Source organism: Streptomyces sp. NPDC048211, from assembly GCF_043202315.1.
In the GTDB taxonomy this organism is placed as follows: domain Bacteria; phylum Actinomycetota; class Actinomycetes; order Streptomycetales; family Streptomycetaceae; genus Streptomyces.
In genome coordinates this window covers 1-57,671 of the sequence record NZ_JBIDAD010000020.1, presented here as the reverse complement: position 1 = coordinate 57,671, position 57,671 = coordinate 1, and the positions used below count along the sequence as shown (strand labels likewise).

Annotated in this window: 42 protein-coding genes; 22 read left to right on the top strand and 20 right to left on the bottom strand. The window is 70.4% G+C overall.

From position 1 onward, the window contains the following. Positions 1-390: 390 nt before the first annotated feature. Both ACGFZA_RS38890 and ACGFZA_RS38885 read right to left on the bottom strand, forming a co-directional pair. The gene (locus tag ACGFZA_RS38890) at positions 391-636 is read right to left on the bottom strand and encodes a hypothetical protein (RefSeq protein ID WP_393685462.1); all 246 of its coding nucleotides are present in this window, start codon (positions 634-636) and stop codon (positions 391-393) included. After that, on the bottom strand, positions 624-866 hold the full coding sequence (locus tag ACGFZA_RS38885) for a hypothetical protein (RefSeq protein WP_393685460.1): 243 nt from the start codon (positions 864-866) through the stop codon (positions 624-626). The genes ACGFZA_RS38890 and ACGFZA_RS38885 overlap by 13 nt, the downstream gene beginning before the upstream one ends. Positions 867-1,147: 281 nt before the next feature. Between ACGFZA_RS38885 and ACGFZA_RS38880 the strand changes: the two genes are divergently transcribed. The 6 genes from ACGFZA_RS38880 (at position 1,148) to ACGFZA_RS38855 (ending at position 5,589) form a co-directional block, all read left to right on the top strand. Next, positions 1,148-1,867 carry an XRE family transcriptional regulator gene (locus tag ACGFZA_RS38880; RefSeq protein WP_393685498.1) on the top strand — a complete coding sequence of 240 codons (720 nt, stop codon included), beginning with the start codon at positions 1,148-1,150 and terminating at the stop codon, positions 1,865-1,867. A 2-nt stretch (positions 1,868-1,869) separates the two neighbouring features. Next, positions 1,870-2,340 (top strand): NUDIX domain-containing protein, encoded by a 471-nt coding sequence (locus ACGFZA_RS38875; RefSeq protein WP_393685458.1) that lies wholly within the window; start codon positions 1,870-1,872, stop codon positions 2,338-2,340. Between the two features lie 228 nt (positions 2,341-2,568). Beyond that, positions 2,569-2,988 carry a DUF5959 family protein gene (locus ACGFZA_RS38870; RefSeq protein ID WP_393685456.1) on the top strand — a complete coding sequence of 140 codons (420 nt, stop codon included), beginning with the start codon at positions 2,569-2,571 and terminating at the stop codon, positions 2,986-2,988. Positions 2,989-3,022: 34 nt separating this feature from the next. Continuing rightward, entirely contained in the window at positions 3,023-3,790 is a 768-nt protein-coding gene (locus ACGFZA_RS38865) for a transposase (RefSeq protein WP_393685454.1), read from the top strand. Positions 3,791-4,463: 673 nt separating this feature from the next. Continuing rightward, positions 4,464-4,772, top strand: a complete 309-nt coding sequence (locus tag ACGFZA_RS38860; protein WP_393685452.1) for a hypothetical protein — start codon at positions 4,464-4,466, stop codon at positions 4,770-4,772. A gap of 559 nt (positions 4,773-5,331) precedes the next feature. Then, positions 5,332-5,589: a hypothetical protein gene (locus ACGFZA_RS38855; RefSeq protein ID WP_393685450.1), complete on the top strand. Its 258-nt coding sequence runs from the start codon at positions 5,332-5,334 to the stop codon at positions 5,587-5,589. A gap of 465 nt (positions 5,590-6,054) precedes the next feature. Here ACGFZA_RS38855 and ACGFZA_RS38850 read toward each other — a convergent pair whose 3' ends face one another. Together ACGFZA_RS38850 and ACGFZA_RS38845 are read right to left on the bottom strand one after the other, a co-directional pair. Next, the gene (locus ACGFZA_RS38850; protein WP_385283181.1) at positions 6,055-7,305 is read right to left on the bottom strand and encodes a serine/threonine-protein kinase; all 1,251 of its coding nucleotides are present in this window, start codon (positions 7,303-7,305) and stop codon (positions 6,055-6,057) included. A 252-nt stretch (positions 7,306-7,557) separates the two neighbouring features. Beyond that, positions 7,558-9,234: a protein kinase gene (locus ACGFZA_RS38845; RefSeq protein ID WP_393685447.1), complete on the bottom strand. Its 1,677-nt coding sequence runs from the start codon at positions 9,232-9,234 to the stop codon at positions 7,558-7,560. A gap of 543 nt (positions 9,235-9,777) precedes the next feature. Here ACGFZA_RS38845 and ACGFZA_RS38840 point away from each other — a divergent pair. The 5 genes from ACGFZA_RS38840 to ACGFZA_RS38820 all read left to right on the top strand — a co-directional run bounded on the left by ACGFZA_RS38840 (position 9,778) and on the right by ACGFZA_RS38820 (position 20,063). Next, positions 9,778-13,611 (top strand): FHA domain-containing protein, encoded by a 3,834-nt coding sequence (locus tag ACGFZA_RS38840; RefSeq protein WP_393685445.1) that lies wholly within the window; start codon positions 9,778-9,780, stop codon positions 13,609-13,611. A 338-nt stretch (positions 13,612-13,949) separates the two neighbouring features. Continuing rightward, positions 13,950-15,320 (top strand): ABC transporter substrate-binding protein, encoded by a 1,371-nt coding sequence (locus tag ACGFZA_RS38835; protein ID WP_385283187.1) that lies wholly within the window; start codon positions 13,950-13,952, stop codon positions 15,318-15,320. Positions 15,321-15,462: 142 nt separating this feature from the next. Further along, positions 15,463-16,749 (top strand): carbohydrate ABC transporter permease, encoded by a 1,287-nt coding sequence (locus ACGFZA_RS38830; RefSeq protein WP_393685496.1) that lies wholly within the window; start codon positions 15,463-15,465, stop codon positions 16,747-16,749. Next, complete coding sequence (locus tag ACGFZA_RS38825) at positions 16,746-17,669, top strand: carbohydrate ABC transporter permease (RefSeq protein ID WP_385283190.1); 924 nt, start codon at positions 16,746-16,748, stop codon at positions 17,667-17,669. Before ACGFZA_RS38830 ends, ACGFZA_RS38825 begins: the two co-directional genes overlap by 4 nt. 225 nt (positions 17,670-17,894) lie before the next feature. Then, positions 17,895-20,063, top strand: a complete 2,169-nt coding sequence (locus ACGFZA_RS38820; protein ID WP_393685442.1) for a CDP-glycerol glycerophosphotransferase family protein — start codon at positions 17,895-17,897, stop codon at positions 20,061-20,063. Positions 20,064-20,126: 63 nt separating this feature from the next. On the opposite strand, the gene ACGFZA_RS38815 is transcribed toward ACGFZA_RS38820, so the two are convergent. The 5 genes from ACGFZA_RS38815 to ACGFZA_RS38795 all read right to left on the bottom strand — a co-directional run bounded on the left by ACGFZA_RS38815 (position 20,127) and on the right by ACGFZA_RS38795 (position 27,940). Next, positions 20,127-20,501 carry a hypothetical protein gene (locus ACGFZA_RS38815; RefSeq protein WP_385283196.1) on the bottom strand — a complete coding sequence of 125 codons (375 nt, stop codon included), beginning with the start codon at positions 20,499-20,501 and terminating at the stop codon, positions 20,127-20,129. Between the two features lie 70 nt (positions 20,502-20,571). Then, positions 20,572-22,086, bottom strand: coding sequence for a methyltransferase domain-containing protein (locus tag ACGFZA_RS38810; RefSeq protein ID WP_393685440.1), 1,515 nt, complete (start codon positions 22,084-22,086; stop codon positions 20,572-20,574). A gap of 80 nt (positions 22,087-22,166) precedes the next feature. Then, on the bottom strand, positions 22,167-23,396 hold the full coding sequence (locus ACGFZA_RS38805; RefSeq protein ID WP_393685494.1) for a glycosyltransferase family 39 protein: 1,230 nt from the start codon (positions 23,394-23,396) through the stop codon (positions 22,167-22,169). Positions 23,397-23,641: 245 nt separating this feature from the next. Next, complete coding sequence (locus ACGFZA_RS38800) at positions 23,642-27,190, bottom strand: CDP-glycerol glycerophosphotransferase family protein (RefSeq protein WP_393685492.1); 3,549 nt, start codon at positions 27,188-27,190, stop codon at positions 23,642-23,644. A 144-nt stretch (positions 27,191-27,334) separates the two neighbouring features. Further along, positions 27,335-27,940 (bottom strand): TetR/AcrR family transcriptional regulator, encoded by a 606-nt coding sequence (locus ACGFZA_RS38795; RefSeq protein WP_385283203.1) that lies wholly within the window; start codon positions 27,938-27,940, stop codon positions 27,335-27,337. A gap of 177 nt (positions 27,941-28,117) precedes the next feature. On the opposite strand from ACGFZA_RS38795, the gene ACGFZA_RS38790 reads away from it, so the two are divergent. Both ACGFZA_RS38790 and ACGFZA_RS38785 read left to right on the top strand, forming a co-directional pair. Further along, on the top strand, positions 28,118-29,056 hold the full coding sequence (locus ACGFZA_RS38790) for an ABC transporter permease (protein ID WP_393685437.1): 939 nt from the start codon (positions 28,118-28,120) through the stop codon (positions 29,054-29,056). Beyond that, positions 29,049-29,828: an ABC transporter ATP-binding protein gene (locus tag ACGFZA_RS38785; RefSeq protein WP_385283209.1), complete on the top strand. Its 780-nt coding sequence runs from the start codon at positions 29,049-29,051 to the stop codon at positions 29,826-29,828. Before ACGFZA_RS38790 ends, ACGFZA_RS38785 begins: the two co-directional genes overlap by 8 nt. A gap of 144 nt (positions 29,829-29,972) precedes the next feature. Here the strand turns inward: ACGFZA_RS38785 and ACGFZA_RS38780 are convergent, their stop codons facing one another. Beyond that, positions 29,973-35,006: an NAD-glutamate dehydrogenase gene (locus ACGFZA_RS38780; RefSeq protein ID WP_393685435.1), complete on the bottom strand. Its 5,034-nt coding sequence runs from the start codon at positions 35,004-35,006 to the stop codon at positions 29,973-29,975. Positions 35,007-35,403: 397 nt separating this feature from the next. Here ACGFZA_RS38780 and ACGFZA_RS38775 point away from each other — a divergent pair, with 397 nt between their 5' ends. Beyond that, positions 35,404-35,970, top strand: a complete 567-nt coding sequence (locus ACGFZA_RS38775) for a DJ-1/PfpI family protein (RefSeq protein WP_385283215.1) — start codon at positions 35,404-35,406, stop codon at positions 35,968-35,970. A gap of 22 nt (positions 35,971-35,992) precedes the next feature. Here ACGFZA_RS38775 and ACGFZA_RS38770 read toward each other — a convergent pair whose 3' ends face one another. Further along, positions 35,993-36,667 (bottom strand): HAD family hydrolase, encoded by a 675-nt coding sequence (locus tag ACGFZA_RS38770; protein WP_385283218.1) that lies wholly within the window; start codon positions 36,665-36,667, stop codon positions 35,993-35,995. A gap of 242 nt (positions 36,668-36,909) precedes the next feature. Continuing rightward, positions 36,910-37,413 carry a DUF6912 family protein gene (locus tag ACGFZA_RS38765; RefSeq protein WP_393685432.1) on the bottom strand — a complete coding sequence of 168 codons (504 nt, stop codon included), beginning with the start codon at positions 37,411-37,413 and terminating at the stop codon, positions 36,910-36,912. Positions 37,414-37,703: 290 nt separating this feature from the next. Between ACGFZA_RS38765 and ACGFZA_RS38760 the strand changes: the two genes are divergently transcribed. Beyond that, positions 37,704-38,123 carry an Rv3235 family protein gene (locus ACGFZA_RS38760; protein WP_385283222.1) on the top strand — a complete coding sequence of 140 codons (420 nt, stop codon included), beginning with the start codon at positions 37,704-37,706 and terminating at the stop codon, positions 38,121-38,123. A gap of 380 nt (positions 38,124-38,503) precedes the next feature. On the opposite strand, the gene secA is transcribed toward ACGFZA_RS38760, so the two are convergent. Continuing rightward, the gene (gene secA, locus ACGFZA_RS38755) at positions 38,504-41,320 is read right to left on the bottom strand and encodes a preprotein translocase subunit SecA (protein ID WP_385288400.1); all 2,817 of its coding nucleotides are present in this window, start codon (positions 41,318-41,320) and stop codon (positions 38,504-38,506) included. Positions 41,321-41,560: 240 nt separating this feature from the next. Here secA and ACGFZA_RS38750 point away from each other — a divergent pair, with 240 nt between their 5' ends. Next, positions 41,561-42,148: a GNAT family N-acetyltransferase gene (locus ACGFZA_RS38750; protein ID WP_393685429.1), complete on the top strand. Its 588-nt coding sequence runs from the start codon at positions 41,561-41,563 to the stop codon at positions 42,146-42,148. Between the two features lie 49 nt (positions 42,149-42,197). Then, positions 42,198-43,373, top strand: coding sequence for a winged helix-turn-helix domain-containing protein (locus ACGFZA_RS38745; RefSeq protein WP_393685427.1), 1,176 nt, complete (start codon positions 42,198-42,200; stop codon positions 43,371-43,373). 36 nt (positions 43,374-43,409) lie between these two features. Here the strand turns inward: ACGFZA_RS38745 and ACGFZA_RS38740 are convergent, their stop codons facing one another. From ACGFZA_RS38740 to mtnA, 7 genes are all read right to left on the bottom strand, one after another. After that, complete coding sequence (locus tag ACGFZA_RS38740; RefSeq protein WP_385288392.1) at positions 43,410-44,165, bottom strand: response regulator; 756 nt, start codon at positions 44,163-44,165, stop codon at positions 43,410-43,412. 184 nt (positions 44,166-44,349) lie between these two features. Next, positions 44,350-45,039: a ribosome hibernation-promoting factor, HPF/YfiA family gene (gene hpf / locus ACGFZA_RS38735; RefSeq protein ID WP_148018960.1), complete on the bottom strand. Its 690-nt coding sequence runs from the start codon at positions 45,037-45,039 to the stop codon at positions 44,350-44,352. 321 nt (positions 45,040-45,360) lie between these two features. Continuing rightward, positions 45,361-46,089, bottom strand: a complete 729-nt coding sequence (locus tag ACGFZA_RS38730; RefSeq protein ID WP_385288389.1) for a ComF family protein — start codon at positions 46,087-46,089, stop codon at positions 45,361-45,363. A gap of 97 nt (positions 46,090-46,186) precedes the next feature. Further along, on the bottom strand, positions 46,187-47,959 hold the full coding sequence (locus ACGFZA_RS38725) for an LpqB family beta-propeller domain-containing protein (RefSeq protein WP_393685490.1): 1,773 nt from the start codon (positions 47,957-47,959) through the stop codon (positions 46,187-46,189). Between the two features lie 85 nt (positions 47,960-48,044). Then, positions 48,045-50,063: an MtrAB system histidine kinase MtrB gene (gene mtrB, locus ACGFZA_RS38720; protein ID WP_393685424.1), complete on the bottom strand. Its 2,019-nt coding sequence runs from the start codon at positions 50,061-50,063 to the stop codon at positions 48,045-48,047. A gap of 1 nt (position 50,064) precedes the next feature. After that, a complete protein-coding gene (gene mtrA / locus ACGFZA_RS38715; RefSeq protein WP_005316841.1) occupies positions 50,065-50,754 on the bottom strand; it encodes a two-component system response regulator MtrA in 690 nt (229 codons plus the stop codon). Positions 50,755-50,758: 4 nt separating this feature from the next. Then, positions 50,759-51,904: an S-methyl-5-thioribose-1-phosphate isomerase gene (mtnA, locus tag ACGFZA_RS38710; RefSeq protein WP_385288381.1), complete on the bottom strand. Its 1,146-nt coding sequence runs from the start codon at positions 51,902-51,904 to the stop codon at positions 50,759-50,761. Positions 51,905-52,044: 140 nt separating this feature from the next. On the opposite strand from mtnA, the gene ACGFZA_RS38705 reads away from it, so the two are divergent. From ACGFZA_RS38705 to ACGFZA_RS38685, 5 genes are read left to right on the top strand one after another with little or no spacing between them, the layout of a single operon-like run. Next, entirely contained in the window at positions 52,045-53,247 is a 1,203-nt protein-coding gene (locus ACGFZA_RS38705; protein ID WP_385288379.1) for a glycerophosphoryl diester phosphodiesterase membrane domain-containing protein, read from the top strand. Positions 53,248-53,251: 4 nt separating this feature from the next. Then, positions 53,252-53,935 carry a DUF4129 domain-containing protein gene (locus ACGFZA_RS38700; protein ID WP_393685419.1) on the top strand — a complete coding sequence of 228 codons (684 nt, stop codon included), beginning with the start codon at positions 53,252-53,254 and terminating at the stop codon, positions 53,933-53,935. Next, positions 53,932-55,158: a DUF4350 domain-containing protein gene (locus ACGFZA_RS38695; RefSeq protein ID WP_393685417.1), complete on the top strand. Its 1,227-nt coding sequence runs from the start codon at positions 53,932-53,934 to the stop codon at positions 55,156-55,158. Before ACGFZA_RS38700 ends, ACGFZA_RS38695 begins: the two co-directional genes overlap by 4 nt. Further along, positions 55,155-56,156 (top strand): AAA family ATPase, encoded by a 1,002-nt coding sequence (locus ACGFZA_RS38690; RefSeq protein ID WP_393685415.1) that lies wholly within the window; start codon positions 55,155-55,157, stop codon positions 56,154-56,156. Before ACGFZA_RS38695 ends, ACGFZA_RS38690 begins: the two co-directional genes overlap by 4 nt. An 11-nt stretch (positions 56,157-56,167) precedes the next feature. Further along, positions 56,168-57,478: a DUF58 domain-containing protein gene (locus tag ACGFZA_RS38685; protein WP_385288403.1), complete on the top strand. Its 1,311-nt coding sequence runs from the start codon at positions 56,168-56,170 to the stop codon at positions 57,476-57,478. The last annotated feature ends 193 nt before the right edge of the window (positions 57,479-57,671 follow it).

Below are 57,671 nucleotides of genomic sequence, written 5' to 3'. Positions count from 1 at the left end.
GAGCGTAGCCGGACCACCAATCGGAAGCCCCGGCCCGACCCCCTCAGCAGCAGGCTGGCCGGGCACCTGAGAGGCCGCCCGGCGGGCTCACGCCGTCCCGGACGCCCATGCTTACTGCCTGGCTGGGGCCGTGACGATGGAAACAACGGGGCTGATGCCGGTGCGGGGTTGAGCGAGACACACGTGGCGGGTGGTCGGTCGGCGAGCCCGTCGTCGTGGCTGACTTTCTGTGGCAGAGGCCAGAACCCCCACAGCCATGGGCACGGCACGTACGTGAGGCCCGTCCCTGCCGGGGCTGACGAGTGCGGGGGAGCCTCCGATCGGCTGCGCCCGGCAGGGACGGGAGTCGGGTGGGTCAGCGCAGTGCGGCGCCTGGGCGAGCGAGGCGGGTCACGTCTGGCGCCAGGTCCGCCAGGGGCGGGTGATGATCTCCCGGTAGGTGTGGTGGGACGGGTTCTGGCCGCAGTGCTGGAGTACCCAGTCCTGCGGTTCGGCGAAGCCCTCGCTTGTCGGCGAGGTCTCTCCGTCCACGGCGCACTGCATCGCGTAATCCACCGGCTCCGCGTCCGGCTCGCGGTCGGGCTGGAGCGTCCAGGTCTCGTAGCGCAGGACCGAGCGCGGGGTCACCGTCCCCACCTCCGGTTGACCACGGCCACCTTCGCGCTCAACTCCTCCGTCGGAGTCGGCGTACGTACGTCCTCGGGCGGCACGTCCCACTCCCGGCCACCGCGCGGTGGCCGAAGCTGCACGTACGTCCCCACATGCCCCATCACCACGCCCACCTTGCCGCTCCGCCGGTCGACCACCAGGACGCCGGCATCGGGCGAGACGGTGTGCCCGTCGGCATCAGGGGTGGGGGCCGTCATCGTGACCGCCCCGGCGAGGCGGCCCGCGACCGGGCGTCCAGTCGCAGGGCGGGAACACATGGGGTGGCGCTCATTCGCACGGTGACGCTCCTCGGCGGCGTTGATACGTGCCCTGGGCCTGTTGGTGCCGCAGGGTCGGCACCGATCCTCACGCCGGTCACCAGGACGAAGGAACCTCCACCAAACCCCATTACGGGACGTCCCGCGCCGTGTAGAACGTCCCTGGTGCCGTCCTGGGACGAAGGGGGAGACTCGTGCCGAACGAGAGACTACGAGCCGTCATGGCGGCGGGAGGCTGGACGTACGCCGCACTCGCTCAGCAGGTCGAGGTCGACCCCAAGTCGGTCGAGCGCTGGGTGAACCTCGGGCGTATCCCACGTCGTGCCACCGCCCTCCAGGCGGCCAAGGCCCTGGGAGAAGATGTGCACGCACTCTGGCCGGCGCTCCGCCAGGCCCGCCCCGCCCGCGCCATCAGCCCCGAACTGGTCGCGCTCTACCAGCAGCGGGCCGACATCCCCGTCTCGACGTTCACCGACCTGATGGCCCAAGCCCGGCAACGGATCGACATCCTCGTCTACGCGGCCGTCTTCCTCCACGAGGCATACCCGCGGCTGAACGAACTCCTCACCGAACGCGCCGCCGAAGGCTGCACCGTCCGCATCGCGATCGGGGACCCCGACAGCGACAACGTCCAAGCCCGCGGCCAGGAAGAGCGGTTCGGACACGGCATCGAATCCCGCTGCCGCCTCGCGCTCATGCACTACAAGCCGCTCGCCGACACCCCCGGCATCGAAGTCCGCACCCACGAAACCACGCTCTACAACTCCCTTTACCGCGCCGACGACCAGCAACTCGTCAACGCACACGTCTGGGGCGTTAACGCGTACGCCGCCCCCGTGTGGCACCTTCGCCGACACCAGGAGAGCGGCATGTTCGACACCTACGCCGACAGCTTCGACGCCGTGTGGGCGACCGCAACCCCCGTACGAGAGGAAGACTGACCGTGGCCCGCACCGAGTACTACGACGACCCCAAAGCGCCCAAGCCGAACAGTATGGTCGTCGCTGCCTCCGCCGCCGTCACCGACGACCACGGGCGCATCCTCCTCCAGCGCCGCCGCGACAACGACCTATGGGCCCTGCCGGGAGGCGGAATGGACCTCGCCGACTCCCTGCCAGGCACAGCCGTCCGCGAAGTCAAAGAGGAGACCGGCCTCGACGTAGAGATCACCGGCCTGGTCGGCACCTACACCGACCCGAAACACATCATCGCCTACACCGACGGCGAGGTCCGGCGCCAGTTCAACGTCTGCTTCACCGCCCGCATCACCGGCGGCCAACTGGCAATCTCCGACGAGTCCACCGAACTCCGGTTCGTACTGCCTGAAGAGATCGAGCAGTTGCCGATGCACCACACCCAACGACTCAGGCTCCAACACTTCCGGGAACAGCGCGAGAAGCCGTACCTGGGCTGAACCATCTGACGGCAGTAGCGACGGCAACAACCCCGCAGAACCACGGACACCCACGCACCTCACCGGACCAGCAGACCGCACTTGACCTGCGAAAAGGCAGGCCAAAGGCTTCGCCTAAGGGCTGTCCCGCATCTCTGTGTGGCCATGCCTGGGGGGCGCCATCGTTGTGGTGAACCGGGGGCGGGAGGATCGGAACATCCTGTCCACTCACTCGTCTATGAGGTAGTCGTGATCGACGAAGCACACGCTCTGGAGCTCTTCCGGTTCGCTGATCGCGTGCAGAGCGTGACCGTCAGGGTCGCGTGTGACGTACCGATGGTGATGGGAGAAGAGCGGTACTACGCGGCCGAGATCGTGTTGGAGAGCGACTTCGTCAACGGCACTGTCGGACTGCACGTTTCAGACGGGGATCTGGATGAATGGGGTCGGTGCCTCGATGCCCTTGAGGCCCAGGAGGGGGCCGAGTGGCCGCCCGGCGGTCGCAGTGCGTGGCTGGCGGTGGTTCCCGAGGACCCGGTGGAAGTGACTGTGCACGACTCGCCGTCGACACAGATCGCAGTGCAGGTGCCCGTGGACGTGGCGTCTGGGTGGCTGGAGGAGAACCGTCTGCGGCTTGAGCACGTACGCAAAGCGGTCACGCAAATGTAGACCTGATGACCTGCCGCGATGAAATGATCTTGCAGTGTCTGGTGTAATCACGGCGTCGGAGCCATCCTGGATAGCCCCGTTTACCGGGTTGAGCCCGCGTTCCTTCAGCAAGCTGGTGACCGCGCTGCGCCGCGAAGGTGCAGATCCGGTCCGCAAGGACCGCCCGTGGTCCCTTCCGCTGGAGGACCGGGTGCTGCTCGTGGCGACGTACTGGCGGACGAACTTGACGATGCGCCAGCTCGCTCCATTGTTTGGCATCTCGAAGTCCGCGGCCGACCGCATCATCGACCGCCTCGGCCCGGCGCTTGCACTCCGGCCACGCAAGCGGTTCCGCAAGGACGCCGTGCTCATCGTGGACGGCACCCTGGTGCCCACCCGCGATCACACCATCGCGGAGCAGTCCAAGAACTACCGGTACTCCACCAACCACCAGGTCGTCATCGACGCCGACACCCGGCTCGTCGTGGTGGTCGGCCGGCCGCTGCCCGGCAACCGCAACGACTGCAAGGCATGGGAGGAGTCCGGCGCGAAGGCCGCCGTCGGTCAGACCATGACCATCGCCGATGGCGGCTATCCGGGCACCGGGCTCGTGATGCCCCACCGACGCCGCAAAGGCGAAGAACTGCCTGGCTGGAAACAGGCCCACAACAAGTCCCACAAACAGGTCCGCGCCCGCGTCGAGCACGTCTTCGCCCGCATGAAGACCTGGAAGATCCTCCGCGACTGCCGCCTCAAAGGCGACGGCGTCCACCAGGCCATGCTCGGCATCGCCCGCCTCCACAACCTCAACCTCGCCGGATAGGCGAGCGGCCGGGCCGGCGCCGACCACGTCCACACTCAGTCAGAGATCATTTGCGGGACAAGCTTTAGCACACGCACTATGTGCTCGCAGGCGCCACCCCCGTCCTCGTCCACAATTGCGGCCCTGATGCCGAAGTAACTAGTACGGCAGGGGAAGCGACCTTCTATCTGAATGCAGGAACGGACCCCAAGCACGCCTCAATCGAGGTATTTCACGGAGGCCGATCTATCCATACCGAACATTGGGGCCACGCACGGCACAGATGCGTTCGCGAGAGAATACGTGGGCCCGCTCTCCGAGACGGCTTTCAAGATCCGCATCCCGCTGCCAGATGCCCGCAGTGCCATGCTGCATCAAATGAAGACGGAGGGCCAGGTATTCGGCGCCTACGACTTCGACACGCGCAGCTGCGCTACTTACTGCGCGGATGTTTTGCGTGCAGGAGGGATCGAGGGAATCCCAGCAGATACGTAATTGGCTACGCTATGGCTCTGAAGGCGACACTGAGCCTGAAATTTCGACGAGCGCTACTCGATATTGACTCAACAGGGGTGGAATTCTAGTGACCGAATCTGACCCTTGGAGCTGGCTAGAGAGAATGCCTTCCCCCTGGTCGGCGCCGGAGAGTGTGAGAAAGCCAACGGCATCCGCTCTCACGAACATTGTCATCGCGATGCTTTCGAGCGAAATGCTAGGCAATGATTTGATTGAGATTGTCGGTGAACTGCAAGCGGAGCATGCGAGGTTCAATCGATGGATGGGCTCGTTCGCCAAGTCTTCACTTTCGCTGGAGGCGACATTTCATCGAAACGCTGCAGCCAATGATGCTGTGCGACGTGTCTACGAAGCATGGATTTCCTACTCAAGCCTGTTCGAGGAAGGTCAGCGCAAGGTCCGGGTAGCAGTATCGGAGAGGCAGGTGCTTGAGGTAGTGCTGATTGAGGCAAAGGCCAGCCTTGCCTCTCTGCAGAGTACTGTTTGACGCAACTGCCGACTCGACGCAACACAGGCACATAGCCTGGCAGTAGCGACGGCAACAACCGCGGATTCCGGCGCACAACCACGGACAACAGTGGACGCCAAAAACCCTCCCCACCTGCATAAAAGCAACTAGAGGAGGGGCTGCCAGCACACGCACTATGTGCTGGCAGGGGCTACGCCGGTCCTGGTCCACAATTGTGGAGAAGCGCGATTCAGCGTGGGTTCCGATGGTGTCGCCGAAGATCTGGCTAACCCACTTCCCGCACGCGGTGGCTACGTTAAGCCGCCGACGCTTGAGGGGGGAAGAATGAATGTTGTCGGTAACAAGATTTGGGGCAATAGTGACCCCGCAGAGCTCATTGGTACACGCACACCCGAGGCTCTCCGCGGCCTTGCCAGCCGGGGCGATGCAGAGAAGCTTCAGGACTTCTACCAGGGGGCTGTCAATGCAGGAAAGGGTGGCGCGGCTGGACGCGGGGCGCAGAACTCCAGGTCGCCCGTGAACACTGCACGAAACCGCGTGCAACTGCTGCAGGAAATCATTGACTCCTGGAGCTAGCATGGAGGCTGATCGTCCAATGATAGAAATCAAACTCGCCGCGACCGACGGGCCGGCACGAATTACGTTCGAGCCAGGCGGAACGGCATTCTCGCTCGACGCGGATGAATTCATCACGCTACGACTGGACGCGAGCCTTGCGCCCTCGATCGAAGTCAACATATGGCCGAACGGAATATCGGTCTGGCTCCCCTATCCAGGAGAATCTGACTACATCGTTCTGGACTCCAGCGGCCGTGAAGTAGCCCGCCTATGGTGATTCCATCACCAACACTCACACGGAAAGCCCTGCCAGCGGGACCGAAAGCCACGCGGCAGGGCTTTCCGGGTATTCATGACGCGCACTACCACTTTTCATTTGCCCGCACGCAGAGAGAGTGGTCACTCCTCACATAGGCGTCGGGTTTTCCATCTTCCTCCGCTCAGCCGAGCTGAGCGTTCCCGCATGAAATACAGGAAGCCCGCCGGGTCCACTTACCGTGAGACTCGGGCGTGCTCTGGGGCCGCCTGACGGCAGTAGTTGACGGCATCGCCTGGCGAATGGAGTGCTGCCCGAAGTGCCGGCTCGTCGCAGTCGCCGCGGGGCTCCCGCCGCATGATCATCAGCGCGTCAACGGCCACGCCCGAGACGCTTCGGCAGACCGGCGGTCAGGAACTCCGCGCACATCTCATCGGCCTCGCGGCGTGGAGTCCGGTCGGGCCGCCCGCTCCGCTCGCCACGCCCCTACGGCTCAGCCGGTGCCGAGTTCTTCGTGTCCTGTGGCGTCGCTCCCGCGTCGTCGCCGCTCAGGGCCATGTAGCCGCCCACCCCGACCGCCGCCACCAGGACCAGGGCCGCAGCGCCCAGCGTCAGGCGGCGCTTGCGGATGGCCGCCGACTTGTTGCGGGCCGAGCCGGGGCGGGGCTTGCCCGGGGCGCGGGGGGCGCGGGCGGTGCCGCGGGGGCCGCCGGAGAGTTCGTCGGGGGCCGGGACGCGCATGCTCGTGTGGGTGTCCCGGTTGGAGTCGGGCGACGAGCCGGGGACCAACGGGACCGCGCCGCGGCGGCGGGGTTCCTCGGCGGCCGGGGTGTACTGCTGCTCGTCGTAGGCCTGGCCGTGCGGCTCGGACTCGGATTCGTCGTCCGGTTCGTCCACGTCCAGGGGCGGTATGCCCGCCAGGTGCGGGAGCTGCTCGCGGAGACGTGCCGCGAGTTCGGAGGCGCGCAGCCGGGAGGCCGGAGCCTTGGCCAGGCACTGGACCAGCAGCTGCCAGAGCTCGTCGGGGATGCCGGGCAGCGGGACGACGGTCTCGGTGACGTGGCGGCGCAGGACGGCACCGGGGTGGCCGCCGCCGAAGGGGGTGAAGCCGGCGAGGAGCTCGTACAGGACGGTCGCCAGGGCGTAGATGTCGACGGCGGCGCGCGGCGGGAGGCCCTCGACGATCTCGGGGGCCAGGTAGTCCGGCGTGCCGATGATCTTGGTGGCCTTGGTGCGGCGCGGGGTGTCGATCAGCTTGGCGACCCCGAAGTCGGTGAGCAGCGCGGGGTGGGAGTTGCCGGGGCCGAGCGGGCCCTCCATGTCGAGCAGGATGTTCTCCGGCTTGACGTCGCGGTGGACCACCCCGGCCGCGTGCGCGGCCGCGAGGCCGTCGGCGACGTCCGCGACGATCGCGACGGCTGCCTCGGGGGCCAGCCGGCGTTCACGGTCGAGCCGGGTGCGCAGGTCCGTGCCGCGGACCAGGTCCATGACCAGGGCCAGGTCGTTGCCGTCCACCACGAGGTCGCGGACGGCGACGACGTGCGGATGGTCGAGCTTGAGCAACGCGGTGCGCTCCTGGACGAAGCGGCCCACGAGTTCCTGGTCGGACGCGAGGTCCTCGCGGAGCAGCTTGATGGCGACGGGCCCCTCGGGGCCGTCGCCGAGCCACACCGTGCCGGCGCTGCCGCGCCCCAGAATCTGGTGGGCGGTGTACCGGCTGCCGATATTCCGTGCCAAGACTGCTCCCTCAGCGGCTGGCCATGGACCGTCGCACAACAACCCCCGGTCGACAAAGTTACGCGGCGATCGGGGGGTTGCGTGCCCTGGATGGCGCCAACCTTCACTTCTGCGGGCGAATTGCCTCGGAATTGGTCCGCGGAAGTCGATATAGCTACAGAGTCCGACCGGTGTCCGGTTGCCCGGTCCTCCGGTTCGGCTCGGTTCGGTGACCGGTCAGCTGTCCGGTCCGTTGTCCGGTCGGCTGTCCGGTCAGGTTCCGCTGCCGCTACCGCCGCTGTCGCCGCCGAGCTTCGAGATCCAGCCGGTGACGGTGTCGAAGGCGTCGGTGATCGCCTGCCAGTAGCTCTGCCCCTGGCCGATCCAGTCCTTCAGCGGGGTGAGCTCCCAGATCAGCCAGCTGGCGACGACGAGCAGCACCAGCGTGAACAGGCAGCCCTTCAGGCAGCCGAGGCCCGGGATCTTCATCGGGTTGGCGCTGCGCTGCCTCGGCTCGCGGGGCGCGCGCTGGGCCGGCTGCTGCGGCTGCTGCGGCGGCGCGTACTGCTGGCGCTGCTGCTGCGGCTGGTACTGCTGCTGCTGGTGCTGGGGCTGGGGCTGGTACTGCTGCTGTTGCTGTTGCGGCTGCTGCCGGTACTGCGGCTGCTGTTGTTGCTGGGGGTACTGCTGCTGGTGACGCGGCGGCTGCTGCGGCTGCTGGCGCTGGGGGCGGCGGCGCAGCGGGTCCTGGCTCGGGTCGAGGTACTGGACCTGCGTCTGCTCGTTGCGGTCGCGGGCGGCCTGGAGCTGGGACTGCCACGGGTGCGGTCCGTCGGGCTGCGGTGTGCCCTCGGGGCGCGGCGGGACGGGCGGCATGACGGCGGTCGGGTCGGCGTGGGGCCCGCCCGGCCCGGCGTTGTGCTGCATGACGCTGGTGGCCGCGTTCGGGTCGTAGGCGTTCGGGTCGTACGAGCCCGCGTTGCTCGGCAGCACCTGCGTGGGGTCCGCCGCTCCCGGCGTCTCCGGGACCGCGGTGGGCGCCGGGTCGGGCGCGAGCAGGGCGCCCACGCCGTCGGCGGCCGCGATCTGCGCGGAGTTCGCGTGCACGCCGATACCGGCGGCGACCGTACGCAGGGCACGGGCGAGGTTCTCGGCGCTGGGCCGGCGGTCCGGGTCCTTGCTCAGGCAGCGCTCTATCACCGTCCACAGCGGGGCGGGGACGGTGCTGGGGCGGCGGGGCTCCTCGCTGAGGTGCCGGTGCAGGACCTCCAGCGCGGTGCCGCCGGCGAAGGGCGGACGGCCCGTGAGCAGCTCGTACAGCAGGATGCCGGCGCCGTAGATGTCGACGGCGGAGGTCTGCGGACGCCCTTCCGCCGACTCGGGCGCCACATAGGCCGGCGTCCCGACGAACTCGTGGGTCCGGGTCAGCCCCGGGGAGTCGGCGAGGCGGGCGATGCCGAAGTCGGTGAGCATCGGATGCATCTGGCCGTCGCGCTCGTCGAGCAGCACGTTGGCGGGCTTCAGGTCGCGGTGCACGACGCCGTCGGCATGGCTGGCGGCGAGCGCGTCCGCGATCTGCGCGGTGAGCAGCGAGGCGGCGACCGGGGTGAGCGGGCCGTTGTCGCGGAGGTAGCGGTGCAGGTCGGGGCCGTCGATCAGGTCCATGACGAGCGCGAGGAGATCGCCCTCCACGACCAGGTCGCGGGTGCGCACGATGTTCTCGTGCCGCAGCCGCAGCAGGACGGAGCGCTCGCGCAGGAACCGCATCACGACGTCCGCGTCGTTGGCGAGCTCCTCCTTGAGGACCTTGATCGCGACGGTCTCGCCGGGCTGGCCTGCCACGGCCGCCTCGGCACCTGCGGTCTCTCGCTGGCGGGCGCGCCAGACGGTGCCCGTGGCGCCGCGTCCCAGCGGCTCCTCGAGCAGGTACTTGCTGCCTACCGGCCGCACGTCATGCGCTCCCTGCTGATCGTGGTGCTTGCGGTCCCCCGGATCCGTCCCGAGTTCCGGCCCACTCTAGTGGGGCGGCCGGAGTGGACGGCCGGGTCGGGCAGGTTACCTTTTTGTCGACATTTTCCGTAATTCCCCGGAGGGGTGCGGTCTGCCCGGTGGCCTGCGCGCCGCCCCGGCGCACCGGATGCGGAGGAAGACGCTCATCCCGGGCCGATGGTTGCTGCGGAGAAGCCCGGCGGAACGGCTGCGGACCGCGGCCGGAGTCACACCGGGTGCACTCCGACCTCTTGCAACTGCCCCGGGGAACCGGCCAAGCAGGCACTTTTGGGCGCACAGCCGACCTTTCAAGATCACTTAGCGGTGACCCCCGGGCGTGTTGTCAGTGGCAGGTGCGAGGATGCCTCCAGCACGGAACTGTGGGGTCGGGAGCCCTGCGGTACGTGACGAACCTGTACCGGACGACGCGTCCGTGCCGGGTGGGGGGAATCACAGGGCGTCTCCCCTGCCGGACACCGCGCGCAGAAGGGACCGCTGACGGCGATGCAGATCCGGCTGACCGTCCTCGCGCCGCGCAGCGGCCAGACCCCCGCGCGCGCCTGCGACGTGCTGATCACCGCCCCCGCGGGGACGGCGCTGGCCACCGTGGCATCGAACCTGGCCGCGTCCGTCTCCGGGCCCGACGGGTCCCTCGGCAGCGGCGCGGTGGTGCTGTTCGCCGGGCGGGAGCGGCTCGACGCGCAGCGGTGCGCGCTCGGTGAGCCGCCCCTGGTCGACGGGGCGGTGCTCTCGCTCCAGGTCCCGGGCGAGGACGAGACACCGGACGACGCCGTCCCGGCCCAGCTGCACGTGATCGCGGGGCCGGACGCGGGCGGGGTCCACCTGCTGCACGGCGGGCAGATCCGGATCGGCCGCTCGGCCGACGCCGACGTGCCCCTCGACGACCCCGACGTGTCCCGTCTGCACTGCGCGGTGACCGTCTCCGCGGACGGCCGGGTCTCCGTCGCCGACCTCGGCTCCACCAACGGCACCTCCCTGGACGGCGCGGACGTCCGCGACCGTCCGGTCCGGCTGAACCCCGGCGCGCTGCTCCGGCTCGGCGAGTCGACGCTCCGGCTCACCTCCGGTGCGCGGACACCGACGCTGGAGACGGCGCCGGACGGCGAGGGCCACCTGCGGGTGGCCGCGGCGCCGGCCACCGCCCCCGCGCCCCCGGACCACGGCTTCGGACCGGCGTACGGCGGGCCCGAGGAGGACGACGGCCCGGACGCCGCCCATGGACACGAGCGCTCGGCCGACCCCGACGAGCGGTCCGGTGCGCGGCCGCGCTCCGCTTCCGCGCGGTCCGGCCGGCTGCCGGAGGACGGGGCGCCCCGTCGCGGCGGCATAGGCGCCTGGGCCCGCCGGCTCGCGGGCGGCAAGGGCGATCCGGTGCACGAGAGGCCGGACGACGAGGCCGGCCCCCCTGCTCCTCCGGCGACCTTCACCGCGCTGCCCACCGCCCCCGAGGGCACCTGGCCCGATCCGGCCTCCGTGCTGCTGACCGCGCTCGGCCCGGGCCCCCGGCTGTGGGAGCGCGACACCGCGCACCCGGAGGCGCTGGTGGTCAGGCTGGGCACGACCGAGCGGGCCGACCTGCCCGCCGTGCCGGTGACGGTGGGCTTGCGGGAGGCCGGTTCGCTGGGGCTCGCCGGGCCGCGGGAGCGGCTGGCCGGACTCGCCCGCTCCGCGATAGCCCAGCTGGCCGCGCTGCACTCTCCCGCCGACCTGGAGATCGTGCTGATCAGCACGGACCGGGCACGCGGCACGGACGAGCGGCGGCGTGAATGGGCCTGGCTCGGCTGGCTGCCTCATCTGCGGCCGATGCACGGCCAGGACTGCCGGCTGCTGCTGGCGTACGACCGCGAGCAGGCGGTCGCCCGGACGACGGAGCTGGTACGCCGCCTGGACGAGGGCCCGCTCGGACCCGGCTGGGCAAGCCTCGATCCCGGTACGGTCGCCGAGGCCGCCCGGCACTACGAGGGCCCGTTCACCGTGGTGATCGTCGACGGCGATCCCGGTTCCGCGGTGCTGCGCGAGAACACCGCACGGCTGGCAGCCGCGGGGGCGGCAGCGGGCATCCATCTCATCTGTCTGGCGGAGACCCCTGCCGCCACCCCCACCTCGCCGGTCGCCGCGACGTACGAGACGGCCTGCCATGCCTCGATCGCCTTTCGTGAGTGCGGAGCCGTGGCCATGCTCAGCGGCGACGTCGCGACGGCCCTGCGGCTGCTGCGCACCGCGAGCGGCCGGGCGGCCGGTCACGGCACGATCGCCGCGGTGGACGCGGTGTCGGCGCACTGGGCGGAGCGGTTCGCACGGGCGCTGGCCCCGTTGCGCGCCGAGGGTTCGACCGCGCTGCCGGGCCACCGCGCGGCAGTGGCGCTCCCGCCGTCCGCGCGCCTCCTGGACGAGCTGGGCCTGGCCCGGGCCACCCCGGCCTCGCTGATGGCCCGCTGGGCCTCGGCGGCGGACGAGCAGCCGGGGGCGACGGTCCGCGGCGCGGGCAGCTGGACAGGCGGTACGGGAGCGGCGGCCGACGACGCCCGCGGCTCGGGCCGCACCGCCCAACCCGGCGCCACGAGCGCCCGCGTGGGCGCGCAGCGCACCCCCACCGACCCGCCGCACGCCGGCGCACCACGCGACACGGACGACGACGACCGCGCCCAGAGCTCGGGCCGCACGCCGTACCCGGGCACGACGGATGACCGCGGCTCGGGCCGCACGCCGTACCCCCGCAGCGGTCCGTCCCAGGAACCCGCCGGCCCGGGCCGCACGCCGTACCCCCGCGGCAACGACACCCACGCGGGGGTACCGCGCCACGCCTCCGCCCGGGGCGACGCGTACGGCAGCGCGGGCTCCGGCCGCACCCCGTACCCCGGCAACAGGGACTCGGGCCGCACCCCGTACCCCGACTCCCCCGACTCCGGGAGCACGCCCTGCCCCGACGCCCCCGGATCGGGCCGCACGCCCTACCCCGGTGCCACCGACTCCCCGGCATCCGGCCGCACCCCTCACCCCCGCGTCGGTGCGCAGCGTTACGAAGGGGCGCCCGGGGACACCCCGAGTTCCCGCACCCTGCCGGGCTCCGACACCCGCTCCTGGGGCGGGGCCGCGGACGTGACGGGCGCCGACAGTCTGCGCACCGCCGGATCGGGGCGTTCCTCGAACCGGGTCAGCGGGCCGCGCCAGGGTGACGCGCCCCAGGTCGCCGCCCGCGGTGCCGAGTCCGTCCGGGCCCCGGCGCCCGGCGCCCGGCCCGCCACCTCCGCGTCCGCCTCCGCGAGCACCACCGCCGGGGCGGCCGGGCGGCCCGTCATGGTGCTCGGAGCCGGGCCCCGGGGCCCGGTGCGGGTGGATCTCTCCGAGGAGGGGCCGCACCTGCTCATCGAGGGGCCCGGCGGCAGCGGGCGTACCGAGCTGCTGAGGGCGGTCGCCGCCTCCCTGGCCGCCGCCGACCGGCCCGACCGGCTCGGCATCCTGCTGGTCGACGGGGCGGGCGGCGAGCGCGGCGAGAGCCTGCGCCCCTGCACCGAACTCCCGCACGCGTTCACGCACTTGGTGGCCTCCGATCCGGTCCGGATGCGGGAGTTCGCGCAGGCGCTGGGCGGCGAGGTGAAGCGGCGGGCCGAGCTCCTCGGCGGGCTCGACTTCACCGAGTGGCACAGCCGGCACGAGGTGGCGCAGCGGATGGTCGGACAGCGGCCCCCCGGCCCGTCGGAACCGCGCGGCGATGTCGAGTCCGCGATGAGCGGCACCTTGCGGCTCCGGCCCGCCACGGGGCGGGCGACGGACCCCGGCCCGTCGCCGCTGCCCAGGCTCGTCGTGCTCGTGGACGACTTCGACGCGCTGATCGCCCCGGCGCTGGGCAGTCCGGGCCGGCCTGCCGCGGGTTCGGTCGTACGGGCGCTGGAGGCGGTGGCCAGGGAAGGCGGCCGGCTCGGCATGCACCTGGTCGCCACGTCCGCCCGCCCGGACCGCACGGAAGACACCGAGCTGGCCCGCGGGGCACGGCTGCGCGTCGTGCTCGATCCGCCCGCGGTGCCGCCGTCACCGGACGAACCGGCGCCGGGGCGTGGACGGTTGGGGCACCCCGACGGCCGGGTGACACCGTTCCAGGGCGGCCGGGTGACCGGCCGTATTCCGCGCACGGCGACGCTGCGGCCCACGGTCGTACCGCTGGAGTGGGAGCGGATGGGCGATCCGCCCACCCGTCGCCCGGTCCGCGAGCTGGGCAACGGGCCGACGGACCTGGCGCTGCTGGCCAGTGCGCTGGAACGGGCGGCCCGTTCGGTGAACGCCGAGCCGCTGCCACCGCTGCCACCCGCACACTCCTGAACACCGAGCCGCCGCCACCGCTGCCACCCGCCAGGACGCCCGCCCGTTCGCGCCCAGGCCCGCCCGGGCCCACCCAGGCCCGCCCGGGCCCACCCGGACCCACCCCGGGCCCACCCGGTGGGCCCACCGGTGGGCCCGTCGTCCCCAACCGCCCATACCCGCCCTGACCTCACGTCACGAGCCCATCACGATCAACGAGTTGGGCCCTCTGGCGGTATTGCGGCGCCCGGATACCGGGCGTAGGACTGTGCGGACAGGACGACGTGATGAATGACCGGCACCATCGGACGTCCGTCCGGTGCCGGTCCGAGCACGCGCACAGGAGAGACGGGGCAAGGATGCGCACAACGGTTCGGATTCGCAGGGCCGCCTTGGTGTTCACCGCTGTCGGCGCGCTGGCCCTCACGGGCTGCAGCGACGACGGTGACGGCAAGAAGGAGTCGAAGGACGGAGGCAGCCCGTCCAAGGGAACCGGGACCACGCCGAGCGTCGTATTACCGAAACTGGACGGCGAGAAGATCTCGGTCGCCGCGGTCTGGACCGGGCCCGAGCAGGCCAACTTCGTCAAGGTCCTCAAGGAGTTCGAGAAGCGCACGGGCGCGACGGTGACCTTCGTCCCGGCGCAGGACCCGATCGTGAACTTCCTCGGTACGAAGATCGCGGGCGGCCAGCCGCCGGACGTCGCGATGATCCCGCAGGTCGGGGCCATCAAGCAGGCCGCCGAGAAGAAGTGGGCCAAGCCGGTCGGGGCCGAGGCGAAGGCGGAGCTCGCCAAGAACTACTCCCAGATCTGGCAGGACCTCGGCGCGGTCGACGGCACCCAGTACGGCGTCTACTTCAAGGCCGCCAACAAGTCCCTGATCTGGTACAACGCCAAGGCGTTCGAGAACGCGGGCGCATCGGAGCCGAAGACCTGGAAGGACTTCCTGTCGACCGCCGAGACGGTGTCCGCCTCGGGCGTCACCCCGGTCTCGGTCGGCGGCGCGGACGGCTGGACGCTCACCGACTGGTTCGAGAACATCTACCTCTCCCAGGCGGGCCCGGAGAAGTACGACCAGCTGGCCCAGCACAAGATCAAGTGGACGGATCCGTCCGTCAAGGACGCGCTGACCTCGCTGGCGCAGCTGTTCGGCAAACCCTCCCTGATCGCGGGGGGCGCCGACGGCGCGCTGCAGACGGAGTTCCCGGCCTCGGTCACCCAGACCTTCACCGGCGGTGACCAGCCCAAGGGCGCCATGGTCTTCGAGGGCGACTTCGTCGGCGTCAACATCGCGCAGACCAAGGCCAAGATCGGTACGGACGCCAAGGTCTTCCCGTTCCCCGCGGTCGGCGCCGAGTCGCCTGTCGTGACCGGTGGCGACGCGGCGGTGGCCCTGAAGGACAGCAAGGGCGCCCAGGCGCTGCTGACCTGGCTGGCCTCCACCGACGCGGCGAAGATCGCGGCCGGGCAGGGCGGGTTCATCTCGCCGAACAAGGGCCTGGACCCGGCGGCGTATCCGAACGAGGTGCAGCGCACGATGGCGAAGGCGCTGATCGCGGCCGGTGACGCCGTCCGGTTCGACATGTCCGACCAGGCTCCGCAGTCGTTCGGCGGGACGCCCGGGAAGGGTGAGTGGAAGACCCTCCAGGACTTCCTGAAGAACCCGAAGGACATCGCGGGGACCCAGGCGAAACTGGAGTCCGACGCGGCCAAGGCGTACAAGAGCTGACGCGATGACGACAGCCGCAGCGGGGGGCGCCGACGAGGCGCTCCCCGCCGACACGCAACCGCCCGGCGGGGCCTCGGTACCCGCCCCCAGGAAGCCCGTGCCCGGGGAGCCGCCCCGGCGCAAGGTGCCCAGTCGCAGGAGCGTGACCGGCACCCGCAGGGTCATCGCGGCGCTGTTCCTGCTGCCCGCGCTGGTTCTGCTCGGCGCCCTCGTGGTGTATCCGATCGTGTACTCCGTCTACCGGTCGTTCTTCGACCAGGCGGGCACCGGGTTCGCCGGGTTCGGCAACTACAAGGCGCTGTTCACGGACGACACCATCCGTACGGCCGTCAAGAACAACGCGATCTGGGTGGTCTTCGCCCCGACCGTCGCCACCGCACTCGGGCTGATCTTCGCGGTGCTGACGGAGCGGGTCCGCTGGGGCACGGCGTTCAAGCTGGTCGTCTTCATGCCGATGGCGATCTCGATGCTCGCCGCCGGCATCATCTTCCGGCTGGTGTACGACCAGGCGCCGGAGCGGGGGGTCGCCAACGCCGTATGGGTGGGTGTGCACGACACGTTCGCCGAGTCGGCGGGCTTCCCCAAGGCGCACCCGCTGCCCGTCCATCCGCTGAAGGCGGCGGGCGGAGGTTCCTTCGTGACGAAGGTGCCGGTACGGGCCGGGGAGCCGGTCCAGCTGCCGCTGGTCGGCGTGCTGCCCGCGAAGATGCCCTCCGACGCGAAGCCGGCCCGCGCTCCGCAGGCAGGCGCGGACGGGAAGATCACCGGCACCGCGTGGCTGGACTTCACCAAGGGCGGCGGGGGCAGACCCAACGTCATCGACGCCAAGGAGCTCGGGCTCAAGGGCATCAAGGTGGAGGCCGTCAAGGACGGCAAGGTGGTCGCGTCCGCCACGGCCGGCGCCGACGGGGTGTTCACCCTGCCCGCCTCCGCGGACGGCGCCGAACTCCGGCTGCCTGCCTCCAACTTCAAGGAGCCGTACAACGGCGTGGAGTGGCTCGGCCCGTCGTTCGTGACCCCCGGCATCATCGGGAGTTACGTCTGGATGTGGGCGGGCTTCGCCATGGTGCTGATCGCGGCCGGCCTGGCGGGCCTGCCGCGCGAGCTCCTGGAGGCGGCCCGGGTGGACGGGGCCAACGAGTGGCAGGTCTTCCGCCGGATCACGGTGCCGATGCTCGCCCCGGTCCTCGCGGTGGTGCTGGTGACGCTGATGATCAACGTCCTGAAGGTCTTCGACCTGGTCTTCATCATCGCGCCGGGCTCCTCGCAGGACGACGCGAACGTGCTGGCGCTCCAGCTCTACCGGTCCTCGTTCGGCACGGACGCCGATCTGGGGATCGGCAGCGCCATCGCCGTACTCCTGCTGCTGCTGGTGGTCCCGGTGATGCTCTTCAACATCAGGCGGATACGGAAGGAGGGGCGCCGATGACGACACCCTCGACCACGGCCGCCCCCGCCGGACCGGGCGACGCCCCGGCCACCGGCGCGGTGAAGGCCGGACGGCCCCTCGGCGCACGGATCGCGGCTCTGGCCGGCGGCGGTGTGATGCGGGTCGTCCTGGTCCTGGTGGCCCTGTTCTGGCTGATGCCGACCGTCGGACTGTTCCTGTCCTCGCTGCGCAGCGCGGACAGGATCGCGGCGACCGGCTGGTGGAAGATCTTCACCGTCCCCTCCGAGCTGACCTTCGACAACTACTCCCGGCTGCTGGACAATCCGACGTTCACCGACTCGCTGTTCAGCACGGTCCTGATCACCGTCCCCTCGACGCTCCTGGTCGTGGTGATCGGCTCGCTCGCCGGATACGCCTTCGCGTGGATGCAGTTCCCGGGCCGCGACTGGTGGTTCCTGGTGGTCGTGGGGCTGTTGGTGGTCCCGGTCCAGGTCGCCCTGATCCCGGTTTCCAAGCTCTTCGGCGCGGTCGGGATCTTCGAGACGACCTTCGGCGTCATCATCTTCCACACGGCCTTCGGCCTGCCGTTCGCGATCTTCCTGCTGCGCAACTTCTTCGCGGAGATCCCGCGGGAGCTGCTGGAGGCGGCGCGGCTCGACGGAGCGGGCGAGATCCGGCTCTTCACCCGGGTCGTGATGCCGCTGGGCGGACCGGCGATCGCCTCGCTCGGGATCTTCCAGTTCCTCTGGGTGTGGAACGACATGCTGGTCGCGCTGATCTTCGCGGACTCCGGCTCCCCGCCGATCACGGTGGCGCTCCAGCAGCAGGTACGGCAGTTCGGCAACAACATCGACGTGCTGGCGCCGGGCGCCTTCCTCTCGATGGTGATTCCGCTCGCGGTGTTCTTCGCCTTCCAGCGCCAGTTCGTCTCCGGCGTGATGGCGGGCGCGGTCAAGTAACCGCACCACCGCCCGGCTCACACATCAGCACGTCAACCAGGGGCAGTCCTGCGCACACCGGCAGGGCTGCCCCTTCCTGGCGTTTCGCACGGCCGGCGGGGTCCGGCGTAACCCCGTCACTCCATCGGGCGTTTACGGAGTACCCGCCCTCACCATCGGGCGCGCCTCCACGCGCTGCGCCCCGGTCCATGCTGCTCCGCACGCCGTGTCCGAGAAAGAGTCCGTATGCCCCGCCTGAGTGTCATCATCCCTGTCCGCCGCGCCCGGGGAAGTCTGCGCGAATGCCTGGAGTCGGTGCTCTCCCAGCCGTTCACGGACATCGAGGTGATCGGCGTCGACGCCGGGGCGCCGGACGGTTCGGGGCTGCTGCTCGACGAGTTCGCCGAGCGGGACAGCCGGGTGCAGGCCATCCATCTTCCGGACGGCGCGGGTCCGGACGGGTGCCGCAACGCCGGGGCGGAGCGGGCCGTCGGGGACTATCTGCTGTTCCTGGAGGCCCACTTCGTCCTCCTGCCGGACGCGCTGCGGGCCGTCGCCGACCGCATCGGGGCGGCGGGCGACCCCGATCTGCTGCTGTTCGGTCATCACAAGCGGCCGTTCCGGGGACGTCCCCGGCCCAGCAGGTCGCTGGAGCTGCTGGCCGAACTCTCCGACGGCCCACTGGCCGCGCCGGGACAGTCGGGTCTCCTCGACATCGCCCCGGTGTCCTGGAACCGGGCCGTGCGCCGCACCCTGCACGAGGGCGAGAAGCTGACCTTCGGGCCGGGACAGCACGGGGAGCGGATGTACGCCCTCCAGACGCTCGCCGCGGCCGAGTCCGTGGCCGTCCTGTCCACCCCCTGCGTCGAGCACCGCCAGCAACGCTATCTGCCGGTCCTCGACGACGAGGCGCCGGCGGGTTCGGCACCGGCCGGCCTCGTCGACGCGTACGCCGGGCTGATGGAGTTCGTCCGCGAGCGCCCCCGGCTGCTCCCCGTGCAGACGCTGCTCTTCGAACGGGCCGTCCAGGAGCTGCTGTCCGGCTACCCCGCGGTGACGCGCCGGCGCAGGCGGTACGTACGCTCCGTCGCCGCCTTCCACCGCGCGTACCGGCCCGCCGGGCACCGCTTCCCGGGTGGCGCGCGCGGGCTGCGGCCCCGGCTGATCGGCGGCGGCCGGTATGCCGTGCTCGGCGCCCTCGACACGGCGCTGGCCCTGCGCCGCGGGCTGCGGGCCGCGCCGGAGGCGGCACGGGACCGGGCCGGTCGCAGTCTGAACAAGCGCTACTACTGGTGGCAGCGCAAGCTCCCGCTGAACCGCGGGCTCGCCGTCTACGCCGCGTACTGGAACCGCGGGGTGAGCTGCAATCCGGAGGCCGTCTTCCGCAAGGCCCGGGAGCTGGCGCCGGGGGTGCGCGGGGTGTGGGTGGTCTCCAGGAACCAGGTGGACTCGGTGCCGGAGGGCATCGACTACGTGGTGCCCGGCACCCGTCGCTACTGGGCGACGATGGCCCGTGCCACGTACTTCTTCAACAACGTCAACTTCCCCGACCACGTGGTCAAGCGGCCCGGCCAGGTCCATGTGATGACGCACCACGGAACACCGCTGAAGATCATGGGTCTGGACCAGCAGGACTATCCGGCGGCTGCCCAGGGGCTGAACTTCGACCGGCTGCTCAAGCGCGTCGACCGGTGGGACTGGAGCGTCTCCGCCAATCCGCACTCCACCGAGGTGTGGGCCCGCGCCTACCCGGGCGCCGCGCGGAGCCTGGAGTCGGGATACCCGCGCAACGACGTGTTCGCGTCGGCGACGCCCGAACAGGTGGGGGAGATCCGCGAGGGCCTCGGCATCCGGCCCGGGCAGCGCGCCCTGCTGTACGCCCCCACCCACCGCGACTACGAGGCCGCCTTCACCATGCGCCTCGACCTGGAACGGTTCTGCGCCGAGGTCGGCCCGGACACCGTGATCATGGTGCGTGCGCACTACTTCTACGGGGGCGCGGGGCTGCCCGGGAACGCGTCGGTCATCGACGTCAGCGATCACCCGCGGATCGAGGACCTCTGCCTGGCGGCCGACGCGCTGATCACGGACTACTCGTCGGTGATGTTCGACTACGCCCACCTGGACCGCCCGATCGTGGTGCACGCCCCGGACTGGGAGACGTACCGCACGGTCCGCGGTGTCGTCTTCGACCTGCTGTCCGGCAGGCCCGGCGATACCCCGGGCGCCGTGGCGACGACCACGGACGAGCTGGCGCGGATCTTCGGCGACGGCAGCTGGGACGGTCCGGAGAGCCGGGCACTGCTGACGGCCTTCCGTGCCCGCTTCTGCCCGTACGACGACGGCCGCGCCGCCGAGCGCGTGGTGCGGCGGGTGCTGCTGGGCGAGCAGCCCGCACCGTCCACGACGGCCTGATCCGGCCGTGTACGCCGAAGGGCCCGCCACCACGGCGGGCCCTTCGGCGTATACGGGTGGCCCTCAGCGTTGCTGGCCCGCCATGACCGTGGCGAGGCCGACCACCACGAGCAGCGAACCGCCCCAGGTCCACATCGAGGTCCGCTCGTGCAGCACCGTCGCTCCGGCCCCCACGATCAGCAGGTAGCCGAGGGCGTTGAACGGATAGGCGATGGAGAGCGGCACCTTGGCCAGCGTCGACATCCAGGCGAGCGCGGACACCGCGAAGACGAGCAGGCCGAGTACGACCCATGGGCTGGTGGCGGCGCGCAGCGCGACCGAGCCGCCGTCCCGCCCGGCGGTGGCGACGGCGCCCTTCATCCCGTGCTTGAGCATGATCTGGCCACCCGCCGACGAGAACACGGCGAACAGCAGCAGGATCAGACTGGGGAGGGTCAAGGCCTTGCTCCTGACTGCGGCGGCCCGGGACTCGGAGGCCGGAACGGGGGTGGGTTCGGGGATCGTCGCCTCAGACGCGGACCCGGTCGGCGGGGACGTACTGTCGGTTGAGGATGTCCTGTACATCGACGTGCTCTCCAGCGATGATCGTCTCGGCCGCATGCGGGGTGAGCAGTGCGACGTGCTGATAGCCGAACAGGGTCGGCCGGATCCGGGTCAGCAGCCTCGACATCCCGCCGAGGACGGCGGCGAGCGGCCCGCGGCCCAGGAGCGACCAGAACGGCGCCCCGGTCGAGGCGATGTCCAGGACGTCGTAGCCGGCGGCCCGTACGGTGCGGCGCAGACTGGACCGGGTGAAGAAGCGCAGATGCGTTTCGTCGAGGATGCCGCGGCGGTCGTAGTCGAAGGCGCCGACCGCGACCCGCAGCCGTGAGTACCAGTGGCTGAAGTTCGGCACGGAGAGCAGCACCTCACCGCCGGGCCGCAGCACGGTGGCGACCTCGGCGAGCACGCGTTCGGGGCGGGAGAGGTGCTCGATGACGTCCCCGGCCACCACGTAGTCGAAGCCGGTGCCGATCCCGTCCGGCAGCCCCTCCTCCAGGTTGGCGAGATGGAAGTGGCTGCACTTCTCGCGCACGCCGGGCACCTCGACGTAGTCCACCCCGGTCACCTCGTGCCCGAGGGCTTCGAGGCGCTGTGCGAACAGACCGCCGGAACAGCCGAGGTCCAGGACCCGGCCGGGCGGCATCTTCCGCATCTTCTCCAGGATGACCGCGTGCGAGGAGCCGTCGCCTTCCTTGAAGGCGTATTCGACGGGCTTGGGAATCCAGGCGCAGGTCCCGAACCCCTTGACCGCCAGGCGGTATTCGAGGACGTCCTTGACGACGTCCTTCGCGTATTTCATGCCGTTGACGTAGCAGATCTCGTCGCCGTAGTACGTGGGCACGGGGATTTCCTTGATCCGCATTCCCGCATTCAGCAGCTGGACGATGATCTGGGTGTCGAAGTCGAAGGCATCCGTGTTCCGGTCGACGGGCAGCTTCTTCAGCGCCTCGACGCTGTAGGCGCGGTATCCGGAGTGGAATTCGGTGAGCTCCGATCCGAGCAACCCGTTCTCCAGCCGGGTGAGAATGCGGTTGCCCAGCCACTTGTACATCGGCATTCCGCCCTTGAGGGCGCCGCCCGATTTCATCATCCGCGATCCGAACACGGCTTCGCATTCACCGCGTTCGATCGGGGCGACCATCTCGGGGAGCAATTCGGGGGCGTACTGACCGTCGCCGTGCAGCAACACGATGATGTCGAGTCCGTGTGCGGCGGCGAGCGCGTATCCGGCTTTCTGATTCCCGCCGTATCCGAGGTTCTTGGTGTGCCGCATCACCACGGTCCGCGGCATTCCCTCGGCCTGCGACCACCGGCAGCCGGCGGTGAAGGTCGCGTCATGACTCGCGTCGTCGAGGATGAGGATCTCGTCGACCCGGGACCGGAAATCCTCCGGAATCCGGTCGAGGGTCTTCTCCAGGGTGGTCTCCGCGTTGTACGCGACCACCAGGATGCCGATCCTGGGACTCGGGCTTTCCTTCACGGGGCGTTCTCCAGTTGCGCTCGGTGCTCGTGGCTGTGATCGGGGAGGGGACGGTGGCGGGCGCCGCCCCGGTGTCGCGGTCAGGTGACGGCGGAACCGGAGGGCTGGGAGGTACGGGGAACGGAGACGCGCGCCGGGCCGGAGCGGCCGGCCGGGGCCGCGCCCGGCGGTTCGGCAAGGAGGCGGTGGACGCCGGTGACCAGTCCGGCCGCGAGGACGAGCCAGCCGGCGGCACCGAGGTACAGCACCGGCTCGCTCCAGCGCACGGCGGAGCGTCCGCTGTAGCCGAGGACGGCCGTGAGTCCGAGCACGCAGCTGTACGCGAGCCCTTCCCGGAGCCCGATGACGAACATTCCGGCCGCCGCCCAGGTCAGGTACTGGAGACCGGAGGCGGTGGACAGAAGCAGCAGCAGGCCCAGCGTGACGGCGACGACGCCCGGCAGCTGCGCGGGCCGCAGCCACGCGAGCCAGGCTCCGGCGGCCACGCACAGCAGGACGAAGAGGAAGTGGCCGCCGCCCTGCATGAAGGCGATGACGGAATCCGGGAGCCCGAACACGTCGGCGAACCGGACCAGTCCCCAGAAGCGGTAGCCGCCGCCCGCGTACTCCAGCACGTTCCGCTGGAGGTCCTGCGGCACGGTCGCGAGGACCGGCCCCCACACGAGCGCGAACACGGCGGCGAACCCGGCGGCGAAGCGGACCAGCACCGGCCGGCCGCCCCGCAGCGCGGCGACGAGCAGCGCCGGGATCACCACGACCGGGACGAACTTGACGCTGATCGAGAGGGCCGCGGCCGCCCCGGCGGCGAGCGGGGACTTGCGGTCGGCCAGCAGGTGGGCGGCGGCCAGGGCGAACACGACGGCGACCGCGTCGGTGTTGCCGTGGTAGCCGGAGGTGGCGATCAGCACCGGGCTGAGGGCCACGCCGACCGCGCACAGTACCGCGGTACGCAGTGCGGCACGCCTGCGGACAATTTCGAACACGAGCAGAGAACAGAGGAAATCCGCGAGCGAAGCCGGCCATCTGATCAGCGTGGCGAACGACATTCCGAATTCCGAAAGACTGTTCAATCCCAGCAGCATCCAGCCGGCCAGCGGCGGGTGATTGTAGACGGGCAGACCGGGCAGCGGCTGCTCATAGATTCGAATGGGTCCGTGCACGGCGACGGCCCGGGCGAAGCCCTGGAAGAAGCGCACATCGGCGGGTCCCGGAACATTCGCCGCGATGACCACGCGCACGAGAAGGCCGACCGCCGCGGCAGCGAGTACAGCGGCTCTGGCCCGTCGCACGTCCAAGGTTTCGCACCACATTCGGATACCCATGAAAACAGAACGTAGCAACCCGAAGACGCCGTGCGACGCACCGATGAACATACTTATTCGGCTCACCGCTCGGATTCCCTGCGCATCCGCGCAAACGCCACATTCTCCGAATCACTCGAACGGTTCACGCAGTTCGGACAGTCCGTACGTCAATTCACGTTCACCACCGCATCACTCCACAGTTCACCGCGTGTCCGCACCCGTCCGGGAGCGGTGCGGCACAAGGGTGCGGACTACAGCATCCGGTCGGCCACCCGGACGGCCGCACAGCCGTCGTCGAGGTCGCAGAAGTCCCGCCGGAACACCTCGTACGCCCCCGCGTGTCCCTCGGTCGACCGGGCCGGGTCACGCAGTGCCTCGATGAGATCGCCGGAGTCCGGGATGAGGGGGCCGGGAGCCCGCGACTCGAACTCGAAGGCGAATCCACGCAGCGTGTCGCGGTAGTGCTCCAGGTCGTACGTGTGGAAGAGCATCGGGCGGCCGGTCTGCGCGAAGTCGAACATCAGCGAGGAGTAGTCCGTCACCAGCGCGTCGCTGATCAGCATCAGCTCGCCGACCTCCGGATAGCGCGAGACGTCGCGGACGAATCCCGTACCGCTGTCCGGGAGCCGGTCGGCCACCAGGTAGTGACGGCGCACCAGCAGGACGGTGTCGGCGCCCAGTTCACGCTCGGCGGCGGCGAGATCGAGCCGCAGGTCCATGGCGTAGCGGCCACGGTTCTTCGGCTGGTCGTCACGCCAGGTCGGCGCGTAGAGCACGACCCGCTTGCCGTCGGGGATCTGGAGGGTTTCCCGCACCGCGGCGGCGATCTTGGTCCGGTCCGGGGCGTGGAAGAGGTCGTTGCGGGGATAGCCGCACTCCAGGACCTCGCCCTCGAAGCCGAAGGAGCGGCGCAGCACGGGGGTGGAGTAGGTGTTGGGCGAGACCAGGAAGCTCCACTGCCGGGCGCGCTGTTCGAGCGTGGCGATGTAGGAGGAGTTCGCCTGGACCGTGCCGGCGAGGTCGAGGCCGATGCGCTTGAGCGGGGTGCCGTGCCAGGTCTGGACGACGGTCTGGCCCTCGCGCCGCTCGAACCACTCGGGCAGCTGGGTGTTGGTGACGATGTGCCGGCTGCGGGCCAGTGCCTCGTGCCAGGCCGCCGAGCCGTGCTCGACGGCGGTGGCCCCGGACGGGATGCGCGCCTGTCCGTCGCGCACCACCCACAGATGTTCCAGACCGGTGCCCCGCCGGGCCAGCTCCTCGTGGACGGCGCGCGGCGAGTCCGAGTACTGACGGCCGTCGAAGCTGCTGAACAGGACGGTCTCGCGCAGCGCCGCGGTCCGCTGCGCCGCGTAGGCACCGCTGAGCAGCCGTTTGGCCCGCGGGCCGCGCTCCGCGGCGCGGAGCGGGGGTGCGCAGCTCAGCAGCAGCTGGTCGTGGAAGCGGCGCTCGATGACGTACGAACGGCCCGTCAGGGTGCGGACCGCGGGCAGGGTGTGGTGGACGGCGGCCGGGAGGCGCAGGGCGGCGTCGCCGCTCTCCTCGGAGGCGCCCTTCTCGCGGAGGAAGAAGTACCAGTTGCCCTCCCCCAGCGGCAGCGTTCCTCCCCCGCACACCTCGACGGCGTCCGGCCGCAGCACCGCCGTGAACCGTCGCTCGTCCTGCGGTCCGGTGAACTCGACGGGGAAGACGGCCTCTTCGTGATGGCCGCTGTGCCGGGCCACCAGCTCGACCGGGCGCCCGGGGTCGTCCGGGAAGCAGCCCTCCAGGAGCAGCTTCCCGTCCTGCGTCCAGGCGGCCAGTTCGACGGTGGGCTGCACGGAGCGGTCGCTGATCAGCAGGTTGCCGCGCGCGCTCACGGTGAGGGCCAGTTCGCGGGGCTCGTCGGCGACCGGTGCGAGCGCGTACCGGCCCGAGGGGACGGGGCCCGGCACGTCGATGGGGGTCCGGCGGCCGCCGGGACCGACGAGATGGACGCTGTACGGGACGGCCGACCGCGCTTCGGTGGCTGCCGGCCTGGCGTCGAGGAGTGCGGTGAGGGGGATCCCGGCGGTGAAGCGCCGCCAGCCCGCTGCGGAGGGCGCGGCGTCCTCGTGCACCGTCACCGGGCACTCGAAGGTGGTGCCGGAGGGGCGGTGGGTGAGGCCCAGCCGCAGGTCCTGGCGGCCGAGCCGGTCCCGGAGCATGCCGTCGACGACGACGGTGGCCGTCCCGTCGGCCGTCTCGCCCGCGCGATGGGTCTCGAAGCGTGCGTCGATCCGCTCGGCGTGCAGGACCAGCCGGTCGGCCTCGAAGACCGGAACGATCCGGTGGTCGCCGTCCGGCCGGTGCACGGGCGGCGCCACGGGGGCCTCGGCGGTGGTGGGTACGGAGCGCCGCAGCAGCCCGTTCCTCGCGACGCCGAGCTCCAGGCGCCAGGTGACGTGATCGGCCGGGCCGTCCGCGGCGATCCGGAGCCTGGCGGGGTCCAGGACCGCCTCGAAGCCCGACCGGTCGTAGTCGTGCAGGCTCTGCCGGGAGCGCGCGGTGGCCTCCGGCTCGCCGGTCCGGCGCAGGCGCAGCGGGACCACCTGCCGCCCGCCCGTCGCCCGCAGCCAGCCGGCCCGGAATTCGGAGAGGCCCGAGGCGGCGGGCAGGTTGCGGATGTACGCGTACCCCTTCAGGTGCAGCTTGCCGTCCTGCCAGCGCACCTCCCTCAGCCGGGCGACCAGCGGCAGATCGCCGTCGCCGACGCGCAGCACCCGGCCCGGCACCGGCCGGGTCAGGGGCGGGTAGGCGGCCCGCCGGCGCCGCGGGCCCCGTACGGCGAACGCGCCGGGCTCGCGCTTGTCGAAGGCGAGCAGGGCCAACAGCTCTTCCGTACGGCGCTCACGCACCAGGTGCCACATCAGCCGCAGCCGCAACGGGAGCCCGTCGAGCACCGCCGGTTCGACCTGGTCGATGAAGGCGTTGGTGTGCGTGAGGAAGGCGTCTCGGTACGCGTCGTCGCCGTCGGGCAGGACCTCCATGAAGTACCAGAGGTCGTTGGCCAGCACGTGCGCCTCGTAGTGGCTCTTGTCGGCGGCCGTGCGGCGCTCCTCCAGGAAGGCGCAGACGCCCTGGACGTGCGCCACCCGGTCGCGGATGCCGCGGACGACGGCCCGTCCGGCGGTGATCGAGCCGGGGCGGTCCCGCCAGTGGTAGACCGGGTCCTTCACGATGTCGACGGAGCTGGCCAGGAAGTGCGCGGGCAGCACGACCGGGATGTCCTCGTAGAGCGCGCCGACGGGGAAGGCGAACCCGTGCTCGTCCCAGAAGGAGCGGCGGAAGACCTTGTTGCAGGCGATCCGGTCCCCGGTGAGCTGCCGGTCGCGGGAGATGTGGGTACGCATCCGGGTGGTCGCCATGGGCTTGCGGAACATCGGCGACTGCTGGAGTCTGCCGTCGGCCCGCAGCCGCAGCACGTTGCCGGACGCCAGGTCCGAGCCGGTCTCCTCCAGGGCGCCGACCAGCAGTTCGTACGCGCGCGGCGGGACGACGTCGTCGCTGTCGACGAAGGCGAGGTAGCGGCTGTCGGGGGAACAGTGGCGGACGCCGGTGTTGCGGGCGTGCCCCAGTCCGCCGTTCTTCTGGCTCACCAGCCGGAAGCGGTCGTCCCGCTCGGCGAACCCGGCGGCCAGGGCCGCGCTGCCGTCGGTGGACCCGTCGTCGACCATCACCACTTCGAGGTCGGTGACGGTCTGTTCCGCGAGGGACTGCAGACAGTCCGTCAGGAAGGGTTCCACGTTGTAGACGGGGACAACGACACTGAGCCGTGGCGGCATGGTGAGCACGTCCGTTCATCGGGGGCCTGGCTATCCGTATGGCTCAACCCCGTGAACGGCCGGGGGTCACCGGTTACGGTCCCCAACGAGTGATGTCTGGAACATACTGCTGACGTCGTGGCCCCCTCGGGGCGCGGAACGGGCTCAGCGCGTGAGGGCGGCGACGGCCGAGGCCGCCAGGTCGTCGAGATAGCCCGCGGGCAGTTCGCCCCTCACGACCGCGAGCCGCCAGTAGAGGGGGCCCACGATCAGGTCGAGGGCCCGGTCCGGGTCGCTGCCCTGCGGCAGTTCCCCGCGCGCGACGGCGTCCCGTACGACCACGGCGGCGATGCCCTGCTGCGGGTCGAGCAGTGCGGCCTTGATCGTGTCGGAGATCTCCGGGTTGCGGGCCGCCTCGACGAGCAGGTCCGGGATGACCTGGGAGGCGAGCGGGTGGCGCAGGGCGTACGCGGCCAGTTCGAGCACGGCGCGGACGTCCCCGTACAGCGAACCGGTGGCCGGGGCCGGCATGCCCTGCACCGCGACGGCGGAGACCAGGTCCAGGACCAGGTGCAGCTTGGACTTCCAGCGGCGGTAGACCGCGGTCTTGCCGACACCGGCCCGTCGCGCGATGCCCTCGATGGACATCCGGGCGAACCCGACCGCGGCCAGTTCCTCGAACACCGCGCTGCGGATCGCATCGGTCACGTCCTCGCGCAGCACGGCGGCTCCGGCGGGGGCACGGCGGCGGCTTCCCGGGTCGGTGGTCATGGCCGAATCATAGTCCGTGACGACGAAACGGTTGCGTAGCGACGTACATGCGTCCTACCCTCGGCGTTGCGACGATACGGTCCCGTCCCGTCGCACTCCTTGATCGATTCCCGCCTTGCGCCTCATGCCTTCCCGCCCTCCTCCTTTCCCCCTTCCGCCTTCTCGTCGAAAGCGATCGTGGTGAGCCAGACAACAGCCCAGGCCCCGGCGGACGCCCCGCCGTCCGCCCCCTCGCCCGTATACGCCCCGGGCGAGCTCGCCGCCCTCGCCGCCCGCCACGGACTGACCGTGAGCGGAGCCCGCCCCAGCCTTCCGGCGTACGTCCGTGAGCTCTGGGGGCGACGGCACTTCATCACCGCGTTCGCCACCGCCAAGCTCACCGCCCAGTACAGCCAGGCGAAGCTCGGCCAGATCTGGCAGATCATGACCCCGCTGCTCAACGCGACGGTCTACTACTTCATCTTCGGCGTCCTGATGAAGACGAAGCACGGAGTCCCGGACTACGTACCGTTCCTGGTCACCGGCGTCTTCATCTGGACCTTCACCAGCTCGTCGATCACCGTCGGCACCCGTGCGATCAGCGGCAACATCGGCCTCGTACGGGCCCTGCACTTCCCCCGGGCCTCCCTGCCGATCGCGCTGGCCCTGCAACAGCTCCAGCAGCTGCTCTTCTCGCTGGGCGCGCTGGTGCTGATCCTGCTGGCCTTCGGCCAGTACCCGCGGCCCTCCTGGCTGCTGGCGGTGCCGGCCCTGGCCCTGCAGGCCGTCTTCAACACCGGTGTCTCGATGGTGATGGCCCGGCTGGCCGCCCGGACCCCGGACATCGCCCAGCTGACGCCGTTCGTCCTGCGCACCTGGATGTACGCGTCGGGCGTCATGTGGAGCATCGAGACGATGCTCCGGGGCAACCGGGTCCCGCACTTCGTGAAGCTGGCGCTGGAGATCAATCCGGCCGCCGTCTTCATCGACCTGATGCGGTTCGCACTCATCGACAGCTTCGACGGGGGCCAGCTGCCGCCGCACGTCTGGGCCGTCGCCACGGGCTGGGCGCTGGTGTGCGGCGTGGGCGGGTTCCTCTACTTCTGGAAGGCCGAGGAGAGTTACGGACGTGGCTGACAGCACGGATTCCGCGGTACCGACGGTCGTCGTCGACGATGTCCACATCACGTACAAGGTCAACGGCGCCCGCACCGGAAAAGGCAGCGCCACCTCGGCCCTGAGCCGGATCACCTCACGCCGGCAGTCCCCCGGGGTGCGCGAGGTGCACGCCGTGAAGGGGGTCAGCTTCGCCGCGTACAAGGGCGAGGCGATCGGGCTGATCGGCTCCAACGGTTCGGGCAAGTCGACCCTGCTCAAGGCGATCGCCGGACTGCTGCCCGCCACGAAGGGCCGCGTCCACACCCAGGGCCAGCCCTCGCTGCTCGGCGTGAACGCGGCGCTGATGAGCGATCTGACCGGCGAGCGCAACGTCGTGCTCGGGGGGCTCGCGATGGGCATGAGCCGCGCGCAGATCCGCGAACGCTACGACGAGATCGTCGACTTCTCCGGCATCAACGAGAAGGGCGACTTCATCACCCTGCCGATGCGGACGTACTCCGCCGGCATGGGCGCCCGGCTGCGCTTCTCCATCGCCGCCGCCAAGGACCACGACGTCCTCCTGATCGACGAGGCACTCTCCACGGGCGACGCCCGGTTCCAGCGGCGCAGCAAGGAACGGATCATCGAACTGCGCAAGCAGGCCGGCACGGTCTTCCTGGTCAGCCACCACAACAAGTCGATCACCGAGACCTGCGACCGGGCGATCTGGCTGGAGGCGGGAACGCTGCGGATGGACGGTCCGGCGCAGGAGGTCGTCGCGGCGTACGAACGGTTCACCGGGAAGAAGTAACCCTCCGCTCACAAGGGCGAGGCGGCCACCGGAATCCCACCCGGCAGCCGCCTCGCCCTTCTGTCATCGCCGACGCCTCTCGTCCGGATCATGCCGGGCTCGGGGGCCCCGGCCCCTGATCCGGCCTGATCCAGACGAAAGACCCTAGGCGTGCGTACGCAGCAGCGTCCGCATCGTCCGCATCGCCACCGACAGGTTCGCCAGGTCGAACGCGTCCGATCCCTGGATCTCCTCCAGCGTGGAGCGCGACCGCGACAGGATCGCCGCGTTGTTCCCCTCCCACGCCTCGAACCGCTCCTGCGGCGAGGAGGAGCCGTTGCCCGCGCTCAGCACGTCGCCGGTGAGCGCCGCGTGCGCGGCGTACAGGTCCTCGCGGATGGAGGCACGGGCCATCGACTGCCAGCGGTCGGACCGCGGAAGCTCGATGATCCGGTCCATCAGCTGGGTGATACCCAGCCGGTCCGCGAGGTCGTAGTACACCTCGGCCACGGCCAGCGGGTCCTTGCCCGTGCGGTCGGCGATCGCCACGATGTCGAGCGCCGGGAAGGCCGACGAGAATCCGGCGACGCGCTGCGCCAGCGCGTCCGGGACCCCCGCCCCGGTGAGCTCGTCCAGGATTCCCTGGTACCACTCCTGGTCGGCGCCCATCAGCATCTTGGGCAGCTCGGCCCAGACCTGCTCGACACCGTCACGGAAGAAGTCGATCGTCGCGGCGATCTCCAGCGGCTGCGGGCGGTTGCCGAGCAGCCAGCGCGAACCGCGCTCGACGAGCCGGCGCGAGTGCAGCCGGATCCGGGTCTGCACATCGGCGGGGACCTTGTTGTCGAGCGCCTCGACGGCGTCCCACACCGCGCCGAGGCCGAAGATCTCCCGGGCCGCGAACTGCGCCCGCACGATCTCCTCGATCGAGGCACCGGTCTCTTCCCGCAGCCGGTGCAGGAACGTCGAACCACCGCTGTTCACGGTGTCGTTCACCAGGACCGTAGTGATGATCTCGCGCCGCAGCGCGTGCCCGTCGACCGCTTCGGGGAAGCGCTCGCGCAGCTGCTGCGGGAAGTAGGCGTGCAGCAGCTTCTGCAGATGCGCGTCGTCCGGCAGGCTCGTGCCGATCAGCTCCTGCGCCGCCGTGATCTTCGTGTAGGCGAGCAGCACGGCCAGCTCGGGCTGGCTGAGCCCCTTGCCGGCGCTCAGCAGTTCGCGGATCTGCCGGTCGGCGGGCAGGAACTCCAGGGCCCGGTCGAGGGAGCCGTCGCGGCCCAGCCGGCGCATGAAGCGCTGCTGGGCGTGGAGCAGGGAGGGCGCCTGGGCGACCGAGTTGGCGAGCGCGGTGTTCTGCGCGTAGTTGTTGCGCAGCACCAGGCGGCCGATCTCGTCGGTCATCTCGGCGAGCAGCTTGTTGCGCTGCTTGACCGTCATGTCGCCGTCCCGGACCAGGCCGTTGAGCAGGATCTTGATGTTCACCTCGTGGTCGGAGGTGTCCACACCGGCGCTGTTGTCGATCGCGTCCGTGTTGATCCGGCCGCCGGTACGGGCGAACTCGATCCGGCCGAGCTGGGTGGCGCCGAGGTTGCCGCCCTCGCCGACGACCTTGGCCCGCAGGTCCTCGCCGTTGACGCGGATCGCGTCGTTGGCCTTGTCCCCGACGTCCGCGTTCGACTCGGCGGAGGACTTGATGTACGTACCGATGCCGCCGTTCCACGCCAGGTCGACGGGGGCCTTGAGGATGGTCTGCATCAGGTCGGCGGGCGTCATCTTGGTGACCCCGGCCTCGATGCCGAGTGCCTCGCGCATGTGCGCGTTGACCGGGATCGACTTGGCGCTGCGCGGGTGGATGCCGCCGCCCGCGGAGATCAGTCCCTTGTCGTAGTCGGCCCAGGAGCTGCGCGGCAGGTCGAAGAGGCGGCGCCGCTCGGCGTACGAGGTCGCGGCGTCCGGCTTCGGGTCGATGAAGATGTGCCGGTGGTCGAAGGCCGCGACGAGCCGGATGTGCTCGGAGAGCAGCATCCCGTTGCCGAACACGTCGCCCGACATGTCGCCGACGCCGACGACGGTGAAGTCCTCCGTCTGCGTGTCGTGGCCGAGCTCGCGGAAGTGCCGCTTGACGGACTCCCAGGCGCCGCGGGCGGTGATGCCCATGCCCTTGTGGTCGTAACCGGCCGAACCGCCGGAGGCGAAGGCGTCACCGAGCCAGAAGCCGTACGCGACGGCGACCTCGTTGGCGATGTCGGAGAACTTCGCGGTGCCCTTGTCGGCGGCGACGACGAGGTAGGTGTCGTCCTCGTCGTGCCGGACGACGTCCTTGGGCGGCACGACCTCGCCGGCGACCATGTTGTCGGTGATGTCGAGCAGCGCCGAGATGAAGGTGCGGTACGAGGCGATGCCCTCGGCCAGCCAGGCGTCGCGGTCGACGGACGGGTCGGGCAGTTGCTTGGCGACGAAGCCGCCCTTGGCGCCGACCGGCACGATGACGGTGTTCTTCACCATCTGCGCCTTGACCAGGCCGAGGATCTCCGTGCGGAAGTCCTCGCGCCGGTCGGACCAGCGCAGACCGCCTCGGGCGACCTTGCCGAAGCGCAGGTGGACGCCCTCGACACGCGGCGAGTAGACCCAGATCTCGAACGCCGGACGGGGCGCCGGAAGATCCGGGATGGACTGCGGGTCGAACTTCATCGACACATAGCCGTGCGGCTTGCCGTCGTCCGCGCGCTGGAAGAAGTTCGTGCGCAGCGTGGCCTTGATGACGGTGAGGAAGGACCGCAGGATCCGGTCCTCGTCGAGCGAGGCGACCTGGTCCAGGGCCCCGTCGAGCTCTTCGAGGAGCCCGTCGGTCAGCTCCGTACCGGCGCTCTGGCGCTCCGGCGCCATCCGGGCCTCGAAGAGCGAGACCAGCAGCCGGGTGGTGTGGACGTTGTTCTGGAGGGTGCTCTCCATGTAGTCCTGGCTGAACGTGGATCCGGCCTGGCGCAGGTACTTGGCGTAGGCGCGCAGCACCATGGCCTGCCGCCAGCTCAGACCGGCGCTCAGCACGAGCCCGTTGAAGCCGTCGTTCTCCGCCTCGCCGGTCCACACGGCGGCGAAGGCCTCCTGGAACCGTTCGCGGGCGTCGTCGGCCAGGTAGCCGCCGTTGGCCGTGGCCTGCGGCATCCGCAGCCCGAAGTCGTAGATCCAGGCGTGCGTGCCGTCCGCACAGCGCAGCTCGTACGGACGCTCGTCGACGACCTCGACACCGAGCCGCTGGAGCGCCGGCAGGACGGCGGACAGGGAGACCTGCTCACCGGTCCGGTAGATCTTGAACCGGCGCTCGCCGGGGGCGGCACCGACCGGCTCGTACAGGCTGAGGGCGAAGTCCTTGCCGTCCTCCTTGAGGGCTTCGAGGTGGACCAGGTCGGCCACGGCGGAGCGCGGCGAATGGTCGGCCTTGTAGCCCTCGGGGAACGAGTGCCCGTAGTGACGCAGCAGCTCGGCGGCGCGTTCCTCACCGCATTCGGCGCCCAGCGCCTCCTGGAAGCCGTCGGCCCAGGAGCGGGCCGCCTCGACGAGCCGGGCCTCGATACGGTCGGCCTCGGCGTCGGTGAGGCTGGGCAGCTCGCTGCCGGGGGCCACCCGGACGACGAAGTGCAGCCGGGACAGGATCGACTCGGTGTTCCAGGCGGTGAAGTCGACGCTGGTGCCGTTCAGCTCCTCCTTGAGGATGTCGATCAGCCGCAGGCGCACACCGGTGGTGTAGCGGTCGCGCGGCAGGTAGACGATCGCGGAGTAGTAGCGCCCGTACTCGTCCTGACGCAGGTAGAGCCGGAGCCGGCGCCGCTCCTGGAGGTAGAGCACCGACGTGACGATGGAGCGCAGCTGGTCGGGCGGCGTCTGGAACAGCTCGTCGCGGGGGTACGTCTCCAGGATCTGCAGCAGGTCGCGGCCGTCGTGGCTGTTGTACGAGAAGCCCGCGCCCTCCAGCACCTCGGCGACCTTGCGGCGGATGACGGGCACCCGGCGCACGGACTCGGTGTAGGCGGCGGACGAGAACAGACCGAGGAAGCGGCGCTCACCGATGACGTTGCCGTCGGCGTCGAACTTCTTCACGCCGACGTAGTCGAGGTAGCTGGGGCGGTGCACGGTCGCCCGGCTGTTGGCCTTGGTCAGGATGAGGAGCTTGTGCTCGCGGGCCTTGGCCCGGGCGTCGGCGGGCAGCCGGTCGAAGGAGGGGCTGACCGGGTGCGCCTCGTTCTCGCTGTGGTGCGGGTCGGAGCGCAGGATGCCGAGGCCGGTGCCGGGCACGGCGGCCAGGGCGTCGGTGTCCGTCAGTTCGTACTCGCGGTAGCCGAGGAAGGTGAAGTGGTCGGCGGCGAGCCAGCGCAGCAGTTCCCTGGCCTCGTTCACCTCGTCGTCGGCGAGGTCGTCGAGCGGCTCGCCGGGCAGGTCGTCGGCGATGCGCAGCGCGGCGTCCCGCATCTTCTCCCAGTCCTCGACGGTCTCCCGTACGTCGGACAGGACCCGCAGGAGGTCGGCCTGGATCTGCTTGAGGTCGGCGCGGTCGGTCTCGCGGTCGATCTCGACGTGGATCCAGGACTCGACGAGCGCGTCGTGCGGGAGCTCGGCCTTGACGTCCTTGGCCCCCTTGGCGTTCTTGCGTCCGGCCTGGGGGTCCGTCGAGATGCCGACGCCCTCGGTGAGGACCTCGATCAGCTTGCCGGTCACATCACGGCGGACGATGACCTGCGGGTGGATCACGACGTGGATGCCGCGGCCCTGGCGGGACAGCTCGTTGGTGACGGAGTCGACCAGGAACGGCATGTCGTCGGTGACGACCTCGACGACGGAGTGGCTGCAGGTCCAGCCGTTCTCCTCGACGGTCGGGGTGTGCACCCGGACGTTGGCCGTGCCCTGCGGGCGGTTCTCGGCGAGCCGGTAGTGGGAGGAGGCGGCACCGAAGACGTCGACCGGGTCCCGGCCCGCGATGTCCTCCGGAGCGGTGTGGAGGTAGTAGCGCTGGAGATAGGCGAGCAGCACGTCCTGGCGCGGGCGCTCCTGCCCGGCCCCCGTGCCGTCGCCGGCACCGGTGGCCGCGACATGCACCCGGGGGGTACCGCCCGGGCCACCGACACCACCGCCCGGGCTGTTGTCAGCTACCTTGGCGGCCCGTGCGAGCAGCTCGGCCTTGGCTTCGTCCAGCTTGGTCTGCATGTCCTCTGGCTCCTGTCGCGCGCCGTTGCGTGACGTAGGTGAAAAAGGCGACGTACCGCCGCGACACGGGGTTTCCGGTCTGGGTCGACGCTATGCCGCTATGAGAGACGCCCGGGACCTTATTGGCCATTTTTGGCAGTCGGGCCGGGCTGAGGGGATCAGTCATGGCCCGGGTGCTGTGGCACTCCGGGCGCAGGCCGGGGGCTTCACTGCCCCCGAGGCATATCGCGCTGATCACGGGACCCAGGCTATCTCGCCCGCCCCCGTCACCGTCACGAGCCGCATGTGTACAAAAGAGGGTCACGAACTTTGACACTCTGGACAGCGCGCGGGCCGTCGCTGCCGCACTCTGGTACCGGTAAAAGGAACAGGCCGACGCACCGTGGGGAGCCCTGCCATGGCACCGAAGATCCTGATCGTCACCGGCGACGCCGCCGAGTCCCTCGAAGTCCTCTACCCGTACCAGCGACTGCGCGAGGAGGGTTACGAGGTCCATATCGCCGCTCCTTCCCGCAAGACGCTCCGTTTCGTGGTCCACGACTTCGAGCCCGGCTTCGACACCTACACCGAGAAGCCCGGCTACACCTGGCCCGCCGATCTGGCCTTCTCCGAGGTCGACCCGGACGACTACGTGGCCCTCGTCGTCCCGGGCGGGCGCGCTCCCGAGTACCTGCGCAACGACGCCGACCTCCGCACGATCCTCTCGGCGTTCTTCGACACGGACCGCCCGGTGGCCCAGATCTGCCACGGACCGCTGATGACGGCGGCGGTCGGCGCGCTGAAGGACCGCCGGGTCACGGCCTATCCCGCGCTGGAGCCGGACATGGGGACGGCCGGGGCCACCTTCCAGGACACCGAGGTCGTGGTGGACGGCACCCTGGTCTCCTCCCGGGCGTGGCCGGACCACTCGGCCTGGATGCGTGAATTCCTCACCGTGCTCCGCACCAAGGCCCCGGTCGCCTGATCCCGCCCCCACGGGCCGCCGGCTACTCGCCCAGCTGCTGGGCGAGGGCCGCGGCCTCGGCCAGGGTGTCCACGACGGGCACCCCGGCCGCCTCCAGACTGGTCCGGCTGTGCGAACCGCCGGTGAAGAGCACCGCTTTCGCTCCGACATGGGCCGCGGCCACCGCGTCGTCCACGGCGTCGCCTATGACCACCGTGTACTCGGGGGATATCCCGTCCAGCGCCGCGAAGTGCCGCTCCATGTGCTGGGCCTTGCTGCCGCCGGACGGCCCGGTACGCCCGTCGACGCGCACGAAATGCCGCTCGATGCCGTATCCCCGCACGACGGGGACCAGGTGCTCGTGCCCGTACATGCTCAGCAGGGACTGGCTCCGGCCGGTCAGCTGCCACTGCGCGAGCAGCTCGGCGGCCCCCTCGGTCAGCCCGCAGGCCCCGCGCCGCTCGGTGTAGCTGCGATGGAAGACACCGTCCATCCGCTCCCACTCGGCCTCCGTGGGCAGCCGGCCCATCAGCCGCTCGTAGAACCGGGGTATCGGGATGCAGTACATCTCCCGGTACTGCTCCAGCGTGATCGGCGCCACGCCGATCTCCATGAACGCGGCGTTGGTCGCACCGACGACCGCGGTGTTGTCGTCGAGCAGAGTGCCGTTCCAGTCCCAGACCAGATGCGTGCGGTGCTTCTTCCCATGCGTCCCCATACGAGAAAAATACCCGCTGCCACCGACATCGGCCCCGACAGCCCGCGCGGAACACCTCCGCCGGGGCCCCCACCCGGCCGGATCAGGCGTCCACCGGACCCCTCACAAGGTCACATCGGACGCCCGCCGGGAGTCCGGCCACGTCACATCGGGCGTCCGCCGGGAGTCCGGCCACGTCACATCGGGCGTCCGCCGGGACTCCCACCAGGTCGGATCAGGCGCCCGCCGGGAATCTCGCCGGGTCAGATCAGGTTCGGGATCTCCTGGATACCGAACCACAGCAGCTCGTGGTCCTCGGCACCGTCGACGGTGAACTGGGCGTCGTCGTCACCGAGGTCCGCGGCTCCCAGGGCGGCCGCGGCCGCCGTGACGTCCTTGTCGGCCTCGTCCGAGTCGGCATGCACCGCGGCGGCCGCGGTCAGCGCGACCGCGGAGGCGATGGTGACCTCACCGAGCGAGGAGGCGTCCAGGATGTGGTCGGGGTCGGCGACCGCGGCCCCGTCCGGCACGTCCACGGCGACGACGACTCGGCGGCGGGCGACGGCGGGGTCCCCGGCGATCAGCCGCAGCGACGCGGAGGCGGCCCGGTTGAGCGCCGCGTACTCCAGCTCCTCGATGTCGTCGGAGACGTACCACTCCCGCAGCGCGGGGGTCACCGCGTAGGCGGTCAGCGGTCCTGGGCCGACTTCGCCGGCCCGGTGCGCCGCTGCGAGCCCGGAGAGGGTCAGGGGGACGTACACGCGCATGGCTGGGGTCGCTTTCGTAGTCGGAACGCCCTCAGGATACGTGGGGCGTCCCCCTTTGGGGTTACGTGTCCGGGCCCCGCCCCGTCCACCCGGCAACCGGTCCTCACCCTGCCCCACCCGCCCCGGGCCCCCACACCGGACCGGCCCTGCCACCCGGATAGGTGAACCCGGCGCCCCGCACACCCGGGCTACCGACGCTTGCGGCCGCCTCCGCCGTCCCCGTAGAAGATCACCAGCAGAAGTTACCGCCCGGTATCGATCCGGGCCTCTGAAGCACGGGGGCGACAGCGATGAGCACGAACAGGACCCGGCCCGCCGGACGGCATGACGCGCGCAGGCCCGAAGCCGTACCCGCACAACGCCGCCGGATGCCCCAGCGGATCCGGCCCCACCAGTGGTTCGCGGAACGCCTCCTGGCGGTACTCAGCGGCCAGCGCCCCGTCCACTGGATGCTCGGACACACGATCGGTGATGCCTACGACCAGCTCGCCGATCTGACCCCCACCACCCCGCTCAGGAGCCGCGGCGCCCGCCCGGTCATCCGCATGTGCCGAGGCACCCAGCCGGCTCCTGGCGTCGTGGAGGCCTTCGCGAGCATCGCGGCGGGCGAGCAGGTCCTCGCCATGGCCTTCCGGCTGGAACAGGGCCCCGACCTCCGCTGGCGCTGCGCCGCGGTGGAACTGGGTAACACCCCGGTACGCCGCTCCTGACCCCTTCCCGGACCGGAAAACGGCCCCCACGGGCCCGCCCACCCCCTCCAGCCACCAACCCAGCCCGCCGCCCCTCCTCCGCCTCCTTATCGCGCTTCCGACCCTTCCGGCCGCCCCATCCAGCCCCGCCGGCGTTTGAGGCGCGGGGTCCGGGGCGGAGCCCCGGTTACGGGAAGGGGCGGGCAGGGGACAAGGCCCGCCGCAGGCGCACACCGACCCGCACCGCACCCACCCACCCGGACCGCCACTCGCACGCACCCACCACCCCGGCGCCCGCACCCGCACCCGCACCGAACACCCCGCACCCCCCAAACGCGCAACGGCCGGGGCCGGACACCCAACGGTGTCCGGCCCCGGCCGGCGAAAGCAGTCAGCGCACGCTACTTCTTGCGGCGCCGCCCACCACCGCCACCACTCTTCTGCGCCTTGCGCCGCTCCGCCCGCGTGAGCCCGTCCGACTCGGCCGAACCGGCACCGTCACCGTTGGAGAAGTCGCCCTCGACGACACCGCCCTCCCCGTCCACCGTGGGAGCGGAGAAGTGCAGCCGGTCCGGACGCTGAGGAGCGTCGAGCCCCTTGGCCCGGATCTCCGGACGCGCCGCCGGAACGGCGTCCTCCTTGGACAGCGACGTCGCCGCGTCCTGCACGGGAACCTCCTCGACCTGCTGCTCCACCTGGACCTCCAGGTTGAACAGGTAGCCGACGGACTCCTCCTTGATGCCTTCCATCATGGCGTTGAACATGTCGAAGCCCTCGCGCTGGTACTCGACCAGCGGGTCCTTCTGCGCCATGGCCCGGAGGCCGATGCCCTCCTGGAGGTAGTCCATCTCGTAGAGGTGCTCACGCCACTTGCGGTCCAGGACGGACAGCACCACACGCCGCTCCAGCTCACGCATGATGTCCGAGCCGAGCGTCTTCTCACGCTCGTCGTACTGCTCGTGGATGTCGTCCTTGACCGACTCGGCGATGAACTCGGCGGTGACACCGGCGAGATCCCCGGCGGCCTCCTCCAGCTCGGCGACCGTGACCTTCACCGGGTAGAGCTGCTTGAACGCGCCCCACAACCGGTCCAGGTCCCACTCCTCGGCGAACCCCTCCGCCGTCTCCTGGCGGATGTAGTCGTCGATCGTGTCGTCCATGAAGTGGCGGATCTGGTCCTGCAGGTCCTCGCCTTCCAGGACCCGGCGGCGCTCACCGTAGATGACCTCACGCTGCCGGTTGAGCACCTCGTCGTACTTCAGGACGTTCTTACGCGTCTCGAAGTTCTGCTGCTCGACCTGCGACTGCGCCGACGCGATCGCCCGCGTCACCATCTTGTTCTCGATCGGCACGTCGTCGGGCACGTTGGCCATCGACATGACGCGCTCGACCATCTGCGCCTTGAACAGACGCATCAGGTCGTCGCCGAGGGAGAGGTAGAAACGGGACTCGCCCGGGTCGCCCTGACGGCCGGAACGGCCACGCAGCTGGTTGTCGATACGACGCGACTCGTGCCGCTCCGTACCGAGGACGTACAGCCCGCCGAGGTCCTTGACCTCTTCGAACTCCGCCTTCACGGCCTGCTCGGCCTTCTCCAGCGCGGCGGGCAGCGCGGCCGCCCACTCCTCGACGTGCTCCACCGGGTCGAGGCCGCGCTGACGCAGCTCCGCCTCGGCGAGGTCGTCGGGGTTGCCGCCGAGCTTGATGTCCGTGCCTCGGCCGGCCATGTTCGTCGCGACCGTGACCGCGCCCTTGCGGCCGGCCTGGGCGACGATCGTCGCCTCACGGTCGTGCTGCTTGGCGTTGAGGACCTCGTGCTGCACACCGCGCTTGGAGAGCTGCTGCGAGAGGTACTCGGACTTCTCGACCGAGGTGGTGCCGACCAGGATCGGCTGGCCCTTCTCGTGCTTCTCGGCGATGTCGTCGACGACCGCGGCGAACTTCGCGACCTCGGTGCGGTAGATCAGGTCCGACTGGTCGGCCCGGACCATCGGCCGGTTGGTCGGGATCGGCACCACGCCGAGCTTGTAGATCTGGTGGAACTCGGCGGCCTCGGTCATCGCCGTACCGGTCATGCCCGAGAGCTTGCCGTAGAGGCGGAAGAAGTTCTGGAGGGTGATCGTGGCGAGTGTCTGGTTCTCGTCCTTGATGTCCACCCCTTCCTTCGCCTCGATCGCCTGGTGCATGCCCTCGTTGTACCGGCGGCCGGCGAGGATACGGCCGGTGTGCTCGTCGACGATCATGACTTCGCCGTCGATGACGACGTAGTCCTTGTCCTTCTTGAAGAGTTCCTTGGCCTTGATGGCGTTGTTGAGGTACCCGACGAGGGGGGTGTTCACCGACTCGTAGAGGTTCTCGATGCCCAGCCAGTCCTCGACCTTCGCGACACCGGACTCGTGGATCGCGACGGTCCGCTTCTTCTCGTCGACCTCGTAGTCGCCGGTCTCCTCGATGCCCTTGAGCGGGTTGCCCGCCTCGCCCTTGGTCAGGCGGGTGACCAGCTTGGCGAAGTCGCCGTACCACTTGGTGGCCTGGTCGGCGGGGCCGGAGATGATCAGCGGGGTACGGGCCTCGTCGACCAGGATCGAGTCGACCTCGTCGACGATCGCGAAGTTGTGGCCACGCTGGACGAGCTCGTCCTGCGCCCAGGCCATGTTGTCGCGGAGGTAGTCGAATCCGAACTCGTTGTTCGTTCCGTACGTGATGTCGCAGCCGTACTGCTCGCGGCGCTGGGCCGGAGTCATGTTGGCGATGATGCAGCCGACACTCAGTCCGAGGAACTTGTGGACCCGGCCCATCATCTCCGAGTCACGCTCGGCCAGATAGTCGTTGACCGTGATCAGGTGCACGCCCTTGCCCGAGAGTGCGTTGAGATACGCGGGCAGGGTGCCGACGAGGGTCTTGCCCTCGCCGGTCTTCATCTCGGCCACATAACCGAGGTGCAGGGCTGCGCCGCCCATCATCTGGACGTCGTAGTGGCGCTGTCCGAGGACTCGCTTGGCGGCCTCACGGACAGTCGCGAACGCCTCGGGAAGCAGGTCGTCCAGGCTCTCGCCGTCCGCGTACCGTTCCTTGTACTCGTCGGTGAGCGCCCGCAGCTCGGCGTCGGAGAGGTTGACGAAGTCCTCTTCGATGGAGCTGACCTGGTCCGCGATGCGGTGCAGTTTGCGCAGGATCTTGCCTTCGCCTGCACGCATGAGCTTGTTGAAGACGGACACTGAGGCTGGTCTCCTTGCCGGTCGGGCCTGGCACTGGGTCGTGTTATGGACTCTGGCGCGGGCACGGCAGGTGGGCCCCACCGCAACGGCCATCGTAAGCGAGGACCCCGCCGCGCCGGGAGGGCTGCCACTGCGTTGACCTCGCAGCGCCCTCCCGGGTCAACGGACGAAGGGCACCGAAGGTGCCGGGAAGGCCGAAAAGTACTCGCCCCGCGGCAGCCCGCTCAGCAGAATCCGTACATGGAACCGATCACTCTCACCACCGACCGCCTGCTGCTGCGCCCCTTCGTCCCGGGCGACGCGGAGGAGCTGCACGTGGCCTGCCAGGACCCCGACATCCAGCGCTGGACGGTCGTCCCGTCGCCGTACAGCCGCGCGGACGCCGAGCTCTTCGCCCGGCAGCTCTCGCCCGGCGGCTGGCAGGACGATTCCATGTACAACTTCGCCGTGACGGTGCGCGACGGCGGCGCCGTGGCCGGTGCGCTCGGCATCAACCGACGCACCGGGCCGGGCACGTACGAGGTCGGCTTCTGGACCGCCAGGGAGCACCGCGGTCTCGGCTACACGACGGAGGCGGTCCTCGCCGCTGCCCGCTGGACCTTCACCTCGCTCGGCGGGGACCGGCTGGAGTGGCGGGCCGAGACCGGCAACCTCGCCTCACGGGCCGTCGCGCTGCGCGCCGGATTCCGGATGGAGGGCGATCAGCGCTCCGGAGTGATCAACAAGGGTGTACGCCGCGATGCGTGGACCGGCGCCCTGCTCCCGTCCGACCTCGGCCTGCCCGGCACGGACACGTACCTCCCGTCCGACGCCCCCGCCCACTCGTGAGGGAAAGGCTCCGGCCGGGATGTCAGTGCCGCCCTCTAGGGTGCGAGGCATGACGTCTGTGCAGCCTCCCGCAGCCGAACTCTCCGCCGACCAGGCCCGCAGGATCGCGCTGCGCGCCCAGGGCTTCCTCGGCGCCCCGGACCGCCGGGCCGGGGTGCCCGGGGTCCTGCGGCACCTCGGGGCCGTACAGCTCGACACGATCTCGGTGCTCGCGCGTTCGCACGAGCTGATTCCGTACGCGCGCCTGGGCGCGGTCGGCCGGCCCACGGTCGAGGAGGCGTACTGGTCGGGTGGCCGGGCCTTCGAGTACTGGTCGCACGCGGCCTGCATCCTGCCGGTCGAGGAGTGGCCGCACTTCGCCTTCCGCCGCCGCGCCTACCGCGCGCGCCCGCAGTGGCACCACGACCTGCCGGACGGCGCCTACGACACCGTCATCAAGCAGTTGCGCGCCGAAGGCCCTCTGACGGCGACGGAGCTGGGCGGCGCGAAGAACGGCGGGGAGTGGTGGGACTGGTCCGCCTCGAAGGTGGCCGTCGAGCGGGCCCTGATGTACGGCGAGGTGGTGTGCACCGAGAGGCGCGGCTGGAAGCGCGTCTACGACCTCGCGGAGCGCGCCCTGCCCGATGCCGTGTTCCACGACGATCTGGACGACGCCGAGTGCCTGCGCCGGCTGGTGGCACTCGCGGGGCAGTCACTGGGCGTCGGCACCCGCGCGGACATCGCCGACTACCACCGGCTCAAGGGCGAGCAGTTCGATGCCGTGGTGGCGGACTCCGGGCTGGTCCCGGTCACGGTGCAGGGCTGGGCGAAGCCTGCCTGGGCGGATCCGGCCGCTCTGGCCGCCGAGCCGCGCGGCCGCCACCGCACGACGCTGCTGTCACCGTTCGACTCGCTGGTCTGGGAGCGTGCCAGGACCGAGCGGATCTTCGGCTTCACCCACCGTCTGGAGGCCTACGTCCCCAAGCCCAAGCGGATCCACGGCTACTTCGCGATGCCGCTGCTGGCGGGCGGCCGGCTGCAGGGCCGGGTCGACCCGGCCCGTGAGGGCACGACGCTGGTCGCCCGGCAGGTTTCCCTGGCGGACGCGAAGGCGGTGGCACCGATGGCGCAGGCGCTGGCCGAAGCCGCCTCCTGGGTCGGCTGCACCGAGGTCCGGCTGGAGCGGGTGGACGCACCGGAGCTACGCGGACCGCTGACCCGGGAAATCTCCCGCGTCCTCGCGTGACCGCGTATTCCCGGGGCTCTGCCGCCCCCGGGCCGCTCACCTGATCTCGAGGATCTTCTCCCGCATGGCGTAGACCACGGCTTCCATCCGCGAGTGCAGCTGGAGCTTCTCCAGAATGTTGCGGACGTGGTTCTTCACGGTGTTCTCGGAAATGAAGAGTTCCTTCGCGATATCCCGATTGTTCATGCCCGTGGCAACCAGTTTGAGGACTTCGAGCTCACGCTCTGTGAGCCGGGGCGCCGGAACCAGCCGGCGCTCGTCGGTCCGCTGGATCATCGACTTGAACTCGGTGAGCAGTTTCGACGCCATGGAGGGGCTGATCTGGGACTGCCCGTCGGCGACCGCGCGAATCGCGGTGGCGACCTCGTCCGTGGAGATCTCCTTGAGGAGGTAGCCGGTGGCACCGGCCTTGATGGCGTCGTAGAGATCCGCTTCCTCGTCGCTGATCGTCAGCATGATGATCTTCGCGCTGGGAGCCACCTCCTTGATGGAGGTGCAGGCCTCGATGCCGCCCCGCTTGGGCATGCGCACGTCCATCAGGACGATGTCGGGCAGCAGGTCGGCCGCCTTGTCGACCGCCTCCGCCCCGTCGCCCGCCTCACCGACGACCTGGATGTCCTCCTCCTGCGCGAGGACGATCTCCAGGCCTCTGCGGAACAGGGCGTGGTCGTCGACCACAAGGACGCGGATCGGTTCCTTGCGGGAACCGCTGTCGTCGTCCGCGCCGGTATGGGCACCGCCGGTGTCACCGGCATCATTCGCATCGCGCACGGGCCCGAAGGTGTCCGCCATCGTTCCTCCCCCTGAAGGCCGCGGCCTGAAGTTCAAAACTGTCCGCCAACGGCAGTTCACAGAGCACCGATTGGCTTGGGCCGCCATGATTTCATGCCGGGACGTCGGAGCGGTGATCCCGTGGTCGCACGAAGGTGCCCCTGGGGGCGCACAGACGCTCCAGGGGCACCACGTAGTGGTGGCGTCAGCCGCCGAGCGCACCGCCCGCGCCGCCCGCCTCGTCGGCGGCCAGGGGGTCGGTCCTCAGATGGATGACACCGTAGTCGTAAGCATGCCGCCGGTAGACGACACTGGGTTCCTTCGTCTCGGAGTCGACGAACAGATAGAAGTCGTGACCGACCAGCTCCATCTCGTAGAGCGCCTGGTCGAGCGACATGGGTGCCGCGACGTGCGTCTTCTCGCGCATCACCAGCGGTCCTTCGCCCTGTACCTCGAGCGAGCCGATCCTGGTGGTGGGTACGGGCTGTGCCGCTTCGTCGGCGACCAGCTCGCCGTCGCCGTTGAACGACGCCGCGTCCGGCACCATTTCACCGACCTCCGCAGCGGGGATACGACCCGTGCCGCGGCGGCTGTAGCGCTTGTCGTGCTGCTTGCGCAGCCGCGCCTCCAGCTTGCCTGTGGCCAGGTCCAGCGCTGCGTACGGGTCGCCTGCGGCCGCTTCTGCCCTGATGACCGGTCCACGCGAGCGGAGCGTGATCTCCACCCGGTCGGAACGGTCTGCCTGACGAGGATTCGGCTCCTTGGACACCTCCACGTCGAGGCTGATCACCTTGCCGTCGAACTTCTGGATCTTGTCCAGCTTCAGCTTCTCGGCCACGTGCTTGCGGAACCGCTCGGGCACCTCGGTCTTGCGGCCCTTGACGACGATGTCCACGCAGAACTCCGTTCCCGGATCGCTCCGCTCAGCGGCGGAGCATCTCCCTTTTGCACCAGGCCCCGGTGATGGCCGGAGCCGCGGACTCGGTGACTTCCACCTCCTCCTCCCCCGTCGGCAAGGACTCCACCCCACCGAATTCCCGGTTCTCGAACTTCAGTGGGTCGCCTGCCCGAAACCTGGTGGTGCATTCGTCGAGGCCTGGCATTCACCATTCCTCACAACCGAACATAGCCTGCCCGGTGGGATGTCGGCACCCGCTACTCGCACGTACCTCCGTTCAGGTCTTTTTACCCACTCACTACCTGCAACGATGCAAGTTCAGTTCCAGTTCCGGTTTATTTCGTAGGCGGACGGAGATGCTGCGACCACGGCCGCGTGACGTGCCCCTCGGCCGACGCTTCCCCAGCCCCCGGCCGCTTCGATCGCCCGCGCCGCCTCGGCCAGCGAGGCACCCGTCGTCAACAGGTCGTCCACCAGCACCACCCGACCGGCGGCAAGCAGACGTTCACCCCCGGCCGCGACCCCCAGAGCACCCGCCAGATTCGCCCGGCGCTCCCGGGCCCCGAGTCCGGACTGATCGGCCACCGGACGCCGCTGCCGCAGCACCCCGGCCACGCGGGCGGGCGTGCCCGTACGCCGCAGTTCCGCCGCGGCCGACAGCGCGATCCGGCGGGCAGGGTCGTGTCCGCGCGAGGCGACGGCCCGTCGCGCCGACGGCACGGGCACCAGCAGGAGCGGCCCCGCCTCGGCCGACGACCCCGCCCCGGCCCTCACGGCACCCGCCAGCGCCCTGCCGGCGGCCCCGGCGAGGCCGAGTACCCCTCGCTCCTTGTGGGCCAGCAGCACCGCACGTACCGCGTTCTCGTATCCGGCGGCCGCATGGACCACGGGCAGACCTGCGGGCTCCGGGTCGGGCCGCACCCGGCGCGGCACCCGGCCGTACAGCTGCGCGCGACACTCCTCGCACAGCTCGGTCCGCGGCCTGCCACAGCCTCCGCAGTCCACCGGCAGGACCAGTCCGGCGATCTCCCGCCACCACCCGCGCATGGCTCCACTGTGCACGCGTCGAGGCAGCCCGACCACCCCTGTGGACAACGCCTCGGGGCCGCCCGGGCACGCCCGGGTCCCGCACGGTCGTGCGGCGTCAGCCCGGGTAAACCAGCGCCGAACCTTCCTTCAGGACGGTCTGCCAGTTGTCCCCGGGCAGCAGTTTCACTATTCCGTCGCCGACCGTGTCCGCCATCAGCGGCAGCTGCTCGTCGTCCGCCGCCGCGATGGCCAGCACCTGGTTGACGCCGGGCAGCACACCCGAGGAGGGCATCGAACCGTCCGCCTGCACATAGCGGACCTGCTGCACCCCTCCCCGCTCCTTGCCGACCACCACGAGGCGGCTGCCGCCCGACCACGACATCGCGGTCACATCGGCCAGCTGCGGAGCGGCCTGCCGCAGATCCACCACCGATACCTGCTCCTTGCCCTGCGGGCCCTTCCTCTCGATCCGGCCGATCTTCAGCGACGCCGTCCCGTCCTCCCGCGTCAGCAGCAGCGCGATGCGCACCCCGTCCGAGGACAGACGCAGTGCCGTGATCCGGCCGCCGTCCAGGCTCGGCACGGTGACCTCCTGGGGCTTGCCCATGCCGCCGGCCAGCCTCAGCAGCCGCGAGTTGCCCGGGTCGCGGTCGGCGACCCAGAGGTCGCCCCGGCCGTCCCAGCTGGGCGCCGTCAGCCGGTCCCGGGCACGACCGGCCTTGCTCGTCACGGCCGGTACCGGGAGCTCGCCGTCCGCCGCGATGGAGGAGACGTAGAGCGCGTCCCCGTGCTGCGACAGGACGGCCGCTGTCTGCTCGTCCCGGGCCACGCCGACCGCGCTCACCTGCAGCGAGCCGCTGCCGAACGGACCCGCCACCGGTTCCGGCTCACCGCTGCCCCGGGTGCTCCCCGGGATGCGCTCCACGTGTCCCTTGGAATCGACGAAGTACTGGCTGTCGGGCCCACCGGACGACCCGTCGGGGGCGTACTCCTCGGCCTGGTCCGCTCCCAGTACGCAGAGCGCCGACCCGTCGGAACGCTGGAGCTCCACCTGCTCGACGCGTGCGGACGTCAGATCCCGGAGGGTGAAGAGCACCTGCGAGGCCATCATCCGGCAGGTGCGCTGCCCGGTCCCGTCCGCCTTCTTGTCGAGGGGGACCTTCAACACGTTGCTGTCGTCGGGGGTCAGGGATGTGACGCCCTTCCGCAGCCCGGTTCCCGGGGGAAAGCGCGATGCGACCACTGGCCGCAACCAGTCGGTGGGGCCCCTCAGGAGGCTGCGGACCGCCTGCGTCACCGTGTCCATGCCCGTAGCCGGATCGGTCCGGTTACGGATGTAGACGGGGTCGGCGACCAGCGTGGACTGCGCCTCGGTCCGCCCGGTGGCGAAGTAGAACTTGTTGACGGAACGGTAGAGCCGCTTGAAGTCGGACTGCCCGAGAACCAGGCCGTCCGGCACCATGTCGATGCGCCATTCCTTGCCGTCCGGGCCCTTCTCCCGCACCAGGTGAAGGGTGCTGGAGTAGTCCGACGGCGCAAGCGGCTGGTAGGCGTTCTGGTCGTCGACCGTCGCCACCTTCTCGCCGGTCAGGGTGTAGCTGACCTCGTCGGTGCCGCGGTCGCTGTCATGGACCGGCCGGTCGCTCCGGTTGGGCGCCTTGGCCAGCACCGTGGTGAGCGCACTCGGCTTCCAGCCGCTCGACGCCTCTTTCGTGAGGTACTGGCGCGTGGTCCTGAAATCGGAGTCGTCGCTGGTCATCGACTCCAGGAAGCCGTCGACCACCTCGTTCGGAGTGGCGCCGTCGCGCGGAGCGACCGCGTACACCTGGACCTGGGAGTCGCCGGGCTGCGAGGCGTCCACGGCCTTGACGTCCCCCGTGACGGGCATCGAGCCGCATGCGGACAGCAGCACGGCGCCGCAGCCGAGCAGCACGGTCACCCCCACCGCACGTCCGCGGCCGCCCTGACGGCGGTCAGTGATCACGAGTCGTGTCCTCCCGCCCCGGATCCTGCCCCGGAGAGTCGTTGTGACGGACGGGCCGCTCCTCGGCGGGACGCGGCACCACACGCGCGCCGTTGCCCGGCAGGGCCGCCGGATGCACCGAGGCCGGGGCGGTGCGGGCCGGCATGGATGCGCGGGCCGGAACGGGCAGTGCCGCCCGGTCCGTGCCCGCCTGCTGGGAGGGCACCGCCACCAGCCGGTGGCCGCTCTCATCGGGGGCCGCAGCCCGCTCCCGGTTCTCACGGTTGCGCCGCGAGTCCTCGGGCTCCAGCGGTATCGGCGAACCACGCAGCGGTTCGTCCGCCGTACGCGGCAGCGTCAGCCGGAACTGCGAACCCCCACCGGGCTCGCCCCAGGCCTGCAGCCACCCGCCGTGCAGCCGCGCGTCCTCGACGGCGATGGACAGCCCCAGTCCGGTGCCGCCCGTCGTCCGGGCACGGGCCGGGTCGGCCCGCCAGAAGCGGTTGAACACCCGCGTCGCCTCGCCGGGCTTCAGCCCCACGCCGTAGTCCCGGACGGCCACCGCGACCGCTCCGCCGGCCACTCCCATCCGCACCACGACATCGCGTCCCTCGCCGTGCTCGACGGCGTTGACGACCAGGTTGCGCAGAACCCTCTCGACCCGTCGCGCGTCGGCCTCGGCGATCACCGGCTGCTCGTCGCCGACCACCCGGATCCGGGTGCCCTTGCGCTCGGCCAGCGGCTCGGCGCCACCGATCACCCGCCGCACGACCTGGCGCAGGTCTATCGGCTCCGCCTCCAGAGCCGCGGCACCCGCGTCGAACCGGCTGATCTCCAGCAGATCGGACAGCAGCGACTCGAAGCGGTCGAGCTGGTCCCCGAGCAGCTCCGCGGAACGCGCCGTGACCGGGTCGAAGTCGACGCGTGCCTCGTGAATCACGTCGGCTGCCATGCGCACGGTCGTCAGTGGCGTCCGCAGCTCGTGCGAGACGTCCGAGACGAAGCGCCGCTGCATCCGGGAGAGCTCCTCCAGCTGCTGGATCTTCAGCTGGAGGTTCTGCGCCATCTTGTTGAAGGCCTCACCGAGCCGGGCGATGTCGTCCTCTCCGGTGACCTTCATCCGTTCCTGGAGCCGGCCCGCCGAGAGCCGTTCGGCGATCCCCGCCGCCATGCGTACGGGGGTGACGACCTGGCGCACCACGAACCACGCGATGGCCCCGAGCAGCACGACCACGAACAGACCCGCGGTCGCCAGCGTGCCCTTGACCAGCGTCAGGGACTTCTCCTCCTGGGTCAGCGGGAAGACGTAGTACAGCTGGTACGGATTGCGGTCGATGTCGTAGAGCCGCTTGCCCACGACCAGACCGGGCTGCGATTCCTGCCCGTTCGCGTACTTGATCTGCGAGTACGTCTGAAACGCTCCCGGGCCCTTGTTCACCGACTCGCGCAGCTTCTGGGGAATGCTCGCGGCCTCGACGCTGCCGGATCCGCGCGGAGCGCGGGACCCCTCGTCGGCGCTGAGCGCCACCACGTTGAACGCGTTCTTCCCACCACTGGCGAGCTGGTCGACGAGCTCGGTCCGCCAGGAGTTGTTGGCCGTCGTGCCGTCCGCGGCGTCACCGCCCTGCGCACCGGGGGTGAGCGGAGCGTTCGCCTTCTCCTGGGCAGCCGCGAACCCACCGGCGGCCTGTGTCTGGGCAGCCTTGCCCTTCGCGTCCAGCAGGCCGTTGCGCACCTGCCCGATCACGACGAGGCCGAGCAGCAGCACCACACCGAGCGACATCAGCAGCGTGCCGGCGACGACCCGCAGCTGGAGGTTGCGCCGCCACAGCCGCACGGCGGGCAGCAGCGGACGCCGCACCCACCGCATGAGCAGCCGCGGCAGCGGCCCGCCGGGCGCCCGGTCATGGAACAACCGGCCGCCCTGCAGGAAACGCCCCACCGGAGATGACGTGTGCCCTGAACCGGCAGCCCGCTCCGCACGGACTCCCGGCTCCCCGGGCTTCGGAGCAGTGCTACCCAGGGACATGTCAGCTCGGTCCGGCCTTGTAACCGACGCCTCGGACGGTCACCACGATCTCCGGCCGCTCCGGGTCCTTCTCGACCTTGGAGCGGAGCCGCTGCACGTGCACGTTCACCAGACGGGTGTCGGCGGCGTGACGGTATCCCCAGACCTGCTCAAGGAGCACCTCACGGGTGAAGACCTGCCACGGCTTGCGGGCGAGCGCGACCAGCAGGTCGAACTCCAGCGGAGTGAGGGCAATGGACTGCCCGTCCCGCTTCACCGAATGCCCGGCCACATCTATGACCAGGTCACCGATGGTCAGCTGCTCCGGTGCCGGTTCCTCGGACCTACGCAAACGTGCCCTGATCCGGGCAACCAACTCCTTAGGTTTGAACGGCTTGACGATGTAGTCGTCGGCCCCTGACTCCAGGCCCACCACCACGTCAACCGTGTCGCTCTTGGCAGTGAGCATGACGATCGGCACGCCGGACTCGGCCCTGATCAACCTGCAGACCTCGATGCCGTCCCTACCGGGCAGCATGAGATCCAGCAGGACCAGGTCCGGCTTTGCCTCACGAAATGCAGCAAGTGCCTTGTCGCCGTCCGCTACGAACGACGGCTCGAACCCCTCACCACGCAGCACAATCCCGAGCATCTCGGCCAGTGCGGTGTCGTCGTCGACGACAAGGACGCGTCCCTTCATAAACGACATCATCCCATTAGCTAATCGTTACCTGCGATGATCTGGCACACAGCTCTGCCAGTCCGACCCCTGTGACCGGGGAGATTACGCCCTCCTCCGTGACGATCGCCGTGACCAGCTCCGGCGGCGTGATATCGAAGGCGGGGTTGTACGCCGGGGCTCCCACCGGCGCCACGGGTACGCCGCCGATTCCTCTCCCGTCAGCCCCCAGTTGCGGGGATGTGAGCTCGGTCACTTCTCTCGCCGGCCGCTGCTCCACCGTGATGGACGCACCGTCCGCGGTGTGGAGATCCACGGTCGTCGTCGGGGCCACCACGATGAACGGTACGTGGTGGTACTTCGCGAGCACCGCGAGCGGATAGCTCCCCACCTTGTTGGCCACCGATCCGTCCGCGGCGATGCGGTCCGCCCCGATCAGCACGGCGTCCACCTCGCCTGCGGCGAACAGCGACCCCGCGGCGTTGTCCGTGAGCAGGCTGTACGGCATGCCGTTGCGCGCCGCCTCGTACGCGGTCAGCCGGGCACCCTGCAGCAGCGGACGGGTCTCGTCCACCCACAGGCGCCTGAGCCGGCCCGACCGGTGCGCCCCGAGCGCGACCGCGAAAGCCGTCCCCTCGCCCCCGGAGACCAGCGCCCCCGTGTTGCAGTGGGTCAGCAGTCGGTGACCGCCGCCGGGAAGCAGCTCATCCAGCAGAGCGAGCCCGTACCCGGCCATGCGCCCGCTGGCCGCAGCATCCTCCCGGTGCAGCGCCCGGGCCTCGTCCAGTGCCACCGCCGCCGCCTGCTCGGGACCGGCCCCCTTGTCGACGGCCGCCCAGTACGCCCCGGCGGCCCGCCGGACGCCGTACCCGAGGTTCACCGCGGTGGGCCGCGCCTGCTCCAGCAGGCCCGCGGCCTCCGCCACGTCGTACCCCCGCACGGCGGCGAGAGCCACCCCGTAGGCGCCCGCGATGCCCAGCAGGGGCGCTCCGCGCACCGCCAGCGTCCGGATCGCCTCCACCAGCGCGGGAACGTCCGTGCACGCCAGCTCAGCCTCCTCCGCCGGCAGCCTCGTCTGGTCGAGAAGCACCAGCACGGGGCCTTCCGGCGGTTCGTCCCATCGAAGTACGGGAAGCGCGGCGGGCTCGCGGCCCACCGGCGATTGCGCGTCCTGATCAGCCATCCGTCCAGTCTGCCCCGTGAGCCGCCCGCGTACGAAGGAACGAAGGAGATACAGCGCCAGTCCCGGACGGGTGCAACGCGTGGCACGATGGCTGCCAACCTGACGCCCCGATACGCGGACAGGACCGTGAAGGAGCGAGAATGAACGACACTCCGGGCTGGGCCTCGCCCGGATCTGCCCCCTCCGACGACCAGGAGGCAGGCGTCCCCCGCCCTTCCGAACCCGTCGACGACAGCGGGTCTGCGGGAAACTGGTCTTCCACGCAGCCGCCCGCAGGGCAGTGGTCCCCGCCGGCCGGCCCCGGAACCGGCCCCGGCACACCGCCTCCCCACCCTGGTTGGGGCGTTCCCCCGCAGGGCCCCGGGTGGGGGCGCCCGCCGGCTGCGGCCAAGCCCGGTGTCATCCCGCTCCGGCCGCTGGGCGTCGGCGAGATCCTGGACGGCGCCGTATCCACCATGCGTGCGCACTGGCGCACGGTGCTCGGCATCGCTCTCGCCGTCGCCGTGATCGCCCAGACCGCCGACCTGCTCGTGCAGCAGTACCTGTTGCCTGAGCCCCCCTCGGTCGACCGGAACGCCACGGGCTCGGAAGCCCTGCGCCAGGCCACCGACTCGCTCCGCTCCAGCCTGCTCAGCGCCGCCCCGTCCCTGCTCATCTCGATGCTCGCCACGATCGTCACCACCGCTGTACTGACCGTGGTGATCAGCCGCTCGGTGCTCGGCCGCCCCGTCACGCTCTCCGACGCCTGGGCCGAGGCCCGGCCCCGGCTGCTCCCGCTCCTGGGGCTGACCCTCCTGCTGGCCGTCATGGCCGCGGGAATCATGGCCGCGGGAATTCTCCCGGGCTTCCTGATCGGCGACACAGCAGGTGTCGGCCTCGCCTTCATCGGGCTGCTCGCCGCAGGCGGTGTGCTGCTCTGGCTGATGGTCCGCTTCTGCCTCGCCTCCCCGGCACTGATGCTGGAGCGGCAGTCGATCACCGCATCGATGCGCCGCTCCGCCAAACTGGTCCGCGGCGCCTGGTGGCGGACCTTCGGCATCCTCGCGCTCACCTGGCTGCTGACGCTCATCGTGACGCTCGTGATCGGGATCCCGTTCGGCCTCATCGCTATGGCCGTGGACGACGGCGGCCTCAGCTCCTTCCTCACCGAGGGAGCGACAAGTTTCGGCTGGCCTTTCCTGATCGTCTCCGCCATCGGCGACGTCGTCGTCGCAACGATCATCTACCCGCTGTCCGCCGGGGTCACGGCCCTTCTCTACGTGGACCAGCGCATCCGACGCGAAGCACTCGACCTCGACCTCGCCCGGGCAGCAGGGCTGCCGGGCTACGACAACAGGAGCTGACACCGTGTCGGGGGCGGGTGGCACGACGGAACTACTGATCCGGGCGAGCGGTGACATACCCGTGGACATCCCACGGGTGCCCGCCCGCGAGGCGGCACGGCACGAACTGTCCCGACCGATGTACCACGAGAACGATCCGAACCCCCTCCAGAGCGCCCTGGACCATCTGTGGAGCTGGATCGGCGACCTCCTCTCCTCCGCCTCGGGCGCCGCACCGGGCGGGCCTGCGGGACTGGTCGTACTCGTACTGATCGTCATCGCTCTGGTTGCCGCGCTCCTGTGGCGTCTGGGTACCCCCCAGCGCAGCCTGCGAGCGCCGGACGCGCTCTTCGAGAGCGGCCCCCACAGTGCGCCGGAACACCGCGCGACCGCCGAGGCCCACGCCGCCGCAGGCCGGTGGATCCCAGCCGTCCAGGAGCGGATGCGCGCCATCGTCCGTTCCCTGGAGGAACGCGCCCTGCTCGACGCCCGGCCCGGACGCACCGCCGACGAAGCCGCCGCGGAAGCGGGCCGCATGCTCCCGGCCCACGCCGCACGACTCCGGGCTGCGGCCCGGACGTTCGACGACGTCACATACGGCGGGCGTTCCGCCGACCGGCAGGAGTATCTGAGCGTGGTCGCGCTGGACCTCGACCTCGAATCCACCGCACCGCAGCTCTCCGGCACTGTCCCGGGGGCTGCCGCGTGACCACGGCCACCACGCGCTCCACATCCGCCTCTCCCACTCCGCACCAGGTCTGGATCCGCGCTCGCGGTGTGCTGCTCGCCCTCCTCGTGCTCGTCGCTGCGGGAATCGCCCTGGCTGCCACCCGCTCCGGAGACCAGCACGGCAGGCTCGATCCCCGCTCCGCAGACCGTTACGGCAGCAGGGCAGTAGCCGAACTCCTCAAGGACCGAGGCGTCTCCGTCCGCGTCGTCACCACACTCCAAGCCGCCACGTCTGCGGCCGGCCCCGACACCACGCTGCTCGTCGCCGCCCCCAACCTCCTGACACCACATCAGCAGAACGTGCTCGGCGGGATGACCGCCGATACGGGCGGCCGGACGGTGCTTGTCGCCGCTGGCCCGACCTCGGTCGGCGCGTTGGCCCCCGGCGTCCGCGCCAAGTCCTCCGCCCCGGTCTCCACACGCGCCCCCCAGTGTTCGCTGGACGCCGCCCTCCAGGCCGGCGACGCGGAGACAGGAGGCATCCGCTACGCATCGGACGGCCTGAACACCCTCGCCTGCTACCCGGCCGACGGCCTTCCGTCCCTGCTCATGCTGGAGCAGCCGGCGTCGGGTGACACCGTCCTGCTCGGGTCCCCCGATCTCCTCTACAACGACCGTCTTGACAAGGACGGCAACGCCTCTCTGGCACTTCAACTCCTTGGCTCGCGCCCCCATCTGGTCTGGTACCTCCCCTCGCTCAACGACCCCTCCGCCGCGGACAGCTCCGGCGGCAAGGACACCGGCACGGACGGCGACAGCACCGAGGGCGAGAGCGGATTCCTCGCCCTCATCCCGTCGGGCTGGCTCTGGGGGACGCTCCAACTCGCCCTAGCCGCCGTACTTGCCGCCATCTGGCGGGCACGACGCCTGGGACCCGTGGTCGCCGAACGGCTGCCCGTGGCCATCCGCGCCTCCGAGTCCACCGAGGGCCGTGCCCGCCTCCAGCGCAAGGCCAACGCCCGCGACCGGGCCGCGGAAGCCCTGCGCAACGCCACCCGTACCCGCCTCGCCCCCCTTGTCGGCGTCTCCCCGCGCGACGCCCACTCCCCCGCGACGCTCCTCCCCGCCGTGTCCGCACGCCGCGACCCCGGCGACACCGATCTCCGCCAACTGCTCTTCGGCTCGGCCCCCTCCGACGACACCGCCCTCGTCCTCCTGGCAGACCAACTCGACACCCTCGAAAGAGAGGTCCGTACCTCATGACTGCCCCGCCCCCCATTCCCACCGGGACAACCGGGACCGTCAGCAGCGACGCGGCGGCCCGCGCCTCCCTGGAAGCCCTGCGGTTCGAGATCGCCAAGGCAGTCGTCGGCCAGGACCCGGCGGTCACCGGCCTCGTCGTCGCACTGCTCTGCCGCGGCCATGTCCTGCTGGAAGGTGTCCCCGGCGTGGCCAAGACCCTCCTGGTCAGGGCCCTCGCAGCATCACTCGAACTCGACACCAAGCGTGTCCAGTTCACCCCCGACCTGATGCCCAGTGACGTCACCGGCTCCCTGGTCTACGACGCCCGCAGCGCCGAGTTCTCCTTCCAGCCGGGGCCGGTCTTCACCAACCTCCTTCTGGCCGACGAGATCAACCGGACGCCTCCAAAGACGCAGTCCTCCCTTCTGGAGGCGATGGAAGAGCGCCAGGTCACCGTCGACGGGATCGCACGCCCCCTGCCGGATCCCTTCCTCGTTGCAGCCACCCAGAACCCGGTGGAGTACGAGGGCACGTACCCCCTCCCCGAAGCCCAATTGGACCGGTTCCTGCTCAAGCTGACGGTCCCGCTGCCGTCCCGCGACGACGAGATCAACGTCCTGACCCGTCATGCGGACGGCTTCAACCCCCGTGACCTGCAGGCGGCGGGCATACGCCCGGTCGCCGGGCCGGCGGATCTGGAGGCAGCACGCAACGCTGTCTCCCGGACCGCGGTCTCCCCCGAGATCGCCGGTTACGTGGTGGATATCTGTCGTGCCACGCGTGAATCCCCCTCACTCGCCCTCGGGGTCTCGCCCCGAGGCGCCACTGCTCTCCTGTCCACTGCCCGGGCCTGGGCCTGGCTGACAGGGCGCGACTACGTCACCCCCGACGACGTCAAAGCCCTCGCCCTCCCTACGCTCCGGCACCGCATCCAACTGCGGCCCGAAGCGGAGATGGAGGGAGTCACCCCGGATTCCGTCATCACCGCGGTTCTCGCCCACGTCCCCGTACCCCGTTGAGGCGGTGAATGGTGGCTCTTACCGGACGCACCGCTCTGCTCGCCGCTCTGGGGTCACTCCCTGTAGGCATCCTGGCCCCGAGCTGGACGGGCATGCTCGCGGTCAATGCCCCGCTCTCACTAGCTATTCTGTGCGACTATGCCCTGGCAGCACCAGTGCGTCCGCTTCAGTTCACCCGATCCGGCGATACCACCGTGCGACTCGGCGAGGGCGCCGAGGTGCAACTCACCGTAGTCAATCCTTCCCGCCGTCGTCTGCGGGCACACCTCCGTGACGCATGGCCTCCCAGCAGCTGGCTGCCGGGCACGGACCAGGCCGCGTCCCGTCACGAACTGGATGTTCCACCCGGCGAGCGCCGTCGTGTCACCACGTTTCTGCGCCCCACTCGCCGCGGGGACCGCCAGGCCGAGCGGATCACCATCCGGTCCTACGGACCGTTGGGTCTCGCAGCCCGCCAGGGCAGTCACGACGCTCCCTGGAGAGTGCGCGTCCTGCCGCCCTTCACGAGCCGCAAGCACCTGCCGTCCCGCCTCGCCAGACTGCGTGAACTCGACGGGCGTACAAGCGTCCTCACCCGTGGTGAAGGCACGGAGTTCGACAGCCTGCGCGCCTACGTTCCCGGCGACGACACCCGCTCGATCGACTGGCGAGCCACCGCGCGCCAGTCGGCTCTGGCTGTACGCACCTGGCGCCCCGAGCGCGACCGTCGCATCCTCATCGTCCTCGACACGGGCCGGACGTCGGCGGGCCGGGTGGGCGATGTCCCTCGTCTCGACGCGTCGATGGACGCGGCTCTGCTCCTCACCGCCCTTGCCACCCGCGCCGGCGATCGTGTGGACCTTCTCGCCTACGACCGCCGAGTACGGGCCCAGATCCGGGGCCGGGCAGCCGGAGACATCCTGGCGGCGATGGTCGACGCTCTGGCGCCGCTGGAACCGGAACTCGTGGAGACCGACTCACGCGGCCTGAGCGCCGCCGCACTGGCCAACGCTCCCCGGCGTTCCTTGATCGTGTTGCTGACCAGCCTTGACGCAGCACCTGTGGAAGAGGGCCTGCTGCGCGTACTCCCGCGCCTCACCCAGCGGCACACCGTGCTACTGGCGGCTGTGAGTGACCCGCACGTCGAAGACATGGCAGGTGCGAGAGGCACAGTGGACGCGATCTACGAAGCTGCTGCCGGCGCCCAGGCTCAGGCTCGTCGGCGTCGGACGGCGGAACAGCTCCAGCGTCATGGTGTGGTCGTCGTCGATGCCACACCGGACCACCTCGCACCGGCCCTCTCGGACGCCTACTTGGCTCTCAAGGCAGCGGGACGGCTGTAGCGTCGCCCCACCCGGCACACAAGTCAGCGGGCACCATGAGCGGGCACTGGGAAACGTACGCCTCGTGCCCGCTGACGACTGTCCGGGCTCGTTCTGTTCGGGAACGCAGAAAAGCCCCGTGCCACAAGGGCACGGGGCTTTTCATAAAAGGAGTTCGGCGGCGTCCTACTCTCCCACAGGGTCCCCCCTGCAG

Excerpts from the sequence above, each read along its gene's own strand:
- ACGFZA_RS38880 (WP_393685498.1), top strand. The coding sequence starts at position 1,148 with ATGGCGGCGGGAGGCTGGACGTACGCCGCACTCGCTCAGCAGGTCGAG.
- ACGFZA_RS38730 (WP_385288389.1), bottom strand. The coding sequence starts at position 46,089 with ATGCGCGGGTGGTGGCGGGAGATCGCCGGACTGGTCCTGCCGGTGGAC.
- ACGFZA_RS38885 (WP_393685460.1), bottom strand. The coding sequence starts at position 866 with ATGACGGCCCCCACCCCTGATGCCGACGGGCACACCGTCTCGCCCGAT.
- ACGFZA_RS38795 (WP_385283203.1), bottom strand. The coding sequence starts at position 27,940 with ATGACCACCGACCCGGGAAGCCGCCGCCGTGCCCCCGCCGGAGCCGCC.
- ACGFZA_RS38760 (WP_385283222.1), top strand. The coding sequence starts at position 37,704 with ATGAGCACGAACAGGACCCGGCCCGCCGGACGGCATGACGCGCGCAGG.
- ACGFZA_RS38835 (WP_385283187.1), top strand. The coding sequence starts at position 13,950 with ATGCGCACAACGGTTCGGATTCGCAGGGCCGCCTTGGTGTTCACCGCT.
- ACGFZA_RS38780 (WP_393685435.1), bottom strand. The coding sequence starts at position 35,006 with ATGCAGACCAAGCTGGACGAAGCCAAGGCCGAGCTGCTCGCACGGGCC.
- ACGFZA_RS38805 (WP_393685494.1), bottom strand. The coding sequence starts at position 23,396 with ATGTGGTGCGAAACCTTGGACGTGCGACGGGCCAGAGCCGCTGTACTC.
- ACGFZA_RS38825 (WP_385283190.1), top strand. The coding sequence starts at position 16,746 with ATGACGACACCCTCGACCACGGCCGCCCCCGCCGGACCGGGCGACGCC.
- ACGFZA_RS38770 (WP_385283218.1), bottom strand. The coding sequence starts at position 36,667 with ATGGGGACGCATGGGAAGAAGCACCGCACGCATCTGGTCTGGGACTGG.
- ACGFZA_RS38800 (WP_393685492.1), bottom strand. The coding sequence starts at position 27,190 with ATGCCGCCACGGCTCAGTGTCGTTGTCCCCGTCTACAACGTGGAACCC.
- ACGFZA_RS38860 (WP_393685452.1), top strand. The coding sequence starts at position 4,464 with ATGCTTTCGAGCGAAATGCTAGGCAATGATTTGATTGAGATTGTCGGT.
- mtrA (WP_005316841.1), bottom strand. The coding sequence starts at position 50,754 with ATGATGTCGTTTATGAAGGGACGCGTCCTTGTCGTCGACGACGACACC.
- mtrB (WP_393685424.1), bottom strand. The coding sequence starts at position 50,063 with ATGTCCCTGGGTAGCACTGCTCCGAAGCCCGGGGAGCCGGGAGTCCGT.
- ACGFZA_RS38775 (WP_385283215.1), top strand. The coding sequence starts at position 35,404 with ATGGCACCGAAGATCCTGATCGTCACCGGCGACGCCGCCGAGTCCCTC.
- ACGFZA_RS38855 (WP_393685450.1), top strand. The coding sequence starts at position 5,332 with ATGGAGGCTGATCGTCCAATGATAGAAATCAAACTCGCCGCGACCGAC.
- ACGFZA_RS38750 (WP_393685429.1), top strand. The coding sequence starts at position 41,561 with ATGGAACCGATCACTCTCACCACCGACCGCCTGCTGCTGCGCCCCTTC.
- ACGFZA_RS38725 (WP_393685490.1), bottom strand. The coding sequence starts at position 47,959 with ATGCCCGTCACGGGGGACGTCAAGGCCGTGGACGCCTCGCAGCCCGGC.
- ACGFZA_RS38840 (WP_393685445.1), top strand. The coding sequence starts at position 9,778 with ATGCAGATCCGGCTGACCGTCCTCGCGCCGCGCAGCGGCCAGACCCCC.
- ACGFZA_RS38690 (WP_393685415.1), top strand. The coding sequence starts at position 55,155 with ATGACTGCCCCGCCCCCCATTCCCACCGGGACAACCGGGACCGTCAGC.
- ACGFZA_RS38765 (WP_393685432.1), bottom strand. The coding sequence starts at position 37,413 with ATGCGCGTGTACGTCCCCCTGACCCTCTCCGGGCTCGCAGCGGCGCAC.
- ACGFZA_RS38745 (WP_393685427.1), top strand. The coding sequence starts at position 42,198 with ATGACGTCTGTGCAGCCTCCCGCAGCCGAACTCTCCGCCGACCAGGCC.
- ACGFZA_RS38740 (WP_385288392.1), bottom strand. The coding sequence starts at position 44,165 with ATGGCGGACACCTTCGGGCCCGTGCGCGATGCGAATGATGCCGGTGAC.
- ACGFZA_RS38705 (WP_385288379.1), top strand. The coding sequence starts at position 52,045 with ATGAACGACACTCCGGGCTGGGCCTCGCCCGGATCTGCCCCCTCCGAC.
- mtnA (WP_385288381.1), bottom strand. The coding sequence starts at position 51,904 with ATGGCTGATCAGGACGCGCAATCGCCGGTGGGCCGCGAGCCCGCCGCG.
- ACGFZA_RS38820 (WP_393685442.1), top strand. The coding sequence starts at position 17,895 with ATGCCCCGCCTGAGTGTCATCATCCCTGTCCGCCGCGCCCGGGGAAGT.